Annotated in this window: 53 protein-coding genes and 1 pseudogene (2 of these 54 running past the window's edge); 26 read left to right on the top strand and 28 right to left on the bottom strand. The window is 76.0% G+C overall.

Annotated features, from left to right (window positions below; translation table 11 throughout):
* The 4 genes in view from DQ238_RS11170 to DQ238_RS11160 are tightly spaced (at most 55 nt apart) and all read right to left on the bottom strand, a layout consistent with a single transcriptional unit that may run on beyond the window.
* A protein-coding gene (locus tag DQ238_RS11170) for a hypothetical protein (RefSeq protein ID WP_147263053.1) crosses the window boundary here: on the bottom strand, positions 1–1087 show its 5' portion. The gene continues 587 nt to the left of window position 1, outside the view; 1087 of the gene's 1674 nt are visible here — the first part of the coding sequence; the start codon lies at positions 1085–1087; its stop codon lies beyond the left edge, outside the window.
* The gene (locus tag DQ238_RS11165) at positions 1084–2247 is read right to left on the bottom strand and encodes a hypothetical protein (RefSeq protein WP_113781349.1); all 1164 of its coding nucleotides are present in this window, start codon (positions 2245–2247) and stop codon (positions 1084–1086) included. Before DQ238_RS11165 ends, DQ238_RS11170 begins: the two co-directional genes overlap by 4 nt.
* 4 nt (positions 2248–2251) lie before the next feature.
* Entirely contained in the window at positions 2252–2389 is a 138-nt protein-coding gene (locus DQ238_RS22790) for a hypothetical protein (RefSeq protein WP_158550768.1), read from the bottom strand.
* A gap of 55 nt (positions 2390–2444) precedes the next feature.
* Positions 2445–3548 carry a serine/threonine-protein kinase gene (locus tag DQ238_RS11160; protein WP_158550767.1) on the bottom strand — a complete coding sequence of 368 codons (1104 nt, stop codon included), beginning with the start codon at positions 3546–3548 and terminating at the stop codon, positions 2445–2447.
* A 216-nt stretch (positions 3549–3764) separates the two neighbouring features.
* Here DQ238_RS11160 and DQ238_RS11155 point away from each other — a divergent pair, with 216 nt between their 5' ends.
* Positions 3765–4001, top strand: coding sequence for a hypothetical protein (locus tag DQ238_RS11155; protein WP_113781347.1), 237 nt, complete (start codon positions 3765–3767; stop codon positions 3999–4001).
* Positions 3998–4393 (top strand): type II toxin-antitoxin system VapC family toxin, encoded by a 396-nt coding sequence (locus DQ238_RS11150; RefSeq protein ID WP_113781346.1) that lies wholly within the window; start codon positions 3998–4000, stop codon positions 4391–4393. Before DQ238_RS11155 ends, DQ238_RS11150 begins: the two co-directional genes overlap by 4 nt.
* Before the next feature lie 33 nt (positions 4394–4426).
* On the opposite strand, the gene DQ238_RS11145 is transcribed toward DQ238_RS11150, so the two are convergent.
* Both DQ238_RS11145 and DQ238_RS24235 read right to left on the bottom strand, forming a co-directional pair.
* The gene (locus DQ238_RS11145) at positions 4427–10369 is read right to left on the bottom strand and encodes a DUF3320 domain-containing protein (RefSeq protein ID WP_113781345.1); all 5943 of its coding nucleotides are present in this window, start codon (positions 10367–10369) and stop codon (positions 4427–4429) included.
* A 120-nt stretch (positions 10370–10489) separates the two neighbouring features.
* Positions 10490–11611: pseudogene (locus tag DQ238_RS24235) on the bottom strand (ResA-like WAxxUGC motif-containing protein).
* Positions 11612–11690: 79 nt separating this feature from the next.
* On the opposite strand from DQ238_RS24235, the gene DQ238_RS11130 reads away from it, so the two are divergent.
* Together DQ238_RS11130 and DQ238_RS24230 are read left to right on the top strand one after the other, a co-directional pair.
* A complete protein-coding gene (locus DQ238_RS11130) occupies positions 11691–12485 on the top strand; it encodes an enoyl-CoA hydratase/isomerase family protein (protein WP_113781342.1) in 795 nt (264 codons plus the stop codon).
* A 534-nt stretch (positions 12486–13019) separates the two neighbouring features.
* Positions 13020–14108, top strand: coding sequence for a collagen-like protein (locus tag DQ238_RS24230; RefSeq protein WP_147263051.1), 1089 nt, complete (start codon positions 13020–13022; stop codon positions 14106–14108).
* Between the two features lie 312 nt (positions 14109–14420).
* Here DQ238_RS24230 and DQ238_RS11120 read toward each other — a convergent pair whose 3' ends face one another.
* Positions 14421–14684 (bottom strand): hypothetical protein, encoded by a 264-nt coding sequence (locus DQ238_RS11120; protein ID WP_199506277.1) that lies wholly within the window; start codon positions 14682–14684, stop codon positions 14421–14423.
* Entirely contained in the window at positions 14671–15831 is a 1161-nt protein-coding gene (locus DQ238_RS11115) for a M14 family metallopeptidase (RefSeq protein ID WP_113781341.1), read from the bottom strand. The genes DQ238_RS11120 and DQ238_RS11115 overlap by 14 nt, the downstream gene beginning before the upstream one ends.
* Before the next feature lie 188 nt (positions 15832–16019).
* On the opposite strand from DQ238_RS11115, the gene DQ238_RS11110 reads away from it, so the two are divergent.
* The 3 genes from DQ238_RS11110 to DQ238_RS11100 are packed head-to-tail and all read left to right on the top strand — an operon-like array spanning position 16020 to position 19376.
* A complete protein-coding gene (locus DQ238_RS11110; RefSeq protein WP_113781340.1) occupies positions 16020–17564 on the top strand; it encodes a cytosine permease in 1545 nt (514 codons plus the stop codon).
* Complete coding sequence (locus DQ238_RS11105; protein WP_113781339.1) at positions 17561–18502, top strand: MBL fold metallo-hydrolase; 942 nt, start codon at positions 17561–17563, stop codon at positions 18500–18502. Before DQ238_RS11110 ends, DQ238_RS11105 begins: the two co-directional genes overlap by 4 nt.
* Before the next feature lie 19 nt (positions 18503–18521).
* On the top strand, positions 18522–19376 hold the full coding sequence (locus DQ238_RS11100) for a GntR family transcriptional regulator (RefSeq protein WP_147263050.1): 855 nt from the start codon (positions 18522–18524) through the stop codon (positions 19374–19376).
* 33 nt (positions 19377–19409) lie between these two features.
* Here DQ238_RS11100 and DQ238_RS11095 read toward each other — a convergent pair whose 3' ends face one another.
* Positions 19410–20297, bottom strand: a complete 888-nt coding sequence (locus DQ238_RS11095; protein WP_199506276.1) for an oxaloacetate decarboxylase — start codon at positions 20295–20297, stop codon at positions 19410–19412.
* A gap of 106 nt (positions 20298–20403) precedes the next feature.
* Here DQ238_RS11095 and DQ238_RS11090 point away from each other — a divergent pair, with 106 nt between their 5' ends.
* The 8 genes from DQ238_RS11090 to DQ238_RS11055 all read left to right on the top strand — a co-directional run bounded on the left by DQ238_RS11090 (position 20404) and on the right by DQ238_RS11055 (position 28483).
* Positions 20404–21084: a GntR family transcriptional regulator gene (locus DQ238_RS11090; RefSeq protein ID WP_113781337.1), complete on the top strand. Its 681-nt coding sequence runs from the start codon at positions 20404–20406 to the stop codon at positions 21082–21084.
* The gene (locus DQ238_RS11085; RefSeq protein WP_113781336.1) at positions 21081–23195 is read left to right on the top strand and encodes a hydantoinase/oxoprolinase family protein; all 2115 of its coding nucleotides are present in this window, start codon (positions 21081–21083) and stop codon (positions 23193–23195) included. The genes DQ238_RS11090 and DQ238_RS11085 overlap by 4 nt, the downstream gene beginning before the upstream one ends.
* A 5-nt stretch (positions 23196–23200) precedes the next feature.
* Positions 23201–25078: a hydantoinase B/oxoprolinase family protein gene (locus DQ238_RS11080; RefSeq protein ID WP_113781335.1), complete on the top strand. Its 1878-nt coding sequence runs from the start codon at positions 23201–23203 to the stop codon at positions 25076–25078.
* A gap of 91 nt (positions 25079–25169) precedes the next feature.
* A complete protein-coding gene (locus DQ238_RS11075) occupies positions 25170–25793 on the top strand; it encodes an isochorismatase family protein (protein WP_113781334.1) in 624 nt (207 codons plus the stop codon).
* 119 nt (positions 25794–25912) lie between these two features.
* Positions 25913–26380, top strand: a complete 468-nt coding sequence (locus DQ238_RS11070) for an NUDIX domain-containing protein (RefSeq protein ID WP_199506275.1) — start codon at positions 25913–25915, stop codon at positions 26378–26380.
* Positions 26381–26537: 157 nt separating this feature from the next.
* Entirely contained in the window at positions 26538–27509 is a 972-nt protein-coding gene (locus DQ238_RS11065; protein ID WP_113781333.1) for a ferritin-like domain-containing protein, read from the top strand.
* A gap of 164 nt (positions 27510–27673) precedes the next feature.
* Positions 27674–28096 carry a hypothetical protein gene (locus tag DQ238_RS11060; protein ID WP_113781332.1) on the top strand — a complete coding sequence of 141 codons (423 nt, stop codon included), beginning with the start codon at positions 27674–27676 and terminating at the stop codon, positions 28094–28096.
* 159 nt (positions 28097–28255) lie between these two features.
* A complete protein-coding gene (locus tag DQ238_RS11055; protein ID WP_113781331.1) occupies positions 28256–28483 on the top strand; it encodes a hypothetical protein in 228 nt (75 codons plus the stop codon).
* A gap of 56 nt (positions 28484–28539) precedes the next feature.
* Here DQ238_RS11055 and DQ238_RS23725 read toward each other — a convergent pair whose 3' ends face one another.
* The 4 genes from DQ238_RS23725 to DQ238_RS11035 all read right to left on the bottom strand — a co-directional run bounded on the left by DQ238_RS23725 (position 28540) and on the right by DQ238_RS11035 (position 32165).
* Positions 28540–28977 carry a DUF427 domain-containing protein gene (locus DQ238_RS23725; RefSeq protein ID WP_113781330.1) on the bottom strand — a complete coding sequence of 146 codons (438 nt, stop codon included), beginning with the start codon at positions 28975–28977 and terminating at the stop codon, positions 28540–28542.
* A 54-nt stretch (positions 28978–29031) separates the two neighbouring features.
* Positions 29032–30012 (bottom strand): phosphotriesterase, encoded by a 981-nt coding sequence (locus tag DQ238_RS11045; protein WP_113781329.1) that lies wholly within the window; start codon positions 30010–30012, stop codon positions 29032–29034.
* A 25-nt stretch (positions 30013–30037) separates the two neighbouring features.
* Positions 30038–31663, bottom strand: coding sequence for a class I adenylate-forming enzyme family protein (locus tag DQ238_RS11040; protein WP_113781328.1), 1626 nt, complete (start codon positions 31661–31663; stop codon positions 30038–30040).
* Between the two features lie 118 nt (positions 31664–31781).
* Positions 31782–32165, bottom strand: a complete 384-nt coding sequence (locus DQ238_RS11035; protein WP_113781327.1) for a PaaI family thioesterase — start codon at positions 32163–32165, stop codon at positions 31782–31784.
* A 275-nt stretch (positions 32166–32440) separates the two neighbouring features.
* Between DQ238_RS11035 and DQ238_RS22785 the strand changes: the two genes are divergently transcribed.
* The 3 genes from DQ238_RS22785 (at position 32441) to DQ238_RS11025 (ending at position 33775) form a co-directional block, all read left to right on the top strand.
* On the top strand, positions 32441–32617 hold the full coding sequence (locus DQ238_RS22785) for a hypothetical protein (protein WP_158550766.1): 177 nt from the start codon (positions 32441–32443) through the stop codon (positions 32615–32617).
* Positions 32618–32679: 62 nt separating this feature from the next.
* Positions 32680–33369: a maleylpyruvate isomerase family mycothiol-dependent enzyme gene (locus DQ238_RS11030; RefSeq protein WP_113781326.1), complete on the top strand. Its 690-nt coding sequence runs from the start codon at positions 32680–32682 to the stop codon at positions 33367–33369.
* A gap of 133 nt (positions 33370–33502) precedes the next feature.
* Complete coding sequence (locus DQ238_RS11025; protein WP_199506273.1) at positions 33503–33775, top strand: glyoxalase; 273 nt, start codon at positions 33503–33505, stop codon at positions 33773–33775.
* Positions 33776–33782: 7 nt separating this feature from the next.
* Here DQ238_RS11025 and DQ238_RS11020 read toward each other — a convergent pair whose 3' ends face one another.
* The 3 genes from DQ238_RS11020 to DQ238_RS11010 all read right to left on the bottom strand — a co-directional run bounded on the left by DQ238_RS11020 (position 33783) and on the right by DQ238_RS11010 (position 35256).
* Complete coding sequence (locus tag DQ238_RS11020) at positions 33783–34151, bottom strand: hypothetical protein (RefSeq protein WP_113781325.1); 369 nt, start codon at positions 34149–34151, stop codon at positions 33783–33785.
* A 191-nt stretch (positions 34152–34342) separates the two neighbouring features.
* Positions 34343–34648 (bottom strand): hypothetical protein, encoded by a 306-nt coding sequence (locus DQ238_RS11015; RefSeq protein WP_113781398.1) that lies wholly within the window; start codon positions 34646–34648, stop codon positions 34343–34345.
* A gap of 140 nt (positions 34649–34788) precedes the next feature.
* Positions 34789–35256, bottom strand: coding sequence for a GNAT family N-acetyltransferase (locus tag DQ238_RS11010; protein ID WP_233495882.1), 468 nt, complete (start codon positions 35254–35256; stop codon positions 34789–34791).
* A 379-nt stretch (positions 35257–35635) separates the two neighbouring features.
* Here DQ238_RS11010 and DQ238_RS24380 point away from each other — a divergent pair, with 379 nt between their 5' ends.
* Positions 35636–37777, top strand: coding sequence for a DUF222 domain-containing protein (locus DQ238_RS24380; protein WP_370447514.1), 2142 nt, complete (start codon positions 35636–35638; stop codon positions 37775–37777).
* 1 nt (position 37778) lies between these two features.
* Here the strand turns inward: DQ238_RS24380 and DQ238_RS22780 are convergent, their stop codons facing one another.
* The 4 genes from DQ238_RS22780 to DQ238_RS10985 form a co-directional block, all read right to left on the bottom strand.
* Positions 37779–37931 carry a hypothetical protein gene (locus tag DQ238_RS22780; RefSeq protein ID WP_158550765.1) on the bottom strand — a complete coding sequence of 51 codons (153 nt, stop codon included), beginning with the start codon at positions 37929–37931 and terminating at the stop codon, positions 37779–37781.
* Between the two features lie 95 nt (positions 37932–38026).
* Entirely contained in the window at positions 38027–38494 is a 468-nt protein-coding gene (locus DQ238_RS10995; RefSeq protein ID WP_113781323.1) for a PGPGW domain-containing protein, read from the bottom strand.
* Positions 38495–38525: 31 nt separating this feature from the next.
* Complete coding sequence (locus DQ238_RS10990; RefSeq protein WP_113781322.1) at positions 38526–39065, bottom strand: hypothetical protein; 540 nt, start codon at positions 39063–39065, stop codon at positions 38526–38528.
* Positions 39066–39151: 86 nt separating this feature from the next.
* Positions 39152–39421: a DUF2277 domain-containing protein gene (locus DQ238_RS10985; RefSeq protein ID WP_113781321.1), complete on the bottom strand. Its 270-nt coding sequence runs from the start codon at positions 39419–39421 to the stop codon at positions 39152–39154.
* Positions 39422–39500: 79 nt separating this feature from the next.
* Here DQ238_RS10985 and DQ238_RS10980 point away from each other — a divergent pair, with 79 nt between their 5' ends.
* The 5 genes from DQ238_RS10980 to DQ238_RS10960 all read left to right on the top strand — a co-directional run bounded on the left by DQ238_RS10980 (position 39501) and on the right by DQ238_RS10960 (position 44136).
* On the top strand, positions 39501–39902 hold the full coding sequence (locus DQ238_RS10980) for a hypothetical protein (RefSeq protein WP_113781320.1): 402 nt from the start codon (positions 39501–39503) through the stop codon (positions 39900–39902).
* An 85-nt stretch (positions 39903–39987) separates the two neighbouring features.
* Positions 39988–40875, top strand: coding sequence for an SDR family oxidoreductase (locus DQ238_RS10975; protein ID WP_113781319.1), 888 nt, complete (start codon positions 39988–39990; stop codon positions 40873–40875).
* Between the two features lie 288 nt (positions 40876–41163).
* A complete protein-coding gene (locus DQ238_RS10970) occupies positions 41164–42576 on the top strand; it encodes an ethanolamine ammonia-lyase subunit EutB (protein ID WP_113781318.1) in 1413 nt (470 codons plus the stop codon).
* The gene (gene eutC / locus DQ238_RS10965) at positions 42573–43349 is read left to right on the top strand and encodes an ethanolamine ammonia-lyase subunit EutC (RefSeq protein ID WP_113781317.1); all 777 of its coding nucleotides are present in this window, start codon (positions 42573–42575) and stop codon (positions 43347–43349) included. Before DQ238_RS10970 ends, eutC begins: the two co-directional genes overlap by 4 nt.
* Before the next feature lie 373 nt (positions 43350–43722).
* Positions 43723–44136, top strand: a complete 414-nt coding sequence (locus DQ238_RS10960; protein ID WP_113781316.1) for a hypothetical protein — start codon at positions 43723–43725, stop codon at positions 44134–44136.
* Here the strand turns inward: DQ238_RS10960 and DQ238_RS10955 are convergent.
* From DQ238_RS10955 to DQ238_RS10940, 4 genes are all read right to left on the bottom strand, one after another.
* Complete coding sequence (locus DQ238_RS10955) at positions 44048–44929, bottom strand: RimK family alpha-L-glutamate ligase (RefSeq protein ID WP_113781315.1); 882 nt, start codon at positions 44927–44929, stop codon at positions 44048–44050. The genes DQ238_RS10960 and DQ238_RS10955 overlap by 89 nt on opposite strands.
* Positions 44930–44970: 41 nt before the next feature.
* Positions 44971–48330 carry a thiol reductant ABC exporter subunit CydC gene (cydC, locus tag DQ238_RS10950; RefSeq protein WP_305037564.1) on the bottom strand — a complete coding sequence of 1120 codons (3360 nt, stop codon included), beginning with the start codon at positions 48328–48330 and terminating at the stop codon, positions 44971–44973.
* 89 nt (positions 48331–48419) lie between these two features.
* Positions 48420–49451: a cytochrome d ubiquinol oxidase subunit II gene (gene cydB, locus DQ238_RS10945; protein ID WP_113781313.1), complete on the bottom strand. Its 1032-nt coding sequence runs from the start codon at positions 49449–49451 to the stop codon at positions 48420–48422.
* A 22-nt stretch (positions 49452–49473) separates the two neighbouring features.
* Complete coding sequence (locus DQ238_RS10940; protein WP_233495880.1) at positions 49474–51081, bottom strand: cytochrome ubiquinol oxidase subunit I; 1608 nt, start codon at positions 51079–51081, stop codon at positions 49474–49476.
* Positions 51082–51213: 132 nt separating this feature from the next.
* Between DQ238_RS10940 and DQ238_RS10935 the strand changes: the two genes are divergently transcribed.
* Both DQ238_RS10935 and DQ238_RS10930 read left to right on the top strand, forming a co-directional pair.
* The gene (locus DQ238_RS10935) at positions 51214–51582 is read left to right on the top strand and encodes a BlaI/MecI/CopY family transcriptional regulator (RefSeq protein ID WP_113781312.1); all 369 of its coding nucleotides are present in this window, start codon (positions 51214–51216) and stop codon (positions 51580–51582) included.
* A gap of 28 nt (positions 51583–51610) precedes the next feature.
* A complete protein-coding gene (locus DQ238_RS10930; RefSeq protein WP_233495879.1) occupies positions 51611–52543 on the top strand; it encodes a M56 family metallopeptidase in 933 nt (310 codons plus the stop codon).
* Positions 52544–52678: 135 nt separating this feature from the next.
* Here the strand turns inward: DQ238_RS10930 and DQ238_RS10925 are convergent, their stop codons facing one another.
* The 4 genes in view from DQ238_RS10925 to DQ238_RS10910 are tightly spaced (at most 38 nt apart) and all read right to left on the bottom strand, a layout consistent with a single transcriptional unit that may run on beyond the window.
* Positions 52679–55018 carry a cation-translocating P-type ATPase gene (locus DQ238_RS10925; RefSeq protein WP_113781311.1) on the bottom strand — a complete coding sequence of 780 codons (2340 nt, stop codon included), beginning with the start codon at positions 55016–55018 and terminating at the stop codon, positions 52679–52681.
* Positions 55019–55040: 22 nt separating this feature from the next.
* Complete coding sequence (locus tag DQ238_RS10920) at positions 55041–55940, bottom strand: hypothetical protein (RefSeq protein WP_113781310.1); 900 nt, start codon at positions 55938–55940, stop codon at positions 55041–55043.
* A gap of 38 nt (positions 55941–55978) precedes the next feature.
* Positions 55979–56188, bottom strand: coding sequence for a heavy-metal-associated domain-containing protein (locus DQ238_RS10915; protein WP_113781309.1), 210 nt, complete (start codon positions 56186–56188; stop codon positions 55979–55981).
* A gap of 19 nt (positions 56189–56207) precedes the next feature.
* Positions 56208–56340: the 3' portion of a metal-sensitive transcriptional regulator gene (locus DQ238_RS10910; RefSeq protein ID WP_113781308.1), read on the bottom strand. 161 nt of this gene lie beyond the right edge of the window; only the last 133 of its 294 coding nucleotides appear in the window; its start codon lies beyond the right edge, outside the window; the stop codon is at positions 56208–56210.

Genomic DNA, 56340 nt, shown 5'->3' with positions numbered 1-56340 from the left:
ACAGGTCGCCCTGGGTCACGCCGGCCAGCCCGACGGCGAGCCCGGCCGGGCCGGCCGCGCCGTCGAACACCTCGTCGAGCAGCGCCGCCACCACCTCGGTGCGGACCAGCTCGGCGGCCGCGGGCTCCCGCTCGACCGCCGCCCGCAGCGACGCCTCGACCAGCGGGCTGCCCTCGGCCGCGTCCAGCGCGGCGGCGGTGTTGCGCCCGCGGGCCAGCCAGCCGGGCGCGGCGGGGGACTCCAGCACGCAGGCCAGCTGGTCGGCGGTCAGCGCGGCGGCGTCCCGCTCGGCCCAGGCGTCCGCGAACAGCCAGGCGTCCAGCCGGCGCAGGTCGGCCACGTCGTCCGGCGGCAGCTCGGCCTTGCAGACGGCCTCGAGCAGCGTGCGGGCGCGCTCGGTGTCGGCCGGGGCCCGCGGGGGTGCGGTGCCCGGCTCTGCGGCGGCCAGCTCGACGGTGACCGGCGCGGTGTCGCCGTCGTCCGCCCGGGGGCCGGCGTGCAGCGAGACGGCGGCGGTCAGCGCCCGGGGCAGCACGGCGAAGACGACGTCGGCCACCTCCCGGCCCGAGGGCGTCCGGCGTGGCAGCGGGCAGGTCCCGCGGTCGGCGGCGAGCGCGGCCAGCACCCCGGCCAGCAGCGGGGTGAGGGCGTCGACGTCCTCGGCGGTCAGCGCGGGCACGGTGCGGTCGGCGAGCGGCACCCGCAGCGGCGTGAGATCGGCGGTGGGGAAGCAGTCCTCGGGCAGCGCTGCGAGCAGCCGGCCGGTGCGGCGCAGCTGCAGCAGCTCGCGGACCCCGAGCCGGCCGCTGCCGTCCCACAGCAGGTGCACGAGGTAGTTGCCGGGCCGGCCGAAGCCGTCGGCGCGGGCGGCGACCTTGCGGTAGAGCACCCGCCCGTCGCCGCGGTGCAGAAACCCGTAGGCCTCGCCGTCCTCCGGCCGGAAGCCGACCAGCGCGCCGAGCGCCGCGCGGCTGCGCCCGACCTCGGCCGGCCAGTCCGCGGACCGGGCGAGGACGCCGAACCCCGGGCCCTCCAGGGTGCGGGCGGCCGAGGTGTAGAGCGCCTGCGGGCAGGCCCGGCCGCTCATCCCGACCACTCGCGGGACAGCCCGGCGCCGTGCTCGTCGACGTCCAGCCCGTCGTCGGGGAGGAACCCGGCGCGGGCCAGCAGCACCAGCAGCGGGTCGAGGCAGCCGGCCGGGGCGATCCGCGGGTAGCCGCCGTCCCGGGCGTCCGCGCCGGTGGCCGAGACCGCGTGCACGGTGGGCCGCGGCAGCCGGTGCAGCGCCGTGGTGAGCAGGTTCGACCCGCCCTCGGCCTCCAGGAAGTCCACCAGCCGGGAGCTGGTGCGGTGCACGTCCTCGAACCGGTGCGCCAGCGGCACGGCGGCGAGGTCGGGGTCGCCCAGGGTGTCGGCCGGGAAGTCCGCCACCGCACGCAGCTTGTCCGCCTTGGTGAGGACGACGGCGGTCGACACCCCCTCCAGGGCGCTGTCGGGGTGCAGGTGCCGGGCGCTGCGCACCAGGTTGGCCAGGTTCACCACCATCTGGGTGTGCCGGGCCAGGCCCAGGGACTCCTCGCCCGGGTCGGCGAGGTGCCGCAGCCCCGGGAACACCCCGGGGGCCAGCATCACCAGGAACGCGGTCGCGGCGTACAGGAAGCGCCCGTAGCGGCCCATGTCCTCGCTGCGGTAGAGCTGCTCGCCGGAGGCGTCGAAGAAGACCAGGTTGACCGAGCGCTCGGCCCCGCCGCGGCCCGGGCCGCGCAGCACCAGCGAGAACGGCTCCGGCGAGCTGCCCTCGCCCAGCAGCGGCGGGGTCAGCGGCAGCTGCTGGCGCGCGACCAGCAGCCGGTAGCGGGCGTCCTCGAAGCGGGCCGCGCTGTCCTCGTCCATCTCCACCGAGACGCCGAGCGGGGCCAGCGCCCCCTCGTGCAGCTGGTCGACGAGCACGGTGAGGTAGGTGCTCTTCGACGCGCCGGTCAGCCCCACCAGGCCGACGACGATCGTCGGCCGGTCGAGGAACGACGGCGGCAGCCGGTGCCCGCGCGGGCAGGTGGGGCCGACGTTCGCCGCGGCGGCACCGGCGGCGTCCTTGAGCGTGGGCGGGGGCAGCGGCTCGCCCCGCAGCGGGTCGAGCCAGCGCTGCCAGCGGCTGCGCCGCTCGGCCGGCGGGCGCCGCGGCGCGCCGGTGGCGTCGCGCCACACCGGCGCGTCCAGGGGCTCCAGGCAGCGGGGGCAGACGCGCACGGGCTCAGCGGGCGAAGACGGCGAAGAAGACCACGGCGGTCGCGCAGAGGACCGCGAGCAGCACCCGCCGCCGCTCCCGGTAGCGCTGGCGACGCGCGTCGAGGCGCTGCTGGGCCAGGGCCCGCTCGTACAACCCGGACACGGTTCCTCCTCGGGGCGCCGACGGTTCAGCCGGCTGTTCAGACCACGATCACGGTTCAGACGACGATGCGGTAGACGACGGCCAGCAGCAGCCCGGCGACGATGCCCAGCAGCACCATCGCCGCGAGCGCCGCCGCGTAGCCCGACCGGGTGTCGGCGACCGCCCGCTCCCACCGGCCCAGCTGGTAGCGCGCCGCCTCGGCCAGCGCCTCCGGCGAGAGCAGGTCGCGCACCGTCGTCCGCGGGTCGGGGACCTGCGAGGTCTCGCCGAGCCAGCGGGTCCCGGCCTCGACCTGGCGGAGCAGCCGGGCCACCGGGGGACGCCGGTCCGGGGCGAACCGCAGCGCCTGGGTGACGCTGCTCCGCAGGTCGGGCGGCACGTGCCTGAGATCGAGCCGGCCGGCCCGCAGCGCCAGGTAGTAGTCGGCGTCGGACATGGTGTCGTCGGGGTCCACCGGGTGGACGGCGCCGGCGGCGTAGGCGATGACCATGCCCCAGCTGTAGACGTCGCTGGCCTCGGTGAGCGCGGCGCCGGCCAGCTGCTCGGGGCTGGCGAACAGCTTGGTGCCGACCACGGTCAGCCCGGTGGTGGCGGTGCCCGGTGCCGGCTCGGGCCCGACGTAGCGGCTGATGCCGAAGTCGACCAGGCAGACGTCGCTGCCGGAGATGACGATGTTGCCCGGCTTGACGTCGCGGTGGACGACGCCGGCGGCGTGCACGTCGCGCAGCGCCCGCAGCAGCCCGATCGCCACCCGGCGCAGCTCCTCGGTGTTGAGCCCGCCCGACCGGCGGGCGAGGAACTCGTCCAGCGGCGTCCCGGCCACGTACTCCTGCACGTAGTGGGGCGCGTCGGCGTCCAGGTCCTGGTCGACGATCCGCGCCACGCGGGGGCTCTTCACCCGGGCGGCGTTCTCGACCTCGCGGGCCAGCCGGCGCCGGGCCAGCTCCGGCGCGGCCTCGGGCAGCCGCTTGATGACGACCAGGGGGGCGTCCGGGCCGGCCGAGCCGACGAAGACGTCCGCGCCCTGGCCGCCGCGCGGCAGCCGGCAGAGCAGGTCGTAGGGGCCGATCCGGTCCGGGTCGCCGGGGTCGAGCAGGTCGATCTGGCGCGTCGCGGCCAGGTCGGCGACGGCTCCGGTGGGGTGCAGCGCCTCGTCCACGCGGTGCGGCCTCCCGTCGACGGCGGTGGGGGCGACGGTAGGTCCTCCGCCTGTGAGGCAGATGGCAGCCGGCCGCCTGTGCGGTGCATCCAGCCCGCCATGGTGCGCCAGTCCGAGGACCCACGACATCCGGGACGTCCCCCATCCCGACCCTGAGACGTCGGCGGACGACCCCCGATGCATGCATGGTGCAGGCGGAGCTGCTACCTTGATGCCATGCCGGTCTCCATGACCATCCGGAACGTCCCCGACGAGACCCGGGACGTGCTCGCGGCGCGGGCTGCGCGGGCCGGGCAGTCGTTGCAGGAGTACGTCCTGGCCGAACTGAACGCCCTGGCCGAACGACCCAGCCCCGACGAGTTCTGGGAGCGTGTCCGGCACCGCGTCCGGGCCACGGGTACGCGGGTGCCGGTCGAGGCCATCCTGGAGGCGAAGGACGCCGATCGAGCGTGACGCTCGTCGTGGACTCCTCCGCCGTCGTCGCGGCCCTCGTCAACGACGGACCGGAGGGCGACTGGGCCCGGGAAGCGATGGAAGGACAGCCCCTGGCCGCTCCGGCCCACCTCTTCGTCGAGGTCTCCAACTCGCTGCGACGCAACGTCATGGCCGGGCACCTCACCCGTGACGTGGCGGCGCTGGCCCACCACGACCTCGCGCAGCTGCGGGTGGCGGTGTTCGGCTTCGAGCCGTTCGCGGAGCGGGTCTGGGAGCTGCACCCGACCGTGACCGCCTACGACGCCGCCTACGTCGCCCTGGCCGAGGAGCTGGACGTCCCCGTGGTGACGCTGGACCGGCGCCTGGCCCGGGCGAACGGACCCACCTGCACCTTCCTGACGCCGGACTGACCGGTCCCTCGTCCACGGCCCGGGGTGCGGCGCTCACGGGAGGGTGAGCGAGCCGTCGGCCCGGGGCACGAGCCGGCCGGCCTCGAGCGCGCGGGTGAGCGCGGCCTCCAGCAGCGGCGTGAGGGACGGCGTCCGGCGGCGGTGGCCGAACACCTCCGCCGTCCGCAGGAACAGCTCGTCCGCGGCCAGCGCGCCACCGGCCCGGCACACCGCCGCCATCGCGTTGCCGACCTCCTCGGGCGCGACGTGCTCCAGCGGCCGCTCGGCGCTCGCCGCCTGCCGGCGGAAGCCGGTCCAGGTCGCGCGGTCCAGCGACGCCGGCCAGACGAACGCGCCGTCGACGGTGGCCGGGGGCAGCAGCCCCAGCAGCGCGTCGCGGCGGGCCCCGCCGACCCGGGACAGGCCGAAGGCGCCGGCGGCCAGCCGGACCAGCCGGTCCGCGTGCACCGGCCCCTCCGCCCGGAGCCCGGCGGCCACCACCCGCCGGACCGCCCGGGCGGCCCGCGGGTCGGCGAGCGAGTCGAGCACCGTGCGGTCGCCGGCGGGCTTCGGCGTCCACGGCACGAACGGCCGCTCGCCGTCCAGCGCGGGTGCGGGCGCCCGCCTCCTCGACGGCCGCCGCGCAGGCTCAGGCGCCGGCGCGACCGGGGCCTCGACCACGGCAGGCGCCGCGGCCCGCAGCGGAACGGCGACCCGGACCTCGGCGGCCGGCGGCTCGGCGGGGGCGGGGACCGGCGGCGCGGCGAGCACCGGCTCCTCGACCGCCGCCGCGAGGACCGGCACCGGAGCCGGCGCCGCGTCGACGGCGGCGACCAGCCGGTCGAGCACCGCCTCCCGGTCGCACAGCCAGGCGGGCAGCCACACCCGCTCGACCGCCGGCCAGCGCAGACCCCCGGAGAGCACCTCGACCGGCAGCCCGTCGCGGTCGCCGACCGTGCGGCGGGCGGCCCACGCCGGCCCGTCGAGCAGCACCGCGACCACCGGGGTGTCCGGAGCGTCGGGGCGGGCCAGCGACAGGTCGAGGCGGAACCGCGACAGGCCGACGTCGGTGCGCACCACCAGCCCGCGCTCGCGCAGCGCCGCCGCGACCTCCTCCCGGTGCGGGTCGGGGACGGCGGCCGGTCGGGCGTCCCCGGGCAGCGCGTCGCTGCCGAGCGCGGCCAGGTCGAGGTAGGCGCGCAGGTGCTTCACGCCCACCGAGGAGGTCTGCTCGGCGCGCAGCTGAGAGGGGTCGAACGAGGAGAAGACGACGACCTGCCGGCGGGCGCGGGTGACCGCGACGTTGAGCCGACGCTCCCCGCCCACCCGGTTGAGCGGCCCGAAGTGCAGTGGCAGGCGACCGCGGTCGTCCGCGCTGAACCCGGTGGAGAGCAGGACCACGTCGCGCTCGTCGCCCTGCACGTCGGCCACGGTCTTGACGAACAGCCCCGCGCCGTCGGTGCGGTCCAGCGCCTCGACCAGCCGCTCGTCGCCGGCGTCGTGCAGCAGGCCCTCGATGCAGGCCCGCTGCTGCGCGGTGAAGGTGACCACGCCGATCGACGGCAGTGCGGACGGCGCGGCGTCCACGGGCACCGCGTCGAAGCGGCGACGGACCTCCGCGACGACCGCCTTGGCCTCCATCGGGTTGGTGCGCAACAGCCGCCCGGCGCCGGTCCGGTGGAAGGTGCCCTCGACCCGCACCAGCGAGATGCCGCGGCCGTCGACGCCCGCCGTCGGGCGGCCGGCGGTCGGGGCCGGGAACGAGGAGAGCCGGTTGCCGTAGTAGGTGGCGTTGCTGAACGCGATGAGCGACTCGTCCTGGCTGCGGTAGTGCCACGACAGCTCCTGCCGGGGCACCTGCGCCCGCACGCACGCGGAGAGGATCGACTCCTCGTCCTCGACCGCGGTGCCCAGCCCGGCCGCGTCGTCCTCGGCCGCGCCGGACGACGGCTCGGTGGGCGACGTCGGCGGCATCTGCCGGCTGTCGCCGACGACCACGGCGGCGCGCGCCCGGCCCAGGGCGCCCACCGCGTCGGCCACCCGGATCTGCGAGGCCTCGTCGAAGACGACCAGGTCGAACAGGCCGACCTCGGCGGGGAGGAAGCGGGCCACCGACTCGGGGCTGGCCAGCACGCACGGCGTCACCGCGGTGACCAGGTCGCCGTGGCGGGCCAGCAGCCCGCGCACGCCCGGTCCGCGCCGGGACTCGACCAGCTCCCGCTGCAGCGCAGCGACCCGGTCGCCGCCGGCAGCGTCGACCGGCCGCGCGGCCAGCACCGCGGCGGGCAGCGCCGTGCGCAGGTGCTCGCGCACCGCCTTCGCGGCCGCGGTGAACCGGGCGATCGCCTGCTCGTGCGCCGCGGCGTCGAACGACTCCAGATCCGAGGCGCCTCGGCGCTCGGCCAGCGAGGCCAGCGCCATCCCGGACTCGAACGCGCGGACGGCGTCGTCGGCGGGCAGCTCGCCGCCGAGCAGCAGCGCCCGGGCCTCGTGCAGGCCGGCCGCGCGCAGCGGCTCGAGGGTGTCGACGAAGCCCGCCCAGCGGCGCAGTGACATCAGCCCGGTGTGCTCCACCCCGCGCTCCGGGCGGGTCATCTGCCAGCGCAGCACCAGCCCGTCGTCCCCGCACCACTGGGCCAGCCGGGCCGGGCTGCTGCGGCACACCCGCAGCAGCCCGGCGAGCGCGTCGCGCAGCCGGGCGACCACCGCGCCGGCCGAGGCGTCCGGGCCGGAGCCGGAGACGACCCAGCGGCGCAGCGCGACGGCGAACCGGCTGGCGCTGTCGGCGACGGCGCCGGCCCGCTCCAGCCACTCGACCTGGCCGACGAGCAGCTCGGGATCGGCCACCGGGTTCCAGCCGGCCGGCACCGCCAGGCCGGGGACCACCGAGGCGCGGGCGACGATGCCCTGCCCCGCGGTCTGCACCCGCCACAGCTGCGCGACCAGCTCGGGGACGTCGCCCAGCCGCACCGTGACCCCGGCCCGCAGCACCGGCCGCAGCCGGTCCCGAACGGCGCGCAGCCCCCGCCGGCGGGCCCACCAGCGGGCGGCCTGCGCGGTCTGCGCGGCGACGTACAGCTCGGCCAGCGGCAGCTCCAGCGCTGCGGCGGTGGCCCGCTCCAGCCCGGGGTGGACCGCGGCGGTGAACGCGGCGACCTCCCCGAGCACCGCCGTCGTCGCCGCGGCCCACCGCGCGGTCGGCACCTCGTCGAGCACGTCGAGGGTCGGAGCCGGGCCGGTGAGCAGGTGGGCGAGAGCGTCGAGGTCGGCCGGGGTGCGGACCTCGCGCAGCACGCCGGCCAGGTGCGGCTGCGCGGGCAGGTCGCGGACGGCCCGGTCGACGGCGGCCGCGGCCTGCCGCGCGGCCGGCAGGTCGACCTCGGCCGTGTCGACGAACGCCCACGCGTGCCGCGGGGAGGGGCGCACCAGGTCGGCGATGTCGGGCAGCAGCGCCAGCGCGCGGCGCACCGCGGTCACCGTCTCCGGGGAGGCGGCGGCCACGAACGCCGGCGGCAGCGGCAGCGGCGGGACGTCGTCGCGCACCGCGAGCACCGCCGTCCGCGCCGAGTGGTAGGACAGCCCGGCGGCGTTGCGTGCGTGCAGCCGGTCGGCGTAGCGGGTCAGGGTGCGGCGGGCCCGGCGCAGGTCCTCGCCGTCCGCCGCCAGACCGTGCCCGTCGACGGCGACCGCGTGCTCCAGCGCCGTCCCGATCCGGGCGCGGACGGCGGCGGCCCTGCGGCCCTCGCCGTGCAGGTCGAGCACGAACGGGCCCATGTCGACGGCCTCCAGCCGCCGGGCGACGACGTCCAGGGCCGCCCGCTTCTGCGCGACGAACAGCACCCGCTTGCCGTCGGCGACCGCCCGGGCGAGCAGGTTGGTGATGGTCTGCGACTTGCCGGTGCCCGGCGGCCCCTCGAGCACGAAGGTGCGTCCCGCCGCGGCCTCGGCGACCGCGCGCAGCTGGTAGGCGTCGGCCGGTAGCGGGCACCGTGCGGCGAGCTCGTCGAGGTCGGTGGCGGCCGCGGTGTCGGGTACGGGGTCGGCGAACGGCTCGGTCGGTGCGTGCACGAGGTGGTGCACCAGCGGGTTGGCGGTGAAGTCGGCCCAGTGCTCGTCGAGGTCCTCCCAGAGCCGGTACCCGGCGAACGGCAGGACGGCGAGGTCGGCGGTGGGCTCGACGCGGTGGGGGAGGCCGGCGTCGGCCAGGGCCTCCCGCACCAGCCGCAGCACGCGGTCGACGTCGGTGCCGGGGCCGTCCTCGGCGGGCCCGGTGAGCCCGGGCACGGTGAGGCCGTGCACCTGGCGCAGCTTCTCCAGCAGGCAGTGGTTGGGCGTGCCGGTGACGGTGTCGTCGAGGGTGAGCCGGTAGACGCCGGTGCGGCTGCTGGGGGTGAGGACGACCGGCAGCAGCACCAGCGGCGAGCGCAGCGGCCGGCCGTCGAGCTCCCAGAACAGGCTGCCCAGCGCCAGGTGCAGGGCGTTGGCGCCGGTCTCCTCGAGCACGGTCCTGGCCCGGTGCGCCAGCGTGCGCAGCCGGGGCAGGTAGCCGCCCTCGGTGACGTCGGCGTGCACCGTCCCGCGGTCGAGGAGGGCCTCGGCGGGCAGCTCGGCGGCCGACCGCACGCCCCGCTCGCGGTGGACGGCGGCGATGCGGTCGCTGGGCAGGAGGGAGACGGCGGTGCCGGTGCGCAGCAGGTCCTCGAGCGCGGCCAGGTGCGGAGGCGGGACGGCCAGCGGCAGGCCGGCGCGCTCGGTGAAGTCGATCAGCCGGTTGCGCAGGGAGAGGTCGAGCAGGTCGGCCTTCCACCGCTGCACGCGGGCCGGGGTCCCGGGATCCTCGGGTGCCGGGGTCGGCGTCCGCTGCACCGGGCCGGCGGCGACGCTGTGCACCGCCGGGTCGTACTCGACCACCTGCACCGCGCCGTCCCGCCCGCGGGTGCGGGCCGGCAGCGGCACGATGCCGTCGCGCCGCGCGCGGTGGACGTCGGTGACGCCGAGGACCCGGTCGAGGTCGCCGGCCAGCCAGGCGGTGCGGGCGGCCCCGTGCAGGTCGGCCCCGGTCGAGCCCCGGGTGGTGAGCAGCGTGGTCTCGACCAGCCGGATCGAGCCCCGGTCGACCAGGTCGACCAGCGGCGCGACGTCGGTGGTGGCGGCGCTCTCCGCGCCGCGCTCCTCGCGCCAGTAGCCGCAGAAGGCGTGTCCTGTCGCCCCCGTCCCGCCGGCTCCCTCGGTCAGCCACAGCAGCGGCCGGACGCCGGCCCGCTCCAGCGCCGCGGCCAGGGTGACCGCGGTGTCCAGGCAGGTGCCGACCCGCCCGTCGAGGACGTCGCCGGGGGTGCGCACCCGCTGCCCGACGTCGGCCCAGCCGGCCTGCGGCTCGGTGGCGCGGATCCGGCGACGGCGCACCGCCTCGCACACCGCGGCGACGATCTCGTCGACCCGCTCCGGGCCGGACCGGTGGCCCTGCACCGCCGCGCTGCCGGTCCGCTCTCCGAGCAGGGTGCTGACCTCGTCGACCAGCGCCCCGATCGACGGGTGGTGGGGCAGCACGTGCGCGGCGAGCACCTCCAGCGCGAGCGGGACCGGCGCGGCCAGCCACTGGTTGGCGGCCAGCACCTGCACCGGGACGGCGGTGCCGCCGACGTCCTCGCCGTCGACCAGCAGGTCGATCTCGATCGAGCCGGGCCGCTGCTCCTCGATCTGCAGCACCGCCGCCGGGTCCACGACCAGGCCGACGTCGCTGCGCACCGTCGTCTGCCCGGCGTCGAGGTCGACCGTCAGCTCGACCGGGCTGCCGATCGGGCCCTCCGTGTCGCGGACGCCGAGGCGCACCGTGGCGCCCCGGACCGGTCCGCCGTGGTTGGTGAACGCCAGCCGGGAGACCAGCGGCACCCGGTTGTGCGCCAGCGCGTAGCTGAGCACCGGCGTCGTCGTCGCCTGGATCGCCACGGCCGGCCGGGCGCTGGCGTCGGTCGGCCGCAGGTCCGGAGCGCTCATGCGCTCCTGTGTACCGGCCCGGTCGGACCGGTCCGATCAGGCTGCCGAGGCGTCTGGGACGGGTGGGACGGCTGCTGCCGGTCTGGCTCCGGAGCACCCCGGGCCGGTCCGCCGACCCGCTCAGAGGGTCTTCGGGTAGTACTCGCCCTCGCCGAGCTGGGCGAGGTCGGAGCGGAAGTCCGAGTCGAACGGCCAGTCGGCCTCCTCGCCCGCCACCGGGCCCTGCACGAACCGACCGATCGGGCCACCGACCCGCTCGTTGCTGACCAGCGACCACGCCTGCCGCTTGTAGGTCCAGTTGTCCGGCTGCAGCCGGTGGCTCGCGCGGAAGTGCGCGATCGCCAGGTCGCGCCGGCCGGTCCGCCACAGGTGGTCGGCCAGCTCGACGTGCGCCGCGGCCTCCGACGCCGCCGTCGACCGGGGTCGCGACCGGGCCACGACCTCGGCCGGGCTCAGCGCGTACGTGCTCTCGGCGCCGCGGGCCACCCAGTCGCGGACGGCGTCGGCGTAGGTGCCCCGGTGCTGCCCGGTGTTCAGGACGGCGCCCTGCTCCAGCGCCCCCTCCGGCGGCGGGGGTGCGTTCGGGGCCGGCCCGACCGCGGGGATCGTCTCGGCCATCCCGGGGGGCAGCCCCTCGCGGGAGCGGGGCCACCCCGGCTCGGGCGGGCGCACGACGACGCCGTCCTCGTCGATCCACACGACGCTCGGGACGTTGACCACGCCGAAGAGGGCGTCCACGCGGTGGGTCGGGTCCAGCAGCGACGGGTGCTCGGGGCGGGCCGCCTCGACGTGGGGCCGCGAGACCTCCGGGCCGGACAGCTCCAGCGACACGGTGACCACCTCCAGCCCGCGGGGGTGCAGCTCGGCGCGCAGCTCCTGCCACCCGGGCAGGTCGAAGGCGCAGCCCTAGTAGGGCGCCCAGGCGACCAGCAGCACCTTCTGGCCGCGCAGCGAGGAGAGCCGGAACTCGGTGCCGTCGATGTCGTCGAGGACCAGCTCCGGCGCCTCGGCGCTGGTCAGCGCCCGGTCACCGAGCGTCGCCGGGCCGAGCGCCCACAGCCCGGCCGCCTCGTCGCGGACCAGCGCCATCCGCAGCCGCTCAGCGGTGGCGACCAGGTCGAAGCCGCCCGGTGTACCCAGCGGCACGCAGACCTCGGCGCGACAGGCGCCCTCCGGCTTGATCTGCCAGCCGGTGCCGGCGGCGAACCGCTCCGGCGCGACGTCGAGCGAGTCGAGGATCACGGCGGCACGGTAGCCCGCTCCCGGCCCGGCCGGTCCCTGTGCGGTTGCCCCGCCGCCCGCGGCGTCGCAGGTTGCTCCCGTGAGCACAGCGCAGCGGCGGGAGTCGGGACTGGTGGTCGAGGACCGCGGGCACGTGCGCGTGCTCACCCTCGACCGACCCGAGCGGCGCAACGCGCTCTCCTCCGCGCTGCAGGCCGACCTGGTCGAGGAGCTGCTGCGCTGCGCCGAGGACGACGACGTCCGTGCGGTCGTGCTCGCCGGCACCGGCCCGGCCTTCTGCGCCGGCTTCGACCTGCACGAGATCCGCGAGGCCGACCGCCGCGGCGAGCGGTTCCGCCCGCCGATGGACCGGCCCGGACGCACCGTCTTCGAGGTGCTCACCCAGACGCCGGTACCGGTCGTCGCCGCGATCGCCGGCGCCGCGGTCGCCGGCGGGTTCGAGCTGGCGCTCGCCTGCGACCTGCGGGTGGCCGCCCCCGGCGTCCCCATGGGCCTGCCCGAGGCCACGATCGGCATGGGTGCCAACTTCGGCTCCGTCGTCCTGCCCAAGCGCATCCCCATGGGCATCGCGCTGGAGCTGCTCTACACCGGCGAGTACGTGACCAGCGAGGTCGCCGAACGCTGGGGCCTGGTCAACCGCCTCGTCCCGGCGGACGACGTCCTGCCCACCGCGCTGCGACTGGCCGAGGCGATCGCCGCCAACGCGCCCATCTCGGTCCGCCGGATGAAGGAGACCGCGGTCAAGGCGCTCGAGCTGCCGCTGTGGCAGGCCCTGCGCCTGGACGTCGGCCCCAACCCCTACCTGTCCGAGGACCGCCGGGAGGGCATCGCCGCCCGGCTGGAGAAGCGCCCGCCGCGGTGGCGTGGGCGCTAGGTCCGCCGCCGGCGCCGCACCCGCCGGCCACTCGAGGTGCACCGGGAGGGCTCACCCGGCTGGCGCGACCGGTTGGGCGCCACGGTCTCGAGCGCACGAACGACAGGCACGCAGTGACGACACGCCCGCCGACCACCCGAGAGCGGTCGACCGGGACCGGGCGGCGTCCGTGGGCGCCGGGTGGCCGTCCGGTCCGCTCCCAGCCGCAGGTGTCCGAGGGGATCCCGTTCCGTAGCGGCTGGTCACGACGGCGGACCAGGGAACGGGTTGGCGTCGGCGCTCCCCTCCGACCCAGGCGGTCCCGGTCGGATCACGGGCCCCGCCGGACGTCCCTGTGAGCGGGCTCACTGCTGGCCGGCCGCTTGCTACGGCTAGCGAGAGGGCACCGTAGAGGGGGTCCGGCCCGTGAGCCGGCACGTCCGACGCCGGCTGTGCCGGCATGGGTCCCGGTCCTCGGAGGGCCGGAGACGGACGCTGATCGCGGGAGGCCGCCCCCGTGCTGCCGCCCGCCACGACGAGAGGCCAGTTCCGACGATGGCGCAGTCGAACACCACGAACACCGAGACCACGAACGACACCGAGACCACCGCGACGGTCGCGGTGACCGTCGAGCGGGGCGACCGCGGACCCAAGGGCCCGACCGGCCCGGTCGGCCCCGCAGGCGAGCGGGGCGACCGCGGACCCAAGGGCCCGGTCGGCCCGGTCGGTCCCGCGGGCGAGCGCGGCGACAAGGGCCCGGTCGGGCCGGTCGGCCCGGTGGGCCCCGTGGGCGAGCGTGGCGACAAGGGCCCGACCGGCCCGGTCGGTCCGGTCGGCCCGGTGGGCGAGCGCGGCCCCAGGGGCGCGGTCGGCCCGGTCGGCCCGGTGGGCGAGCGCGGCGACAAGGGCCCGGTCGGCCCGGTGGGCCCCGTGGGCGAGCGCGGCCCCAGGGGCGCGGTCGGTCTTCGGGGCGAGCAGGGTCCGCGGGGCGAGCAGGGTCCGCGGGGCGAGCAGGGCCCCGAGGGCGAGACCGGTCCGCAGGGCGAGCGCGGGCTCCCCGGCTCCACCGGTCGGCCCGGCGAGCAGGGGCCGCAGGGCCTGCCCGGGCTGGCCGGCGAGCGGGGTCCGCAGGGTCCGGTCGGCGAGCAGGGTCCGGTCGGCGAGCAGGGGCCCCAGGGCGCGCAGGGCCTGCCCGGCGCCCAGGGTCCGCGCGGTGTGATCGGCGAGACCGGCGAGGCCGGTGAGAAGGGCCCGCGCGGCCTCCAGGGCGAGCAGGGCGAGCTCGGTGAGCGGGGCGAGCCCGGCGTCCGCGGCCTCCAGGGGCCGCAGGGTGTGCAGGGCCCGGCCGGTCCCGCCGGCCCGGTCGGACTGCCCGGTGTACAGGGTCCGCAGGGCCCGTCCGGCCCGGCCTGGCTCTACCAGCCCAGCGCCGCCGAGCTCGCCGCGAAGGTCAAGCAGGCGGCGTTGGACGTCTCGCCGCGCACCCTGCTCGACCCGCGGGTGGGCGTCCGCTACGTCACCACGCTGGCGTCCCGGCTGGTGAAGCTGCAGGGCGGCCTGTTCCTGCGTGCCATCGTCGACACCGACGCCGCGGCGAACAACCAGCCGGCCGCCGACCTGTCCAACGTGCGGTCCATCGCCTGATGGAACCGTGCACCTGACAGGACGGTGCCTCTGACAGGGCACCGCGATGGGGGCACCTCGTACCGCTGCGGCGGAACGAGGTGCCCCTGCTGTCGGGGGCACAGACCGACGGTCCCAGCGGCCGGCCGGTGTCCGGACGAGCCGACCGCGGCCAGGAGCGACGTGGCCGGAGCTCCGCCCGGACCAGGAACTCGTGCACACGGATGCTGGCCCGCGAGGTCACCGGCCCGCGACGTCATCCGCGGACAGCGTCATCCGCGGACAGCGGCTCGAGCGGTCGCCCCTCGAGCGGTCACCCCAGGGGAGGGGGTGTCACCGGGGCCGGTCGTCGTCCCCGCCTGGTGCGTCCCGGTCCCGCAGCTGCGCCAGGTACCGCCTCGCCGGGCCCCAGCGCTCGACGTGCGCCAGCCGCCGCCGCTCCAGCTCGGCGAGCCGGCTCTCGGGCGCGGCCACCACGAGGGAGTCCGCGGAGCGCTCCCAGACGTCGAGCCCGAGCGGCATGCCGAGCAGCCCCGCGACGCTGCCGCCGGCCGCCGGCGTCACGCGGGCGACCACCTGTTCCTCACCCGCGGCCACGCGCGCCGTCCTGCGGCCGCTCGAGGACGCGCCGGAGGAACTCCATGGCGGCGGGTCGGTTCTCCTCCCAGCAGGGCTCGATCTGGTCGGCCGGCAGGACGAACCCGCCCTGCTGCGCGGAGGCCGGTCGCAGCTCCACCGTGATCGACGGCGCGTCGTACTCGCCGTAGGACCAGTCGGTGGTGTCCCCGGCCGTCGGGTACAGCTGCGACGCCTGCTCGGCGGTGTAGGTCGCCCCGTGCACCTCCCCGATCAGCCGCTGCATCTGCTCCGCCAGGTCGCGCATCTCGCGCAGGTCGGCGTCGTCCTCGACCGGGTCGGACGTGTAGCCCCACGGGTAGAGCACCAGCTGCGAGTAGCTGTGGTAGGTCAGGACGCCGCCGACCAGCTCGCGGGCGACCAGGTCCCGCACCGCGCGCACCTCCGGCTCGGAGAAGGCCCGCGGGCCGACGTAGGTCGCGTCCGACGGGACGTGGCTGGAGGTGTTCACGTCCAGCGTGCCCCACATGTAGCCGTAGTTGCGGTTCGGGTCGACGCCGGTGCTGCCGTCCCGGTTGCGGCGCCGGTTCTTGCGCCACAGCCGGTCGGTGGTGCGCGTGTACTCGTGCCCGTCCGGGTTGACCATCGGGGCCACCCACACCTCGCCCTGCTGCAGCCAGCTCTGCACCGGGTCCGACGCGGAGCTCTCGAGCAGGTGCTCGGCCAGCCGGTACGGGACCTCGACGGAGATCCACTCCCGGGCGTGGTGGCAGCCGAGGACGGCCGCCTTGCGGTCGCTGCCGCGGCGCTCGCCGATGCGCAGGGCCCAGATCGGCCGGTCCTCGACGCTGCGGCCGATCCCGTGCAGCTCGGCGATCTCCGGGTGCTGCTCGGCCAGGCGCCGCAGGTCCTGCTCCAGGCTCATCACCGTGTGGTAGCCGGCCACCGCGGCGTCGGTGGCGAAGGTCCTCAGGTACGGCTCGGTCATCTGCAGCTGCTCGACGCCGTACCCCATCGCCTCCAGCCGGGCGGCCTGGGCCTCGTCGGCCTGCAGCACCAGGTGGTCGGGCCCGACCTCCCACACGTCCAGCCCGAGGGGGGCGGTGAGCAACCGTGCCAGCGGGGCCCGGGTGCCGGTCGACGTGACCCTCGCGATCAAGCCCGCCATCGGTCCTCCTGCCCTCGGGCGGCCCGGGACGCAGCCCGGCGTCCCCCGCCGCACCGAGGGTGTGCCCGACCGCCCGGATCGGCAAGCAGCCGCGGCGACGCGACCACCGCGGACGTGATCCTTGCCACAACCAATCCGTCGACCTAGCCTCCTGGGATCCCAGGTCGACCCGGCGAAGGGCGAGGCGCATGGACGGCACGGCACACGGCGCCACGGTGGCGGGAGGAGCGGACGGCGAGGGGACCGGCAACCGCGCGTTCGAGCTCGAGACGCACGGCATCGACCACATCCCGGAGGCAGCCCGCCGCAGCCGGCCCTTCGACCTCTTCTGGATCTGGTTCGGCGCCAACGTGATCTTCACGTACGTCATCGACGGCGCCATCATCGTCGGCTTCGGACTGAGCTTCTGGCCCGCGGTGGCCGTCGTGCTCGTCGGCAACCTCTTCTACGTGCTCGTCGGGCTCGCCTCGATCCCCGGCGCCCGTGCCGGCACGGCGACCCTGGTCGTCTCGCGCAGCGCCTTCGGGGTGCTCGGGAACGCCCCCGCGGCGCTGTTCAGCTGGCTGACCGCGGTCGGCTGGGAGGCGGTCAACATCGTCATCGGCGCGCTGTCGCTGGTGGCGATCTTCCAGGAGCTCGGAGCGGGGGACGGCGCCGGCTGGAAGGCGCTGGCTCTCGTGGTGATCATCGTGCTGACCTTCGGCGTCGCCGTCCTCGGCCACGCGACGATCACCGTGCTGAACAAGTTCTTCTCCTGGGCCCTCGGCATCGGCACCGTCGTCCTCGGGGTCCTGGTCCTGCCGCAGACGGACCTGGACGCCCGCCCGGCGCTCGCCGCGCCGACCTACGGCGGCGCCTTCCTGCTCGCCCTCGTCGTGATGGCCGCGGCCCCGTTCTCCTGGGTCAACACCGGGGCCGACTACTCCCGGTACCTGCCCCGTCGCACCGCCGGCTCCAGGATCACGCTGTGGACGGCGCTCGGCGGCGCGATCCCGGCCGTGGTCATCACCGTCTTCGGCGTCGCCGCCGCCACCGCGACCGACATGACCGACCCGGTCGCCGGGCTGCAGGCCATCCTGCCGACCTGGTTCTTCGTGACCTACCTCGCCGTGATCGTCGGTGGCACGATCACCAACAACTTCCTCAACACCTACTCGTCCGGCATGAGCCTGCTGGCCATGGGGCTGAAGGCCAAGCGCTGGCAGGCGGTGCTCGTGGACGCGACGATCGGCACGGCCCTGTCGGTCTACGCGCTGTTCGTCTTCGACTTCACCAACTCCTTCATCAGCTTCCTGTCGCTGATGGTGCTGTGGATCGCTCCCTGGTGCGGCATCTACCTCGCCGACCTGCTGCTGCGACGCGGGCGCTACGACGTGGCCGCGCTGTTCCGTCGCGGCGGTGGCGCGTACTGGTACCACCGCGGGGTGAACCCGGTCGCGCTGTCCTGGTTCGTCGCCGGCATCGTGCTGGCCGCGCTGTTCGCCAACAGCGCGCTCTACCAGGGGCCGCTCACCGGGCTGGTCGGCGGCGGGGACGTCTCCGTCTACGTGGGCTTCGCCGTCGGACTGATCGGCTACTACGTCACCATGCGCAGGCGCGTCGGGCCCGCACCGGAGTCGGCCGCGGACCCCGCGCTGGTCCAGGCGGAGGACGGCGAGGTGCTCGCCGGTGACGCCACTGCCGTCACCGCGCCGCGGGCCGGCGCCGTCACCGACGAGACCACGCCGGCATGACCGCGCTGATCGAGGTCGGCGGGGACGAGGACTGGGGGGACGTCCACCCCCGGAAGTCGTGGTTCGACGTCCGGCCGCTGGCCGACGGCGTCGTCCTCATCGCCGAGCCGGGCCACGTCAACAACTTCCTGGTCGTCGGCGACGACCGGGCGGTGCTGCTCGACACCGGGCTCGGCGTGGCCGACATCAGGTCGGTCGCCGAGCGGCTGGCCGGCAAGCCGCTGTCGGTCGTCAACTCCCACCACCACTTCGACCACTCCGGCGGGAACCGGCTGTTCGACGACATCGCCATCCACCGCTCCGGGGCCGAACTGCTCGCGCAGCCGGCCCCGGAGGGGCTGGCCGAGGGCTACATGGCCTACACCCGGCGGCTGATCGAGTCCTGGCGCACCTACAAGGAGCTCGACGACAGCTACTTCCACCTGGTCACCGCCGACACGCTGGTCCGGCCGCTGCCCGAGGGGTTCGACCCGGCGTCCTACGAGATCGTGCCGACCCGGGCGACGACGCTGCTCGACGACGGTGACGAGATCGACCTCGGCGGCCGGGTGCTGCGGGTGGTGCACACCCCCGGTCACTCGCCGGACAGCATCTGCCTGCTCGAGGAGCGCACCGGCCTGCTGTTCGGCGGGGACACCGTCAACACGGGGCCGATCTACGCGCAGCTGGAGGACTCCGACGTGGCCGCGTTCGCCCGCTCGACGCGCCGGCTGGCCGACCTCGGGGACGCCGTGGCGCGGGTGTTCGTCTGCCACTTCATGCGGGTCGACAACCCGCCGGCGCTGCTGCGCGAGATCGCCGACGGGTTCGAGCGGCTGGTGGAGGGCACCGCGCCGTTCCGGGACAACGCCGACTGCCTCGGCTACCCGGTGAAGGAGGCGTGCTTCGAGCACTTCTCGGTCTTCGTGGCCGGGGAGGCCGGCGGCACGCCGGTCTGAGCGGGGGATCGTGCCGAGCGTGCCCGACCCGCGGCCGGAGCAGGTGCGCCGGTTCTTCGCGCGCGCCGGCCAGCTGGACCGGCACAGCCCGGTCCCGCTGTACTACCAGCTGCAGGAGCTGCTCAAGGAGGACATCGACGCCGGCCACTGGCAGCCCGGCGCGATCCTGCCCTCGGAGGCGGAGCTCGAGGCGGCGTTCGGGGTCAGCCGCACGGTGATCCGCAAGGCGCTCGACGTGCTCGAGGCCGACGGACAGGTGGTGCGCCAGAAGGGCCGCGGCACCGTCGTCGCCCCGCCGAAGCTGCTGTACGACGCCGTCGCCGCGGCGCAGGAGTGGCGGTCCGGGGACCTGTCGCGGCGCCCGGTGCTCGCGCGGGTCGTCGACGTCCGGGTGGTCGTGGCCGGCGGCAACCTGGGCACGCTGCTCGGGGTGCCGCCGGACGCGCGGCTGTTCGAGATCACCGCGGTCGCGGCCGTGGACTCACCGGTGTCGCTGACCCAGGCCTACGTGCCCACCGGCGCCTCCCCGCAGCTGGCGGCCGCCGCGGAGGCCCCGGCCGCACTGCCGTTGGAGATCGGCGGCCCGGAGCTGTTGCACCAGCTGGCCACCCGCTGCGGCCTGCCGTTGCAGCGCTCCGACCTGAGCATCGAGACGACGACGGCGAACGAGTTCGAGTGCGCCACGCTCGGCGTCCGCGGCGGCGCGACCATGGCGCTGGTCAGCACCGTGCTGCGCGGCCCGGACGACGCGCCGCTGGGGTTCCTGCGCTCCGTGGTCCGCAGCGACCACTTCCGGTTCGCCGTCAGCGTGCTGCACGAGGCCGGGACTCCCGCCGCGCACGGCGCTAGCCGGCCGCAGGCCCCACCCACCTGAGCCGGGGGAGCGGCGCTCGGGCAGGCCGGCCGGTCACCCCGAGAAGCGCCGCTCCAGCTCCTGCACCTCGGGCAGGCCGATCAGGTCGGTGAACTCGCCGAACGTGGGCAGCCCGTCGAGCGAAGGGACCCCGTCGCGCCGCAGCGTGGCCAGCAGCGCGCGCATCCCCGCTGTCGCCGCCAGCAGGGTGCCGATCGGGTAGATCACCAGGGCGAAGCCGAGCTCGGCCATCCGCTCCAGCGGCAACGGGGGAGTGCGCCCGCCCTCGGCCCAGTTGAACACCAGCGGCGCGACGCCGGAGAGTTCCTCCGCCACCCGCTCGACATCGGCCTCCGACGTCGGCGCCTCGACGAAGAGCAGGTCGGCGCCGGCCTCGGCGTAGGCCCGGGCCCGCGCGAGGGCGTCGTCGACCCCGGTCACGGCCACGGCGTCGGTGCGGGCGACGAGCACCAGGTCGGGGTCGCGGCGGGCGGCGACGGCGGCCCGCACCTTGCCGACCATCTCGTCGGCCCCGATCAGCGCCTTGCCGCTCATGTGCCCGCACCTCTTGGGCATCACCTGGTCCTCGAGCTGGATGCCCGCCACCCCGGCCTGCTCGTACAGCTGCACGGTGCGGACGACGTTGACCGCGTTGCCGTAACCGGTGTCGGCGTCGGCGATCACCGGGACGTCGACGGCCGCGGCGATCCGGCGGGCGTTGTCGGCCATCTCCGCGCCGCCGAGCAGCCCGACGTCGGGGCGGCCGATGAGCGAGGCCGTCGTCCCGAAGCCGGTCATGTAGACGGCGTCGAAGCCGGCCCGCTCCACCAGCCGGGCCGACAGGGCGTCGTACGCGCCGGGCGCGACCAGCGGCCGGGGCGCGGCCAGCAGTTCGCGCAGCCGGGTGCGGGGGGTGCGGCCGTCTCCCAGCAGGTCTCCCACGCCGCCTCCTCGGTTGTATGCAGTGACGCCGTCCTCACGGCGGAGGCATTGTCCCCGGCGCCGCCGTGCCCCTAGGTTTGCACACAATCTCGAGGAGGTGTGACAGCTGACACGGTTCCTGACCTCGGCCGAGCGGGCGCTGTCCACCCTGCGCGAGATGATCATGGGTGGCGACCTGCGCCCCGGCGCGCGCCTGGGCGAGGTGGAGCTGGCCGACCGCCTCGGGGTGAGCCGGACGCCGGTGCGCGAGGCGCTCTCCCGGCTGGCCGCCGAGGGCCTGGTCCAGGTGGTGCCCAACCGCGGCGCCCGGGTGGCCACCTGGACCGTCGCCGAGCTCGAGGGCGTGTTCGACCTGCGCGCCAGCCTCGAGCCGCAGCTGACCGCCCACGCCGTCCCCCACGCCACCGCGGCCGACCTCGACGAGCTCGACGCCCTGGCCCGGCGCATGCACGAGGTCGGCAGCCCGGGGGAGCACCAGGACCTCGACGCGCTCGTCCCGCTCAACCGCGCCTTCCACGACCGGCTGGTCACCCTGGCGGCGCACCCGACCCTGGCCGCCGCCCTGGCCGCGGCCATCCACCCGCCGATCGTGCGGCGCAACTTCCTCACCTACGACGAGGCGTCGCTGCGCCGCAGTCTGGCCCACCACGGCGAGATCGTCGCGGCGATGCGCGCCGGCGACCCCGAGTGGGCCCGGGCCGTCATGACCTCGCACATCGCCAACGCCCGGGCGGTCATGGTCCGGGCGGCCCGACAGCAGGCAGCCCGAGAAGAGGAGACCCCATGAGCTACCGGCTCGGCGTCGACGTCGGCGGCACCTTCACCGACGTCCTGCTCGTCGACGAGGACAGCGGCGCCACCTGGCGGGCCAAGACCGCCTCGACGCCGGCCGACCAGGCCGTGGGCGTCCTGCACGGCATCGAGCGGGTCTGCGCCGACGCCGGCATCGGGATGGGCGAGGTCGCGCAGGTGCTGCACGGCACCACGGTGGCCACCAACGCCATCCTCGAGGGCAAGGGCGCCACCGTCGGGCTGGTCACCACCCGCGGGTTCCGCCAGGTGCTGCAGATCGCCCGCTCCTTCGTCCCCGGCGGGCTGGCCGGCTGGATCATCTGGCCCAAGCCCGAACCGCTGGCCGACCTGGAGGACACCGTCGAGGTCGACGAGCGGATCGCCAGCGACGGTGCCGTGATCCGCCCGCTGGACGAGGACGACGTGCGCCGGCAGCTGGCCAGGCTGGCCGGCCGGGACGTCCAGGCGCTGGCGGTCAGCCTCGTGAACTCCTTTGCCGACCCCACCCACGAGCGGCGCATCCGCGAGCTGGCCGGTGAACTGCTCCCCGACGTCCCCGTCTCCCTGTCGTCGGACGTGCTCCCGGAGCTGCGCGAGTACGAGCGGACGCTGACCACCGTCGCCAACGGCTACGTGCAGCCGCAGGTGGCCCGGTACGTGCGGCACCTGTCGGAGGGGCTGGCCTCCGGCGGGGTCGCCGGGGAGCTGTCCATCCTGCGCAGCGACGGCGGGCTGCAGTCGGCCGCCGCCGCGGTCGAGGCACCGGTGACCATGTTGCTGTCCGGCCCGGCCGGCGGGGTGACCGGCGCGGTGTGGGTGGCCGAGCAGTGCGGCCACCGCGACCTGATCACCTTCGACATGGGCGGCACCTCGACCGACGTCGCGCTGGTCCGCGACCTGTCCCCCAGGATCGGCCGGGAGACCGAGGTGGGGGACCTGTCGGTGCGGGCCTCCAGCGTCGACGTCCGCACCGTCGGCGCCGGCGGCGGGTCGATCGCGCACGTGCCGGAGCTGACCCGGGCACTGCGGGTCGGCCCGCAGTCGGCCGGCGCCGACCCGGGCCCGGCCGCCTACGGCAAGGGCGGCGTCGACCCCACGGTCACCGACGCGAACGTCGTCCTCGGCTACCTGCCCTCCTCGCTGGCCGGCGGCGAGATCACCCTGGACGCCGACGCCTCCCGGGCCGCGGTCGCCAAGGTGGCCGAGGCGATGGGGCTGGGCTCCCCGGAGGCCGCGGCCGCCGGGATCGTCGACATCGTCAACGAGAACATGCTCGGGGGCCTGCGGCTGGTCTCGGTGCAGCAGGGCTTCGACCCGCGCGACTTCGCCCTCGTCGCCTTCGGCGGCGCCGGCCCGCTGCACGCCAACGCCCTCGGGAGGCTGACCGGCGCGTGGCCGGTGATCATCCCGCCCGGGCCCGGCCTGCTGTGCGCGCTCGGCGACGCGACCACCAGCCGGCGCGACGAGTCCGCCCGCACCGTGCTGCGCCGCTTCGGGCAGCTGACCGGCACCGAGCTGGCCCGGATCCTGCGCGAGCTCGCCGACGACGCCGGGGCCCGCCTGACGGCGCAGGGGCTGGCGCGCGAGCAGCAGACGGTCGGTTTCCAGGTCGACGTCCGCTACCACGGGCAGGGCTTCGAGATCCCGGTGGACGTCGACCCCGCGTGGCTCGACGGGAACGGCGGGGCGGGTGGGGACAGACCAGACGCGCTCGCCGAGCTCGGGCGGGCCTTCGACGCCGAGCACGACCGGCTGTTCTCCTTCCTCCTCGACGTCGACCACGAGCTGGTCAACGCCCGCGCCACGGTCACCGGCCCGCGCCCGGACGTCGCGTCCGTGCACCTCGACCCCGGGGACGGCGACCCTGCCGCCGCCCTGGTCACCGAGCACCCGATCCACGTCGGCGGCGAGCAGGTGACCGCCGGGGTCTACGACCGCGAGCGGCTGCGCGCCGGGGACGTGGTGACCGGTCCGGCGATCGTCACCGAGATGGACTCCACGACCCTCGTCCTGCCCGGCCACGCCGCCACGGTGCACCCGTCGGGCTCGCTGCTCATCAACCCCCTGCTCATCAACCCCCTGCTCATCAACCCGGTGGAGGGCTGACCCCCATGGCACGGATCGTCGAGACCGCGACCGGCGACGTCGAGCGGACCGACGTCGACCCGGTCACCCTCGACCTCATCGAGAACGGGCTGCGCAACGCCCGCTACGAGATGGACGAGGTGCTGTTCCGCACCGCGCTCTCGCCGGGCATCCGCGAGCAGCACGACGAGTTCCCGCTGATCGGCGACCCGTCCGGGAAGATGGTCGTCGGCCAGTTCGGCCTGTCCATCCCCGACTTCCTCGACGGCTTCGACGACACCGTGGAGGAGGGCGACGTCCTGCTGACCAGCGACCCCTACGCCTGCGGGGCGGCGATCAGCCACGCCAACGACTGGCTGGTGGTCCTGCCGATCTTCTCCGAGGGCCGGGTCGTGGGCTGGGCGTCGATGTTCGGGCACATGTCCGACGTGGGCGGCAAGACGCCGTCGTCCATGCCCACCGACGCCCGGACCATCTACGAGGAGGGCGTGGTCATCCCGCCGTTCAAGCTGTACCGGGCGGGCGTGCTCAACGAGGACGCGCTGCGGATCATCCTCAACCAGGTCCGCAAGCCGGACTGGAACCGGGCCGACCTGGGCGGTCTGGTCGCCGCCTGCCGGACGGCGTCGCGGCGGGTGGTGGAGATGTGCCAGCGGTTCGGGACGGCGACCTACCTCTCGGCGCTCGACGCGCTGCTGCAGCGCAACCACGACGCCATGAAGGTGCTGCTGCAGACGGTGTTCGAGGAGGGGCGCACCCTCACGTTCACCGACTACATCTGCGACGACGGCGTCGGCAACGGCCCGTACGAGCTGAAGCTGTCGTTGACCCGCACCGGCGAGAAGGTGCACCTGGACTTCACCGGGTCCTCGCCGCAGGCGGCCGGGCCGATCAACTACTACATCAACGAGAACCTGACCCGGATGTTCTTCGGGATCTACATGATCACCGTCGCCGACCCGCAGATCCTGTGGAACGACGGCTTCTACCCGCTGGTCGACGTCACGATCCCCGAGGGGTCGTACTGGAAGCCGGCGCACCCGGCCGCGCTCAACGGCCGCAACCACGGCATCGGGCGGGTGTTCGACCTGTTCGGCGGGCTGCTCGGGCAGACCAACCCGGCGCTGCTCAACGCCGCCGGGTTCTCCTCCTCCCCGCACTTCATGTACTCCGGCCACTACTCGTCCGGCGAGCGGAAGGGGGAGTGGTTCCAGCTCTACTCGATCGGCTTCGGCGGCATCCCCGGCCGGCCGCTGGGCGACGGGCCGGACGGGCACTCGCTGTGGCCGAGCTTCGTCAACATCCCCTGCGAGTACCTCGAGTCCTACTACCCGCTGCGCATCGAGCGGTGGGAGACCGTCGCCGACACCGGCGGTGCCGGCCTGCACCGCGGCGGCAACGGCGTCGACGTCGCCTACGTGTTCGAGGAGCCGGGCGAGATCGCCATCCACGACGACCGCTGGTTGACCCACCCCTGGGGAGTCAACGGCGGGCACCCCGGGGCGCGGGGCCGCAAGTGGATCGACCGGGCCGACGGCACCCGCCAGGTGCTGCCCGCCAAGTGCCACGGGGTGCCGGTGGCGCCCGGCGACGTCCTGCACTTCGTCACCTGGGGCGGTGGTGGGTGGGGCGACCCGCTGGAGCGCGACCCGGAGCTGGTGGCCCAGGAGGTCCGCCGCGGGCTGGTGACCGTCGACGGCACCCGCCGCTACGGGGTCGTCCTCGCCGAGGACTGCGCCGTCGACTGGGCGGCCACCGAGACCCTGCGCGACCAGCTGCGCGCCGACCGCCCGGCCGAGCTGCCGGTCTTCGACATGGGGCCGCCGGTCGAGGAGCTGCTGGCCCGCTGCGAGGAGGAGACCGGCCTGCCCGCGCCGCGGCGCCCGGTGTGGACGGCGGGGTGATCGAGATGGCCCTCCCCTCCTCGGCCACATCGGCGATGTGGCCGTCTCCCGGGCCGCATGGCGACCAGACCGCCGATCTGGTCGTCCGGAGGTGAGCGTCCCCGAGCCCGCGCCCGGGCCGCACGGGTCGGCGTTCTCCGGCCGGGTCGGCTGGGGGAGCACGCCCGCGGTCGTGGTCGTCGACCTGGTGCGCGCCTACACCGACCGGGACGGGCCGTTCGGGCTGCCCGACCCCGACCCCGCGGTGACGGCGACCCGCGCGCTGGTGGACGCCGCACGGGCGCACGGGCACCTGGTGGTGTGGACCGTCGTCCGCTACACCCCGGGGCTGGGCGACGCGGGGTTGTTCGTGCGCAAGGTGCCGGCGCTGGCCTGCTTCGTCGAGGACGCGCCGGGCGGCTGGGGCGACCTCACGATCGAGCCCGAGGCGGGCGAGCCGGTGGTGGTGAAGCAGTACGCGTCGGCGTTCTTCGGCACCTCGCTGGCCTCCACCCTGCGCGCGGCCGGCGTGGACACCGTGGTGGTCGCCGGCGTCTCGACGTCGGGCTGCGTGCGGGCCAGCGCCATGGACGCCCTCAACTCCGGCTTCCGCCCGCAGGTGGTGCGCCAGGCCTGCGCCGACCGCAGCCCGGCGCTGCACGAGGCCAACCTCGCCGACCTCGACGCGAAGTACGCCGACGTGGTGGACCTGCCCGACGCCCTCGCACGTCTGTAGAGCGCTGGCCCACCTCCAGACGCGGCGCCGCCCGGCTGCCCTCCCCCTGCGCCGGGCGGCGCCGCCTCCATCCCGCCGGGTCGGCCGCTGCGGGCGGAGGATGGCGGGGGAGGTGGGCCGTGGCGAGGACGAGCGCGGGGCTGCTGCTGCACCGGCGCCACGCCGGGCGCGGCCTGCAGGTACTGATCGGGCACATGGGCGGGCCGTTCTGGGCGCGCAAGGACGCCGGCGCCTGGTCGATCCCCAAGGGCGAGTACACCGACGGCGAGGACCCGTACGCGGTCGCGCTGCGTGAGTTCGAGGAGGAGCTCGGCGCGCCCGCGCCCGCCGGCGACGCCGTCCCGCTCGGCGAGGTGCGGCAGTCCGGCGGCAAGCGGCTGACCGTCTGGGCCGTCGAGGGCGACTTCGACGCGGCCCGCGCGGTCAGCAACACCTTCGCCCTCGAGTGGCCGCCGCGGTCGGGCCGCGTGCGGGAGTTCCCCGAGATCGACCGCGCCGCGTGGGTGACCGTCGAGGAGGCCCGGCAGAAGCTGGTCGCGGGCCAGGTGCCGCTGCTCGACCGGCTCGTCGCCGTGCTGTCCGGCTGAGCACGGGGAGGGCGCCTCGACACGTCGACACGGCGACGAGCCGACCCGGCGTGACGCATCTCACGGCAAGCAATCCGCTTGCAGTAGTTAGCAGACGGCCTAGAAGGGGCATTCTGGAGGCGTCAGGTCATCAACGATCTCTGGAGTCCTTCCCCCCATGGCCGACAACGCCAAGATCATCAACCAGCTGCGCGCCCTCGTTCTGCTCACCCAGACCGAGGAGCAGGTCGCCCGCACCCGGGTCGCCCAGGCGCGCACCGACGCCGTCCGCCGGGAGCTCACCCAGAACGCGGACAACGCCGCCAGCCGCACCCAGGCCATCGTCGAGCAGCTGCGCGCCCTCGGTGGCGTGCCGGACGTGGTGACCCCCGCCGTCGGCCGGCTCGGCGCCGTCCTCAAGGCCACCTTCGAGCAGGCCGAGCCGTTCGAGGAGGCCCTGCTGCAGGACCTGTCCCTGGAGCACCAGCTGCTCGACCGCGCCACCTACCTCAAGGTGCTCGCCGACCAGGCCGAGCTGCCGCGGGTCAAGCAGCTCGCCGAGCGGCTGATCACCGCGCACGAGGCGACCGTCGAGTGGCTGACCGTCGTGCTGGCCGAGGAGGCCATGGGCGGCCCCGCCGCGCTGCGGCCGACCCCGTTCCAGCGTGTCGCCGGCACCGCGGCCCGCGCCGCCAACGCCCCGACCCGCTTCTTCGCCAACCGGGTCAACGAGGCCGTCGACTCCGCGCGCCAGCGGCGCGAGGAGGCCGGCGAGCGGCTCGGCGAGGTGGCCGACAAGGCGACCTCGCTCACCGACGCCGTCCGCGAGACGCTGACCGTCGGCCGCGGCGCCGCGCTGCGCCGGGCCGAGCGGATCGCCCGCCGCGAGGGCAACAAGGAGGCGGCCAACGCCGCCCGGGCCGCCCGCGAGGAGCTCGGCGACGTCTCCGCCGACGAGCTGCCGATCAAGGGCTACGACTCGCTGTCGACCCAGGACGCCGTCAAGGCGGTCAAGGAGCTGAAGAGCGCACGCGACGTCCGGGTCATCATCCGCTACGAGGAGACCCACAAGAACCGCTCCAGCGTGGTGAGCGCCACCCAGACCCAGCTGGCCGCGCTGGCCAAGGAGGCCGTGGGCGTCGACAACTGAGGAAGGACCCCGTCCCTCTCACCACTCGCAGGCTCGCGGCGAGCCTCTGGACGGGGCCGCGGAGGGCCCGCACCCCACTTCCCGGGGTGCGGGCCCTCGCCGCTGTCCGAGACGTGGGTCGCACCGGGTTTGACCGGCTGCCGGGGCCGGGGATGGAAGAACGCATGAGCATCACACCCGAGGTCCTCGGACAGGAGCTCTCCCTGACGACGGCCGTCACCCGGCTGGACTTCCTGAGCCGGCGCGACAGCGGGACCACGACCCTGAACACCGTCCGCGACGCGGACGCCGACGACTGGAGCTCCGTCAAGGACGCGACGACGTCGCTGGACGTCCCCGAGTCCCTGGAGCTGCTCGCCCTCGGCGAGGTCGTCGCCCGCAAGGCGCGCGACAGCCAGCTGACCGGCTTCCGCGCCGCCCTGCGCGGCGGCGCCACCTGGCAGCAGGTCGCCGCCGCCCTCGACGTCACCCCCGAGGAGGCGTGGGCGGCCTACCACCGACTCATCGAGCGGCAGGAGCGCGCGCGAGCCCTCGACCCCGACGCGGCCGCGGCCGCGCGGGGACTCGCCGGGGCCCGTCCGAGCTGACGCGCCGGGGAACACCGGTCGCCGTGCGCGCACCGGTTCCCTCCGGACGGCCGATCCGCTGGACTGGCCCCCAGTCGGTGTCGCCGCGGCAGCAGCGAGGTCGACGGGGGCACCGGCGTCCAGGAGATCCCAGCAGCCGCGAGAAGGCGGGTCGTGAGCATGACCAGTGAAACCGGCGACGTCACCGGCACCAAGGACAAGGACTACAACCTCATCTGGTACACGGAGCAGTGCCTGAACAACGCCCTGCGCCTGGAGACCTACATCCAGGACGCCGAGCGGGACGGTGACAACGAGGTCGCCGACCTGTTCCGCAAGGCGCAGAGCGACAGCCGCAAGGGCGCCGAGCGGGGCAAGGCGCTCCTGGGTTCTCGTATGAGCAGCTAGAGGTCGCGGGCGAGGGGCCGCAGGCCGGACGGTGTCCGGTCTGCGGCCCCTCGTCGTCAGCCGACCTCGACGCCCCGCCAGAACGCCACGCGGCCGGCGATCTCCCTCGCGGCGTCCTTGGGCTCCGGGTAGTACCAGGCCGCGTCGGGGTTGGTCTGCCCGTCCACCTGGAGCGTGTAGTAGGACGCGGTCCCCTTCCACGGGCACACGGTGTGCGTCTCCGACGGTCGCAGGACGTCGTCGCGCACCGCCTCCCGGGGGAAGTAGGCGTTGCCCTCGACGGTGACGATGTCGTCGGACTCGGCGACGACGGTGCCGTTCCAGCGTGCAGTGGCCATGTGACCGGCAACACCGTCCGGCGGCCCCGTCATTCCGCCTCCCGCTCGTCCGCGCCACGGGCGGATGTCCTGGTCGAGGGGGAAGGGGTTGCCGGGGTCGTAGCGCCGCTCGACCTCCCGCAGCCGCTCGAAGTTGGCGCCGTAGTCGTCGGCCACCTCGGGCCGGTCGTCGGCGGAGGCGACGTCGACCTAGCCACCGGCGTTCGGGACCTACTCGAAGTAGCGGCGTGGCGTGTCGACCAGCATCTGCCGGATCTGCTCGTCGGTCACGCCCCGGTCGCGCAACATCGGCAGCACGTCCCTGCTGATGTGCGTGAAGTTCCAGTTCGGCGAGACCTGCTCCTTGGCCGCCTGCGCCGCGGCGCCGGGGAAGTAGTCGATGTAGCAGCTGGCGTCGTGGGCGAGCACCATGCGGTCGGCGTAGCCCCGCTCGGCCAGCGCCACGATCGTGTCGACCCGCGACGCGGTGGGGTTGAACAGGTCCAGGCCGAACCGGTCCATGCCGAGGATGCAGCCGGCGTCGGCCAGCTCGGTCAGGTAGTCGAGGTCGTTGCTGTCGCCGGCGTGGCCGATGACCACCTTGGTGAGGTCGACGCCCTCGTCGCGGAACACCTGCACCGCCAGCCGGCCCGCGCCGATCGCCGAGGAGGTGTGCACGGTGATCGGCGCACCGGTCGCGCGGGAGGTGGCCGCGCAGGCCCGCAGGGTGCGCTCCACCCCGGGCGTCAGCCCCTTGGCCTCCACCACGCACTTGAGGAACGCCGCCTTGACCCCGGTGTCGCCGATGCCGTCGCGGAGGTCCCGGGTGAAGTCGTCGACCATCGGGTCGCTCGGCAGGTCGAGCAGCAGGCCGGGGCCGCGGTACTCGTACTGGTGCGGGATCTCGTCGTAGGTGTAGAGCCCGGTGGCCACGATGATGTTCAGGTCGGTCTGCTCGGCCACCCGCTGCACCCGCGGGATGTAGCGGCCCAGCCCCCACACGGTCGGGTCGACGATCGTGTCGATGCCGAGCGCCTTGAGCTCGTCCAGCTTCTCCACCGCGTCGCGGACCCGCTCCTCCTCGTCCCACCAGTCGCCGGCGCCGTAGTTCTGCACGTGCTCGGTGGAGAGCACGAAGACGTGCTCGTGCATGAGCGTCGCGCCGAGCTCGGCGGTGTCGACGGGGCCGCGGACGGTCTCGACGGTGGGCACGCGGTTCTCCTCCGGGGGCGGGGTGTCAGCGGACGGGTTGCCAGTCGGTCTGCTCGCGCAGCGGCGGCTTGAGCACCTTGCCGCCGGGGTTGCGGGGCAGCGGCTCGCCGCGGACCGCGACGTACTGCGGCACCTTGAAGTCGGCCAGCCGCTCGCGGGCGAAGGCCAGCAGCTCCCCGGCGTCGAGCTGCTGCCCCGGCTGGGGGACGACGACCGCGCCGACCTTCTCGCCCATCATCGGGTCCGGCACGCCGAGGACGGCCACCTCGCCGACCGCCGGGTGCGCGGCCAGCGCGTTCTCCACCTCGACGCAGTACACGTTCTCGCCGCCGCGGTTGATCATGTCCTTCTTGCGGTCGACGATGTGGACGAGGCCGTCGTCGATGCGGGCGAGGTCGCCCGAGTGCAGCCAGCCGTCGACGAAGGTCTGCCGCGTCTGCTCGGGCTTGTTCCAGTACCCGGCGACGACGTTCGGTCCCCGGATCAGCAGCTCACCGACGCCGGTGTGCGGGTCGGCGTCGGCCAGGTCGACGTCGACCACCGGGGCGGGGAAGCCCACGGAGTCGGCGTGCTCGGCGGCGTACTCGTGTGGCAGGTAGGTCGACACCGATGAGGTCTCGGTCAACCCGAAGCCGTTGCCCACCCGTGCGCTCGGGAACGCCTGCTGGATGCGGTGCACCAGGTCCGGGGCGATCGGCGCGCCGCCGTAGCTGAGCGCCCGCACCGACGAGGTGTCGACGTCGGCGAAGTTCGGCTGCTGCAGCGCCAGCCAGTAGATCGCCGGCACCGTGGTCAGCACGTCGATGCGCTCCTCCTCGATCGCCTGCAGGAACGCCTGCACCTCGAACACCGGCATGACCACCGACGTCCCGGCGAGCGCGGTGACCACCAGCAGCTGCGAGTTGCAGCCGGTGACGTGGAACAGCGGCACGGAGATCAGCGTCGACAGCTGCTCGTCGCGGGGCAGGGTCAGGCAGCGCAGGCAGGTCTCGACGTTGGACAGGAAGTTCTCGTGGGTGGTCATCGCCCCCTTGGGGAAGCCGGTCGTCCCGCTCGTGTAGAAGATCGCGGCCAGGTCGGTGTGCCCCTGGTCGGTGACCTCCACCGGGTCGCCGTCCGGCAGCGGGGCGCCGGGCTCGACGACGTACGCGGCGCCGGAGTCCTCCACGACGTAGCGCACCTCGGGCTCGGCGAAGCGGGTGTTGACCGGGACGACGACGGCACCGGCCAGCAGCGTGCCCCAGAACGCGTGGACCCAGTCGTTGCCGTTGGGCAGCCGGTTGGCCACCCGGTCACCGGGGTGGACGCCGGCCGCGCGCAGCCCGCCGGCGACCCGGGCGCCGCGGTCCCACAGCTGCCGGTAGGTGACCCGCTCGCCGCCGAGCTCCACCAGCGCCTCCGCGTCGGGGTGCGCATCGACCGCGGAGCGGAGCAGGTGCAGCAGATTCTGCGCCAGCCCGGTGTACCGGCGGACGCCGTCGGGTCCGGTCTCGAGGCCGCTGGCGTCGAACGGGCCGCGGCCGGGGGAGGGCCGGGGCTGCTCGACGGAGCCGGTCGTGTCGACGTACTGGGCCACCGCCACCTCCGCTGACGTCGTCGTCCGCGTGTACCAGGGCCCCGGAGTGTGCCGCTCCTGCCGGGTGGTGTCCATGCGGGCGGCCGCGACGCGCGGGCCGCGGTGTCGGGAGGCGCGGTGTCGGGAGGCGCGGTGTCGGGAGGCGCGGTGTCGGGAGGCGCGGTGTCGGGAGGCGGGGTGCCGGCGGCGCGGGTCAGCGCTGCAGCAGCGCGAAGGTGGCCACCGCGTGCGCGACCGCCTCGCCGTCCTGCTCGACGTCCGCCTCGCACACGGTCAGGTGCTCGCCCCGCGTGCGCACCTGCGCGGTGACCGTCAGCTGCCCGGGCCGCCCGGGCCGCAGGTAGGTCACCGTGAGCTGGCTGGTGGCCGGCACCTGGCCGTCCTCGGTGGTGGTGCGCACCGCCTGGCCCATGGCCGTGTCGACCAGCGTCGCCACCACGCCGCCGTGCAGCGTGCCGGCCGGGTTCAGGTGCTCGTCGCGCACCTCGAACCGCATCCGCGCGCTGCCGTCGTCGGCGTCGCTCACCCGCGCGCCCAGCCGCTCGGCGAAGCCGCCGGGCCCTCTCTCGTCGGTCACGGCAGCGCTCTACCCGGGGAGCCGGAGTCCACGCGGGGGACCGGCACCCGGCGGCGGGCGCTGGCCATCCGGCTGTCCCTGCTGGAGCGGGCCGACGCGGTCCGGGTGCTGGCGCGCGACGACGTCCCCATGGCGGCGGGGCTGCCCGAGGACCTCGCCGGGGAGCTCGTGCGAGCCCGGGTGGACCTGACCCAGTACGCGGAGACCTACTCCGCGATGGAGAGCAGGTCGCCTCGCTCGCCGCGACCATCGGGACGGCGGCCCGGCTGGCGCGGGTGGCGCAGACCTCGTCCCGGGCCGACCTCCGCTTCGCCGGGCAGCTGCTCGGCGCCGCGGTCGGCGACTTCGCTCGGCTGCTCGACGAGCAGTTCCTCCGCGTCGGAGGCTCCCTGGACTGCGTGTTGGGCGCGTACGCCGCCGACCACGGGTACGCACCACCCGTCCTGTCCTGACGCGCACCTCGACGTCACGCCCGACGCCGGCACGTCCGACGACCCCCTGCGGAGGAGATGCCATGACCGATCCCGAGACCCTCGCCTGGTGGGAGGACGGCGAGCGGCTGTTCGGCACCGCCCTGGGCCGGATGACCGACGAGGAGTTCGACGGCCCCTCGCTGCTGCCCGGCTGGGACCGCCGGCACGTCGTCGCCCACGTCACCCGCAACGCCGACGGCCTGGTCAACCTGCTCACCTGGGCACGGACCGGCGTCGAGACGCCGATGTACCCCTCCCCGGAGGCCCGCGAGGCCGGCATCGCCGAGACGGCCGCCCTCGACCCGCCGCGGCTGCGCGTCGAGCTGATCGCCGCCACCGCCCGGCTGGCCGACGCCGTGCGGGGTCTGCCCGACGCGGCGTGGTCGGTCGAGCTGCGCACGATGCAGGGGCGCTCCGTGCCGGCGTCCGTGGTGCCGTGGATGCGCTGCCTGGAGGTGTACGTCCACGCCGTCGACCTCGACGCCGGGGTCGGCTTCGGCGACGTCCCCGAGGAGGTGCAGGCGGCGGTGGTCGACGAGGTCTTCCGCGCCTGGGAACGCCGCGACGAGGTGCCCGACGTGGTGGTCTTCGCCGGCGACCGGGAGTGGGGCAGCGGTGCGGTCGCGGTCTCCGGGCCGCTGCCGGCAGTGACCGCCTGGCTCACCGGCCGCAGCCGCGGCGACGGGCTGGCCGCCGACGGGGACGTCCCGGCGGTGCCCCGCTGGGTGTGAGGGGACGGGGAGGAACGGTGTTCGAGGGGCTGCACCACGTGCAGGTGGCCATGCCGCGCGGGGAGGAGGCCGCGCGGGGAGGAGGCCGCGCGGGGAGGAGGCCGCGCGGGCCTTCTTCGGAGGTGTCCTCGGCATGGCGGAGGTCGACAAGCCCCCGGTGCTGGCCGCGCGCGGTGGCGCGTGGTTCCGCTCCGGGGGGCTCGAGCTGCACCTGGGGGTCGAGGAGGACTTCCGGGCGGCCCGCAAGGGCCACCCCGGGATCCTCGTACGGGACCTGGACGAGGTGGTCCGGCGGTTGCCGGCCGGCGGCCAGGACGTCACCTGGGACGGCGACCTCCCCGGGTTCCGCCGGGTCTACGCCCACGACCCCTTCGGCAACCGGCTGGAGTTCCTGCAACCGGCCTGACCGGCGCTCACCCGCCGGCCAGCCGGGCGGCGTGCCCGCGTTCGTCCGGTCGGACGGCGGAGGCGCCGGCGCGCAGCAGCCGCCAGGTGGTGCGGACGCCGTCGGGTCCCTCGCACTCCCCGCGGGCCAGCGCCTCCTGCACGAGCCGGCGCACCCGGGGTTCGTCGTCCGGATCGCAGGCGAACAGCACCCGCAGCCGCAGCTCGCCGTCCGCCCGCGCGGCGGTGGTGGCGTGCGACGCCAGCGGGCACGGCGGCTCGTGCGTCCAGCTGCCGCACAGCGCCAGGGTCACCGCCCCGCCCGGTGCCCGCTCGTCGTCGTCCTCCGGCAGGGCCACCACGGCGTCGTGGGCGTGGACCCGGCGCGCGTTGCTCATCCCACCGGCACCTCCTCGCGGGCTCCCGGTCCCGGCTGGGAGCCCACCACGGCCGGGCTGCGCCGTCGACCGCGGTCGGGCCCCTCGACGTGGTGCCCGATCCCCCGGTCCGAAACTGAACCCGGCCGCCTCATAGAGTGGGCGGTGTCGTGTCCCGCCCGGCGTCACGGGGGCGCCGGGCCGCACGGTCCTCACGGCAGCCGGGCGAGCAGTGCCCGCGCGAGGTCCACCGCCGCCGGGTCCACCGGCTGGGTCCGCGCCGCGGCCCGCAGCCAGCCGGCCAGGGGAGCGGCCAGCGCCGGGGAGAGCGCGGCGATCCAGGTGCCAGTACCCGCCCGGGCCTCGGCCACGTGCTCGGTGCCGCCGTCCGGGAGGTGCGCCACCACCTCCGGGCGGGTCGCCAGCAGCCCGCTCACCCGCCAGTCGCCGGGGGTGGTGCGGGCGGCGAGTGACGTCAGCCGGGCCGCCGCCGTCTCCAGCAGCTGCACCGGGTCCACGCGTGCATCTTCCTCGACTCCGGTGTGCACCGGGCGGTGCCCGCTCTTCTGTTCGTGCCGTGCGACCCGGGCGAGGCGGGCCTGCACGGTCGGCGCTCGTCGTGCTGGACCGGCGCTCGTCGTGCTGGACCGGTCCGGAGTCAGGCCGGGTCGCGGCGCATCGGGACGTGCGGGATGCCGTCCTCGACGTACCCCGGGCCGCTGCGCCGGAAGCCGAACCGCTCGTACCAGCCCTCCAGGTGGGCCTGCGCGCCGAGCGTGACCGGGACGTCGCCGCACAGCGCGATCCCCGCCGCGATGAGCCGGGCGGCCAGCCCCCGGCCGCGGTGGGTGGCGGCGGTGGCCACCCGGCCGATCACGCGGCTGGTGCCGTCGTCGAGCACCCGGATGGTGGCCGCGACGCCCCCGTCGTCCTCGAACCACAGGTGCACCGTGCTCGGCTCGGCATCCCGGCCGTCCAGCTCGGGGTACGGGCACTCCTGCTCGACGACGAACACGTCGACCCGCAGCCGGCACAGTCCGTAGACCTCGAAGGGGGTCAGCTCGGCGAACCGGGCCGTGCGCATGCGCAGCGGAGTGGGGACGGCCATGGAGGTGTTGTAACCCATCGAGCGAGTCCGGCCGGCTCCTGCCCGTGGCGGACTCCGTCCTCGGTGTACCTCGCCCGTCTTCCGGGGTGGATCGCGGGGCCAGGCTCGGCCGGCCTCGCGTCCACTCGAGCCGGCTGGCGACGATCGACCTCCCCGAGGAACGGGTCCGCGGAGACGGCACACACGGTGGCGGTCGGTCGGTGTGCGGCCGTACCCATGGCGTCCACTCTTCGCGTGAGAGCCACCGGTGACGAGCAGCCGGAGGCGGTGGTGAACGCTGCCTGTCAAGGGTCCGACCGCATCCGTGGACCGGCTGTTGAGCTGGGGATTCGAGGTGCAGAGTCCGCGAGGTGCCGGTAGAATTCGAACACGTGTTCGGACGAGTCGGGGAGGTGTCGTGGACGAGTTGCCAGGGCTGCTGCAGGCGCTCGCCGGCGACCTGGACGCCCTCGGCGCGGAGGACCTGTCCCCGCTGTTCGGGCCGGCGCTGCTGGATCGGCTGCGGCCGCTGCTGGTCGCGCAGAACCGGCTCGCCGCCGAGATCGCCCGCACCGTGCACCAGTGCGAGAGCGCCGGCGCAGCCGCGGAGTTCGACGGGCTCAAGACGATGGCCTCCTGGCTGCGCGGGCACGCCCACCTGTCCCCGGCCGAGGCCGGACCGGTGGTCCGCACCGGGCGGGCGATCGAGCACCTGCCGGCCCTGGCCGCGGCCTTCGCCGCCGGCGCGGTGACCGGCGAGCAGGCCGGGCTGGTGGCGCGGGTGGCCGCACCCGAGCTCCTCGCCCAGGCCGCCGAGCAGGACGTCGACCTGGCCGCCGTGGACGCGGTGCTGACCCAGGTGGCCACCGAGCGCCCGCATGCCGACATCGCCAAGGCGGTGCACCACTTCCTGGAGCGGCTGGATGCCGACGGCCCGGAGCCCGATCCCACCGCGGGCCGACGACTGGTGATCGCCCGGCACGCCGACGGCGGCATCACCGGCCGCTTCGAGCTCGATGCGGTGGGCGGGGAGAGGCTGCAGACGGCGCTGGAGTCGCTGGTGCAGGCCGGCCGGTGCGCCGGGGATGAGCGCAACCGGTCCCAGCAGCAGGGCGACGCGCTGGTGCAGCTGGGCGACCTGGCCCTGACCGCCGGCACCCTGCCCATCCTGCGCGGGCACAAGCCGCAGGTGATCGTCACGATCGGCATCGCGGACCTGGCCGACCCGAACGTCGGCTCCGGCGCCGGCGAGATGGGGTTCGGTGCGCACATCTCCGCCGCCCGCGCCCGCTGGCTGGCCTGCGACGGGCAGGTCACCCGCATCGTCATGGGCCCCGACGGGCGGCCGCTGGACCACGGCCGCAGCATGCGGCTGTTCCCGCCGCACCTGCGCCGCGCTGCCGAGGTCCGCGACGGCGGGTGCGTGTTCGCCGGCTGCGGGGCGCCGACCTGGTGGTGCGACGTGCACCACCTGCTGGCGTGGGCCCTGGGTGGGGAGACCACCCTGGACAACGCCGCGCTGCTGTGCGAGCAGCACTCGCACGTTGTGTCCACCACGGGTTTCGGGTGGAGCGACAACCCGACGGCCGATGGCGCACCTGGCGGCCGGACGGCACCGAGATCCGCACCGGACCCGAGCACCTCGCCGCAGCCTGAGGTCGGCGCGCGCTCGGTCATGGGCGCTCCTCGGACGTGTGGGGAGGCCTGGCTCGACGACCCGCGGGAACGACAGTGGCCGTGCCGCGTTCCAGGCGTGGTCACCGCCGTCCCGGCGGGCGTGGTCACCGCCGTCCCGGCGGGCGTGGTCACCGCCGTCCCGGCGGGCGTGGTCACCGCTGTCCCGGCGGTCAGCCCTACAGCGGCTCGGCGCGCATGGCCGTCCGCACACCGGTTCGACCCACCAGGGCCACTCGTCCTGTCTGTGGTGGTCGCTGGCCAGCCAGGGCTGTCGGCCCAGGTCGTCGCCGTCGAGCACCGTCGCCGTCGAGCACCGTCGCCGTCGAGGACCGTCACCGTGGAGAACCGTCGCATCGAGCCGTGTTCATCGGTCCGTCGTGGCGTCCGCGGCGCGGGAGAGCGCGGGAGAGGAGGCGGGGTGGCGGAGGACGGGCGGGAGCAGGCGGCGGCCGGTCCCGGGCCGGCGCCACCGCCGTCCTCCGATGCGGTCGCCCGCCGCTTCCGGCGCCAGCCCTGGCGCGACACCGCCTACGAGCTCGCCGTGCGACGGCGGCTGCACGCGCGCGGGGTCCGCTACCGCGTCGACGTCCGGCCGTGCGCGCAGACCCGCGCGCGGGGGGACCTGGTGTGGAAGGGACGGCGCCTCGTCGTCTTCCTCGACGGCTGCTTCTGGCACGGCTGCCCCTCCTGCGGGCACGTGCCGCACGTGAACCGGGCGTGGTGGGTCGCCAAGCTGGCGGGGAACGTGGCTCGCGATCGCAGGGCCGACGCGGTGCTGCGGGCAGCCGGCTGGCGGGTGCTGCGGTTGTGGGAGCACGAGGACCCCGACACCGTGGTGGAGGCCATCTGCTCCGCCCTGGGGCGCCGGCCGGCCGGCGGGTGACTCAGCTCCGGTCGGCGGACGGCGGCTCGTCGGTCCGGCTGCGCGCCCGCGCCCACAGGGGACCGGCGATCCACCCGGGGCCGAGGAAGGCGACGACCGCGGCGGTGATCCACCCCTGGGTGGCGGCGAAGAGGACGTCGATCCCCGGGGTCATCACCGGGAGACGCGCGCCGATCCGCCAGCGCAGGCGGCGACGACCCCGGGATCCACCCGGCGGAGACCGGAGGGAGGCCCGGGGCCTCGAGCAGGTCAGAACCCCAGCGCGCCGGTGGCCCGGTCGATCAGGTGGTAGTGGCCCACGGCCCAGAAGACCGCGCCCGCCGCCGCCAGGCCGCCCAGCGTGACCGCCGCGGAGCTCACCGGGTGGTGCTTGGCGTGCCGCCACGTGTCGCGGGCCTTGCGGCGGAACGTCGCGAAGAACCGCCGCGCCCAGTCGAACTCCGTCGACCACACCCACAGGCCGACCAGGACCGGCGGGATGGTGAGCGGCCCGGGCAGCACGCTGAGCGCGAAGCCGAGCAGGACGAACAGCAGCCCGCCCATGAACACCGCGATCCGGTAGAGGGAGGCCAGGCCCGGCCGCTGGCGGATGCGGTCCCGCCAGGAGCCGGGCCGCACCGGCCGCGGCTTGCCGAGCCCGTCGGTGCAGTCGGGGCACCGGGTGGCGCCCCCACCGGCGTGCGCGGTGTTTCCGTCGAACCGGATGGTGCGGGTCAACGGTCGTCCCGGGCTGGTGCGGGGTGTGCGTTCAGCGCTGCGCGAGGCCACGGGCGACCTCGCTCGGCCGCTGCTGCTCACCGGCGTAGGAGCTGACCGCGACGAGCGCACCAGTCAGCGCCGGGATCACCCACTGCAGGCGGTGGAGCTGCTCCTGGGCGGCGGCGACCTCGGCCTTCGTGCGCTTGGTGGGCTTCGTGCCCGACCGCGACGGGGTGGATCCCTCGCCGGACACCACCTGTCCCAGCACCCGGCTGTAGGCGGTGACGCCGAGCGCGGCCGCGGTCAGGGCCGTCTTGAGGACGCTCATGCCCGCGACCCCACGCTGCCCGGCGACGCGGCGGCGGTTGCCGATCAGTTGCCCCACGCTGCCCACCAGGTGTGCGCCGATGGCGGCGGCGTTGACCGGCGTCCACCGGTCCCAGCCGGCGTTGGCGATGCGGCCGGTGTCCTTGGACCTGCTCGCCTCACCGGCGGCGGGGTTCAGCGCGACCGCGTTGGCCAGCGTGCCGCCGAACCAGGCAGACAGACCGAGGTCGTGCAGGCTACGGGACAGGGTGTTGCGAGCCATGGCTTCGCTCCTGGATGAGAGGGGTTTCTGCTCACCTACCCCGCTCGTCGCCTTCCCATTCGGTTGCGTCCCAGCCGGTCGAGCGGTCACCCTCCGTAGCGGGCTGCCGCCCGCTGCCGGGCCCGGGCCGCCTCCACCTCGCGGTCCCGGGGCGGCGCGGTCGTCACCAGCGCCGCCAGCAGCCGCGCGGAGGCCTCGGCGACCTCGGCGACGGCGCGGTCGAACGCCTCGGCGTTGGCCCGCGACGGCCGCGGACTGCCGCTGATCTTGCGCACGTACTGCAGCGCGGCGGCCCGGACCTCCTCGTCGGTCACCGGCGGCTCGAAGTTGGCCAGGGGGCGGATGTTCCGGCACATGCCCGGCACCCTAGGAGCCGGTGGGGACGGGACGGCGGCCGCGCGGCACCCGCCGCCCACGAGCGGGAGGAGGACGGCGATGGCCGTGGTGCTGGTGGACGCCGCCAACGTGCTCGGCGCCCGACCCGACGGGTGGTGGCGCGACCGCGCCGGGGCGACGTCCCGGTTGCTGCGGCGGCTGGCCCAGCTGGCCGGGCGGGTGCTGCCCGCACCGGGTGGCGGCCGGCTGCTGTGCGGCGAGGTCGTCGCGGTCGTCGAGGGCGCCGCCCGGGCGGCCCGGGCGGCGGACGGCGTCACGCTGGTGCGCGCGCCCGGCAGCGGGGACGACGCGCTGGTCTCCTGCGCCGTCCGGCTGACCGAGGAGGGCAGGGACGTCGTGGTGGTGACGGCGGACCGCGGGCTGCGGGCGCGGCTGCCCGCCGGGACGACCGTCGCCGGACCCGGCTGGCTGTACGACGCCCTGACCGGCGGACCCGCATGAGCCGGCCCCCTCGGGGGTAGGGGGCCGGCACGTCGAGCCGGGACGTGCCAGCGCGTGCGTACCCTCCACCCGCCCGAGGAGCCGCATGCCGCCGTCCCGCCCGTTGGTCGTGCTCGTCACCGGAGCCTCGAGCGGCATCGGCCGGGCCACCGTGCACGCCTTCGCCGCCCGCGGCGCCCGGCTGGTCCTGCTCGCCCGCGGCCGGGCGGCCCTGGAGGAGACCGCCGCGGAGGCCCGGCAGCGGGGCGCCGCCGAGGTGCTCGTCTGCCCGGCCGACGTCACCGACGCCGCGGCCGTGCAGCGGGTGGTGGACAGCGCCGTCGAGCGGTTCGGCCGGCTCGACGCCGTCGCGCACGCGGCCCAGACGATGGCCTACGGCCGCGTCGAGGACGTGCCGCGTGAGGTCTTCGAGGCCGTCGTCGACACCGCCCTGCACGGCACCGCCAACGTGGCCCGCACCGTCCTGCCGGTCTTCCGCCGGCAGGACGCCGGGCACCTGGTCGTGATCAGCTCGCTGCTGGCCTCGGTCACCGCCCCGCTCATGGGCAGCTACGTGGCGGCCAAGTGGGGGCAGCTCGGGCTGGTGCGCACGCTGCAGCAGGAGGTCCGGGACACCCCCGGTGTGCACGTCTCCGCGGTCGCCCCGGGCGGGGTCAGCACCCCGATCTACTACCAGGGCGCGACCTGGGCCGGCAGCACGGGGCGGCCACCTCCGCCGGTGTACTCGGCCGAGCGGGTGGCGCGGGCGGTGGTGGCCCGGCTGGACCGGCCCCGCCGACTGGTGCAGTCCGGCTTCGCCAACCCCGTGGTGATCGCCGGCTTCCGGCTGCTGCCGGCGGTCTACGACGCGCTGGTCGGGCCGCTGTTCCGCGCCCTCGCCCTGGCCGACGACGACGTGCCGCCGACCGAGGGCAACGTGTTCGCCTCCCGGCCGGAACGCAACGGCAGGGACGGTCGCTGGCGCGGGATCTGAGCGTTCACCAGCCGTCGGGCAGGTCGGCCTCGGACGCGGCGACGACCGCGGCCGCGACCTCGCCCAGCTGCGTGGCGCTGCTGCCACGGCTGCCCGACCTCCGCACCGCGCCGTCCGGAGGTGCGCGGCGCGGCGGCGGGTGTCCAGGGGCCCGCCCGGATCCGCGGGCAGCGTGGACGGCGCGTCCCGATCCGGCGCAGCGGGTTGACCCGGCCGGGGGACGCGACGACCCTGGGCCCACCCTGCCGGCCGAGGCGGAGGAGGACGGAGGATGGGGGAGGACGGGGGATGAGGCGCCGGCGCACCGTCGGCGGGCACACCCACGAGTTCCCGACGCTGGTCGAGCTCATGGCCAAGGCGACCCCCGCCCGCTCCGGGGACGTGCTGGCCGGGTGCGCCGCGGAGTCGGCCGCCGAGCGGGTCGCCGCGCAGACGGTGCTCGCCGACCTGCCGCTGGCCACCTTCCTCGACGAGCAGGTGGTCGGCTACGACGAGGACGACGTCACCCGGCTGGTCCTCGACACCCACGAGAGAGCGGCCTTCTCCCCCATCGCCTCGCTGACCGTGGGGGAGTTCCGCGACCGGCTGCTGGCCTGGGCCGCCGCGGGGGACGAGGCGGCGATCAGCGGCCTGGCCCGCGGGCTGACCCCGGAGATGGTCGCGGCCACGGCGAAGCTGATGCGCAACGCCGACCTGGTCGCCGTCGGCCGCCGCACCCGGGTGGTCACCGGCCTGCGCAGCACCCTCGGCCTGGCCGGCCGGCTGGCGTCCCGGCTGCAGCCCAACCACCCGACCGACGACCCGCTGGGCGTCACCGCGGCCATCGTCGACGGGCTGCTGTCCGGCTGCGGGGACGCCGTCATCGGCGTCAACCCGGCCACCGACTCCCCGGCCCGCACCATCGCGCTGCTGGAGCTGGTCGACGAGATCATCGACCGGTACGCGATCCCGACCCAGTCCTGCGTGCTGGCCCACGTCACCACCACGCTGCGGGCGCTGGAGGCCGGCGCGCCGGTGGACCTGGTGTTCCAGTCGGTGGCCGGCACCCAGGAGGCCAACCGCGGCTTCGGCGTCACCCTCGACCTGCTCGCCGAGGCCCGGGCCGGGGCGCTGGAACTCGGCCGCGGCACGGTGGGGTCGAACGTGACCTACTTCGAGACCGGGCAGGGCTCGGCGCTCTCGGCCGACGCGCACCGCGGGGTCGGGGGGCGGCCGGTCGACCAGCAGACCCTGGAGGCCCGCGCGTACGCCGTGGCCCGGCACTTCGCGCCGCTGCTGGTCAACACCGTCGTCGGGTTCATCGGCCCGGAGTACCTCTACGACGGCAAGCAGGTGATCCGCGCCGGCCTGGAGGACCACTTCTGCGGCAAGCTGCTCGGCCTGCCCATGGGCGTGGACGTCTGCTACACCAACCACGCCGAGGTCGACGGCGACGACACGGACTCGCTGATGCTCCTGCTCGGCGCGGCCGGTGCCACGTTCCTCATCGCCGTCCCGGGGGCGGACGACGTGATGCTGCACTACCAGTCGCTGTCGTTCTCCGACGTCCTCACCGCCCGCTCGGTGCTCGGGCTGCGGCCGGCGCCGGAGTTCGAGGCCTGGCTGGCCCGGATGGACCTGCTCGACGACGCCGGCCGGGTGCGGGAGCTCTCCGCCGACGCCCCGGCCGCACGGGCCCTGCTCGCGGCGGCGTCGGCATGAGCTCGGCGCTGGACCGACCGCTGCCCGCCGACCCCGACCCGTGGGCGGTGCTGCGCGGCGCCACCCGCGCCCGGGTCGCCCTCGGCCGCGCCGGTGACGCGCTGCCCACCGCCCGGGAGCTGGAGTTCCGCGCCGCGCACGCCGCGGCCCGCGACGCCGTGCACCAGCCGCTGGACCCGGGCGTCGTCCGCGCCGCGCTGGACTCCGCGCTCGGGGCGGCGCAGCTGCCGGGTGCCGAGCTGGTCGAGGTGCACTCGGCCGCGCCGGACCGAGCCACCTACCTGCAGCGGCCCGACCTGGGCCGGCAGCTCGCCCCGGGCACCGCGCTGCCCCGGGTCGGCGCCGACCTGGCGGTGGTGATCGCCGACGGGTTGTCCCCGCGGGCGGTGCACGAGCACGCCGCCGGCCTGACGACGGCGCTGCTGCAGCGGCTGCCCGGCTGGGCGGTCGCCCCGCTGGTCCTCGCGCACCAGGCGCGGGTGGCGCTCGGCGACGCGGTCGCGGCGGCGCTCGGCGCCCGGGCGGTCGTCGTCCTCGTCGGCGAGCGGCCCGGCCTGTCCTCGGCGGACTCGCTCGGCGTGTACCTCACCTGGGACCCGCGTCCGGGACGGGTCGACTCCGAGCGCAACTGCGTCTCCAACGTCCGCCCGCCGCACGGGCTGGGCTACGCGCAGGCGGCCGACACCGTGGCCGCGCTGCTCGGCGCCGCCCGGTCGCTGGGCGCCTCCGGGGTGGTGCTCAAGGACGAGGGTCCGGCCCTGCCCGGGAGCTGAAGGAGGACCCCTGAAAGGACCCCTCGCCCCCACCGCTCACACGCTCGCGGCGGGCTCCTGCGAGGGGCCGGCTCGCAGGCTGGGGGTGGGGCCCGGGACGGGCCGCCGCGTCGGCGTCGCCGGGCGGATGACCCAGAACACGACGCCCGGCGACGTCGGCGGGCGTCCAGTGTCGGCCAGTCCGTGCCGGGCGGGGACCCGGCCGGGGGAGGCGCGGCGTGGCGGTGGCCCTCCGTCCGGGCGCGGTCGCGGTGGAGTGCGGGCTCCCGGGAGGAGTGTCACTGCCGGGGAGGACCGTCGTCCCCGACGGTCGAGGCGCTCCCCGGGGCGCCCGGTCGTCGGACCAGGAGGCGGGAGCGCACAGGAGGGCGCCATGGACGAGGCCACCGCCGGCCGGGAACCGGTCGCCGCCACCCGGCACGGGCACTGGGCCCGGCCGGACCCCGTGGGGGACGTCCTGGCGCTGGCCTGGCGCCCGGGCTCGGCCGCGCCCCGCGAGATCCGGGTCCGCCCCGAGGTCCGTGCCCGCATGCTCGCCGAGCTCGACCCCGCCGCGCGCCGACGCGTGGTGGAGCGGGGCGTCATCGGGACGCCGGTGGCGGTGCCACTGGTCGTCGACGCGGGCCTGCCGGCGTTCCCCGGGGTCGAGGTCGTGCGCGCCCGGCCCGGCGAGACCGCCGGGCCGGGCGCCGCTGCGGTCAGCCGGCCGCCGCCACGGCGCCCGCGGGCCCGGCTGCAGCCGCCAGGGCCACCCGGGCGAACCAGTCGCCCTGCGCGGGGTCGGTGACGTCCCAGCCGAACGGCGCGTTGGCCTCCAGCGCCAGCAGCCGGCCGTCGGGGGCGACGAGGACGTCGACGCCCATCAGCCCGCCGCCGAGAGCGGCCACCATCCGCTGCGCCAGCTCGGCCATCGCCGGCGGCGGCCGGTAGGAGCGTGTGTAGGAACCGTGCGTCACCACGGCCCCCGCCGCGCGGGCCTTCTCGTGGGCGGACGAGGTCGCGGTCGGCGTGGCGAACAGCCGCACGCACACCGGTTCGGGGATCCACTCCTGCAGCAGCGCGGCGCCGCGCGGCTTGCCGTCGGCGGCCTCGGCCGACCGCCAGGCCCCCTCCGCCGCGCGGGCCTCAAGGAGGTCGGGCACGAGCCGGATGTCGCGGGAGCCGTCGCCGAGCGCGGGCTTGAGCACCATCGGGCGCCCGGGCAGCGGCCACCGGCGCAGTCCGGCCAGGTCCCAGGTGGCCGGTTGGGGAATCCCGGCGGCCGCCCACACCGCGTGCGTGACCAGCTTGTCCGAGGAGGCCACCAGCGAGGTGACCGGGTTGAGCAGGGGCACGCCGCAGGCCTCGAGCAGGGCCGCGAGCCGGAAGGTGGGGGCGAACGCGGCCACCTCCTCGGCCAGCACGTGCGCCACGGCGAGGTCGTAGCGGCCGGCCGAACCCGCGGCGACCGGCCGGTCGGCGGGGATGCCGGCCAGCCGGTCGACCCGCGCCCCCTGGTCCTCCAGGGCCCGGGTCCACTCGGCGGCGTAACCGGTGGGCTCGTACCAGTCCTCACCGGTGATCACCAGGGCGACGCGCACGGTGACGCCGCTACCCCGACTCCGCCGTCCCCACCCGCCGCTCAACCGGCGAGTGCGACCACCGGCTCGCGCAGCCGGACGACAGTGTCGCCGGGCCGCTCGACCCCGTCGTCGTGGGTGACGCAGACCACCACCCGGCCGGCCAGGGCCGCGCGCAGGTCGCGCACCAGCGCCGCGGCGGTCGGCGGGTCCAGGTGCGCGGTCGGCTCGTCGAGCAGCACGACGTCCCGGTCGGCCAGCAGCGCCCGGGCCGTGGCCAGCCGGCGCCGCTCGCCGCCGGACAGCGCGGTGCCGCCGGCACCGACCGGGGTGTCCAGCCCCTCGGGGAGCGCGGCGAGCAGCCCGCCCAGCCCGGCGGCGGTCAGCGCCGCGCGCATCCGGGCCTCGCCGTCCGGACCGGCCAGCGCCCCGCGCGGCGCGGCCACGGCGAGGTTGGCGCGGATGGTGGAGGCGAACACGTGCGCCTCCTGCGGCAGCCAGGCCGTCCGCGACCGGACGTCGTCGCCGGTGAGCCGCTCGGCGGGCACGCCGGCCAGCGTGTAGCGGCCCGCGCGCGGCCGCAGCGCCGCCAGGAGCACCGCCAGGAACGTGGACTTGCCCGCGCCCGACGGGCCGCGGACCACCAGCCAGCCGCCGCCGGCCTCGGCCCGCGCGGTCAGCCCGCGCAGCACGTCCGGCCCGCCGGGCCAACCGGCGGTGAGGTCCTCGGTCGCCAGCCGGCGCACCGGGACGGGCACCGGCAGCGGCTCGGCCGGATCGGCCGGTACCGGCGCGGTGAGGACGGCGTCGAGGCGGCCGCGGGCGTCGGCGAGCGCGCCGCGCCGCTGCAGCGCGCCGACCAGCCCGGCCAGCGGCTCGGCCAGCGCGAGCGGCGCCAGGGCGAGCACCGCCACGGTCGTCCCCGGCAGCCCCTGCGCGGCTCCGACCGCGGCGGCGGCGATCGCGGCCAGCCCGGTGCCGAGGACGACCAGGCCGGTGCCGAGGGCGGCCGTCCGGGTGCCGGTCCGCGCGGCCGAGGAGCGGCGGGCGGCCGACCCGGCGAGGTCGTCCGCGGTCCGCCCGGCCAGGCCGTGCGCCCGCAGGTCCGCCGCGCCCTCCAGCACGACGGCGGTGTCGCGCAGCGCGGCCACCCGCAGCGCCGCCTCGGCCCGGGCGGCGCCGGCGTCCAGCCGCCGGTGCGCGGCGACGACCAGCGCGACGGCGGCGAGCAGCACCAGCCCGGCCGCGCCGGCCGCCGAGGGGGCGAGCAGGGCGAGGGCGCCGACCGTCCCGAGGGTCACCGTGCCGGCGACCAGCGCGGGCGGGACCACCCGCACCGAGAGGTCCTGCACCAGGCCGACGTCGCCGACCACCCGGGCCAGCGCGGCGCCCGGCGTCCGGTCGGCCGCGATCCCCTGCGCGGCCAGCGCCCGCCACACCCGCACGCGCAGGTCGGCGGCCATCCGCAGCGCGGCGTCGTGCGCGGTCATCCGCTCTGCCCAGCGCAGCCCGGCCCGGCCGAGGCCGGCGGCGCGCACGCCGACGATCGCCACCAGCAGGGTCAGCACCGGCGGCATCCCGGCCGCCCGCACGATCAGCCAGCCGGAGAGCGCGGTGAGCGCCACCCCTGCGCCGGCCGACGCGGTGCCGGCAGCGACCGCCCGCACCAGGGCCCGCCGCGGCCAGCGCAGCCCGCCGTCGGTCCGCGACGAGCCGGCGACATCGGCGATGTGGTCGCCGAGGGGCGCCGGTGGCGACCAGACCGCCGATGTGGCCGAAGCGGGGAGGGGCGCCGACGGCCACGACGCAGGACGCGCTGCGGGAGGAGCCGGCGGGGAGGGGAGGTCGACGGTGCGGTCGGCCAGCGCGGCCAGCGCCGGGTCGTGGGTGACCAGCACGACCGTCACCGTGCCTCGCAGGCCGGCCAGCACGGCGGCGACCCGCGCGGCGGCGGCGTCGTCCAGGTGCGCGATGGGCTCGTCGAGCAGCAGCAGCCGGGCGCCGCGGCGGATGCGCACCAGCGCCCGCGCCAGCGCGACCCGCTGCAGCTCGCCGGGGGAGAGGGTGGTGCAGTCCCGCCCGGCCAGGGTCGAGGCGCCCACCCGCGCCAGCGCCTCGACGACGAACGCCTCGCCGACGACGGCGTCGTCGACGAGCTGGCCCACCCCGGGCTCGGACCCCGCGTGCCGGCGCAGCTCGTCGGCGACGGTCGCGCCGGTGGTGCGCGGGGACTGCGGCACGTACGCGACCCCGGCGGCCGGGACGCCGGTGACGGTGCCGCCGACCGCCGCGGCGGGGTCGGCCAGCCCGGCCAGGACGGCGAGCAGCGTCGACTTGCCCGAGCCGCTGGCGCCGCGGACGGCGACCAGCTCCCCGGGCCGGACGGCGAGGTCGACCGGCGCCAGCGCGGGCAGCGTGCGGCCGGGGTACGTCACGGTCAGCCCGCGGACGGCGACGTCGGCGCCGCGCGGGTCGTCGTCCGTTCCCGGTACGGGCGGCCGGGGGGCGGGCGCGGCCAGCACCGTGCGGGCCTCGGCGGCGGCCAGGGCGGCGTCCTCGCCGGCGTGGTGGGCCGCACCCAGCGCACGCAGCGGCGCGAACGCCTCGGGCGCCAGCAGCAGCGCGGTCAGCCCGACGGCCAGCGCCAGGTCGCCGTGCACCAGCCGCAGCCCGACGGTCACCGCGACCAGGGCCACCGACAGGGTGGCGATCAACTCCAGCACCAGCGCGGAGAGGAAGGCCAGCCGCAGGGTGGACAGCGTCCGGCGCCGCGAGGCCTCCCCGAGCTCGCCGAGCGCGGCGGCCTGCTCGGCCGCGCGGCCCAGCCCGACGAGCACCGGCAGCCCGCGGACCAGCTCGGCGACGTGCGCGGCGAGACGGTCCAGGGCCCGGGCGGCGGCGGTGGTGCCGTCCCGGGTGGTCAGGCCGACCAGCACCATGAACACCGGCACCAGCGGCAGGGTGACCGCGACCAGCGCGGCCGAGAGCAGGTCGGTGCGGGCCAGCACGAGCAGCAGCACCGGCGGCACGACCAGCGTCTGCGCCAGCGCCGGCAGGTAGGTGGTCAGCGCGGGGCCGAGGTCGGCCAGCCGGGTGGTGGCCAGCACCGCCGCCGGGCCGGGACCGCCGGCCGCGGCGACCGCGGCCGGGGAGGTGGCGAGCCGGACGACCAGGGCGGCGCGCAGCCGCTCCTCGGCGCGGCGGGCGTCGCGGGCGGCGGCCAGCTCGCCGAGCCACCCGGCGCCCGCCCGCAGCGCGACCCCGGCGGCGGCTGCGGCCAGCGGGGTCGTGACCGGGCCCTCGGCCTGGCCGGCGGCGCGGGCGACCGCGTGCGCCAGGCCCGCGGCCAGCAGCACCAGGCCCGCGGTCTGCCCCAGCGCGGCCAGGGCGGCGCGGACCAGCGCCCCGGTCAGCCCGGGCACCCCCGCCAGCGGCCCCAACGGCCCCCGGGAGCGGCCTTCGTGGCCACTTCGGCCCCTCGGGGATGGGCCTTTGTGGCCACTTCGGCCCCTCATGCGGGCGCTCCGGACGGGGACTCGTGCGCCGGCTCGGCGGTCAGCCGCCTGCGGAACACCCAGTAGGTCCACGCCTGGTAGGCCAGCACCACGGGCAGCCCGACCCCGGCCGCCCAGGTCATCACGGTGAGCGTGTAGTCGCTGACGGAGGCGTCGGTCACGGTGACGTCGAACGCCGGGTCGACCGTCGAGGGGACGACGACCGGGTAGGCCGCCCCGAACACCGTCGCGGCCGCGGCGACCAGCATCGCGCCCCACGCGGTGAAGGCCTGGCCCTCCCGGCCGACCCGGATCCGCGCCCAGGCGACCAGCACGGCCAGCGCCGCGACCAGCCACAGCACCGCGGTGACCGGCGTCCCCGAGCGCAGGTGCACCAGACCGGCCCAGGCCAGCAGCGGCAGCGCGGCCACCGGCGCCCACCGCTGGGCGAACCGGCGGGCGGCGACCCGCACCGGCCCGTCGGTCTTCAGCGCCAGGAACACCGCGCCGTGCACGAGGGAGAAGGCCACCACCGCGACCGCGCCCAGCAGCGCCGACCAGCCCAGTCCGGAGAACGCCCCGCCCACCCGGTTGCCGTCGCCGTCGATCGGCAGGCCGAGCGTGGTGGCGCCGAGCGCGGCGCCGATACCGGCCGCGGCGACCAGCGAGCCGGCGGTGATCACCCGCGTCCAGGTGGTGTCCCAGGCCTCGGTGGAGTGCGAGTGCCGCCACTCGAAGGCGACCGCCCGGACGATCAGCCCGAACAGCACCAGCACGAACGGCAGGTACAGCGTGGACAGCCAGGTGGCGTACCAGCCGGGGAAGGCGGCGAACACCGCGCCCACGGCGGTGATCAGCCACACCTCGTTGCCGTCCCACAGCGGGCCGATGGTGTGCAGCACGAGGTGCCGGTCGGCCCGGCCCTCGGCGGCACCGCGCCGGCCGAGCACCGGCAGCAGCGCGGCGACGCCGAAGTCGAAGCCCTCGAGCAGCAGGAAGCCGGTCCACAGCACCGCGACGGCGGCGAACCAGAGGGTCGGCAGGTCCACGGGTGGCACTCCTCAGTAGGCGTCAGTAGGCGAAGGAGAGGACGTCGTCGGTGTCGCGGCGGGCGCCAGTGGGGCTGCCGTCGCGGCCGGCGGGCAGGTCGGCGTCCGCCGTCCCCTCGGGGGTGTGCCCGGGCGTGGGTGCGCCGTCGCCGGTGGTGACGCCGCGGCGGACGAAGCGGGCGATCAGCCACAGCTCGACCACGGCCAGCGCGCCGTAGACGAGGGTCAGCAGCGACAGCGACGTCCAGACCTCGGCGGCGCTGATGCCGGGGGAGACGGCCTGAGCGGTGAAGAACCACACCTGCTCGCCGACCGGGACGTCGGGGTTCGGGTACACCACGAAAGGCTGGCGGCCCATCTCGGTGAAGACCCAGCCGGTCGCGTTGGCGACGAACGGGGCGCCGACGGCGAGCAGCGAGCCGTACACGCCGATCCGCGAGGTCGGCACGCGGCCCCTGCGCGTCGCCCACAGGGCGTAGGCGGCGACCCCGGCCGACACCGCGCCCATGCCGATCATCAGCCGGAAGCTCCAGTAGGTGACCGCCAGCAGCGGGGTGTAGTCGATCTCCTGACCCGCCAGGTCGCCGAAGCGGGACGGGTCGTCGGGGTAGGTCGCGCCGTAGACAGCGGCGTACTCCTCATGCAGCTGGTCGACCCCCGGCACCGCCGAGGAGAAGTCGCTGTGCGCGAGGTAGGAGAGCAGGTACGGCACGGTGATCGAGTGCACGTCGTCGCACTCGTTGGAGCCGAGCTTGGCCCAGGCGAAGATCGAGAACGACGCCGGCGCCTCGGTCTCGCACAGCGCCTCGGCCGAGCTCATCTTCAGCGGCTGCTGCTCGTACATGAGCTTGCCCTGCCAGTCGCCGGTGAGGGCGACGAGGACGAACGCGGCCAGCGACACGAAGCCGCCGAGGCGCACCGAGCGCCGCCAGACGGCGTGGTCGACGTCCGTGGTCGGCTGCTTGGAGAGCTTCCGGCGGCGCAGGTGCCACAGGCCGACGCCGACCAGCAGGGCGCCGGCGACCATGAGCGCGGCGACGATCGCGTGGCTGAAGGCGGCCAGCGCGGTGTTGTTGGTCAGGACGGCGGCGAAGTCGACCTGCACCGGGCGGCCGGTGGCGTCGTCCGCCACGACGCCGACCGGGTGCTGCATCCAGGAGTTGGCCGCGATGATGAAGTAGGCGCTGACGATCGAGCCGATGACGGTGGCCCACAGCGCCGCCAGGTGCAGCCCCTTCGGGATGCGGCCCCAGCCGAAGATCCACAGGCCGAGGAAGGTCGACTCGAGGAAGAAGGCCAGCAGCGCCTCGAGCGCCAGCAGCGAGCCGAAGACGTCGCCGACGAAGCGGGAGTACTCGCTCCAGGCCAGGCCGAACTGGAACTCCTGCACCAGCCCGGTGGCCACGCCGAGCACGAAGTTGATCAGGTAGACGCGGCCCCAGAAGCGGGTCATCCGCAGCCACTCGGGCTTGTCGGTGCGCACCCAGAGCGTGTGCACCACCGCGACCAGGATCCCGAGCCCGATGGTCAGCGGGACCATCAGGAAGTGGTAGACGGTGGTGATCCCGAACTGCCAGCGCGCCATGTCCAGAACGTCGATGTCCAGAACGTCGATGTCGAGGACGTCCACGGCCTGCCCCTCTCCGGGCGACGTACGATGAGTCGATCCTTTCTACGCCTCGTAGAAGAGCAACTTCTACGACGTGTAGAGAAGTCCGCTGTGATGTCGGGGACAGGTGTGATGCGCAGGACAGGAAGAGCCGTGGCGTCGTTGGGGGAGCTCGAGCGCGCCGTCATGGACCGGCTGTGGTCGGCCGACGGACCCGTCTCGGCGGCCGAGCTGCGCGACGGGCTGTCCGACCGGGGGCTGGCGCTGACCACCGTGCACACCGTGCTGAGCCGGCTGGAGCACAAGGGGTTCGTCGTCCACGACGACGCCCGGCCGCGCCGCTTCCGGCCGCGGGCCACCCGGGAGGAGCACGCCGCCGAGCTGATGCACGAGGTGCTCGGTTCGGCCGGGGACCGGCAGGCCGTGCTGGCCCGGTTCGTCGGTGGCGTCGACGCCGACGAGGCCCGGCTGCTGCGCGAGCTGCTGACCGGCGCTCCCGGTCCGGACGCCGCGCCGCGCTGACCCCGACCGAGCGCCCGACCCGCCCCGAATGATGCTGACCGTCACCGCGGCCGTCCTCGCCGTGCTGGCCGTGCTGCTGGCCTGGCCGGTGCCGGCGTTGCTCGCCCGCGCCCGCTGGCCGCGCCGCGATCCGCTGGTGGCGCTGGTCTGCTGGCAGGCGGTCGGGCTGGCCGGCGGCCTGTCGATCATCGGGGCGCTGCTGGCGCACGGCCTGGCGCCGTGGGGTTCCTCGCTGCCCGAGGCGGCCTGGTCGGTGCTCTCCGGGCACCCTCCGCAGGCGCCGGTGCGCGGCGACCACTGGGTCACGCTCACCCTCGCCGGCGTGCTCGCCGCCGAGCTGGTCAGCGTCCTGCTGCTGTCGTGGGTGCGCACCGCGCGCGCCCGGCGGCGGCACCGGGAGCTGCTGGAGCTCGTCGTCCGGCCGCACGCGCTCCCGGACGCCCGGCTGCTCGAGCACCCCGCGCCGGTGGCGTTCTGCATCCCGGGCGCCGAGCCGCTGCTGGTGCTCTCCTCCGGCATGGTCGCCGAGCTCGACGACGCCCAGCTGGCCGCGGTCGTCGCCCACGAGCGGGCGCACCTGCGCGAGCACCACCACCTGTACCTGCTGCCGTTCGTGGCGTGGGAGGCGGCGCTTCCGGTGCTGCCCGCGGCCGCGCGGGCGCACGCGGCGGTGCGCACGCTCGTCGAGATGCGCGCCGACGACGTCGCGCTGCGCTCGCTGTCCGGGGCGGCGCCGCGGCGCGCGCTGGCCCGGGCGATCGTCGTCGCGGCCGGCGGCGCCGGGGGTGCGGGAGTGCCGTCCGGGGCGCTCGCGGTCGCCGGCAGCGCGGTCGGCGCGCGGGTGGTGCGGCTGCTCGACCCGCCGTCCCCCCTGCCGGCTTGGGCCCGCGCGGCCGCCCTGCTGTCGGCCGGCCTGCTGCTGCTCCTGCCGACGGCCCTGCTGCTCCTGCCCGCCGTCTAGACGCAGGCCCTGTCGATCATGGGATTGTTGCCGCTCGGCGCGGCGTGTCCACGCGTGCCGCCGGCAACGAGCCCGTGATCGACTCGGGAGGCGGGTTCCGTCGGTTCGCGCGCCGCCGTCCGTCGAGCGCGCCGGTCAGGGAGCGGGGACGGCGGTGCGGCGGCCGGCCGGGACGGCGGAGGTCGCCTCGGCGTTGCCCGGCAGCGGGGTGAACCGGCGCAGCCGCAGGCTGTTGGTCACCACGAACACCGAGCTGAACGCCATCGCCGCGCCGGCGATCATCGGGTTGAGCAGGCCCGCCGCGGCCAGCGGCAGCGCCGCCACGTTGTAGGCGAACGCCCAGAACAGGTTGCCCTTGATGACCGCCAGGGTGCGTCGGGCCAGCCGGATCGCGTCCGCGGCCGCCCGCAGGTCGCCGCGGACCAGGGTGAGGTCCGAGGCCTGGATGGCCACGTCGGTGCCGGTGCCCATGGCCAGCCCGAGATCGGCCTGCGCCAGCGCCGCGGCGTCGTTGACCCCGTCGCCCACCACGGCCACGACCCGGCCCTCGGCCTGCAGCCGGCGGACGACGTCCACCTTGTCCTGCGGCAGCACCTCGGCGACCACCTCGTCGATGCCGACCTCGGCGGCGACCGAGCGGGCGACCGCCGTGTTGTCGCCGGTCAGCAGGATCGGCCGCAGCCCCAGGTCGCGCAGCTGCCCGACCGCCGCCGCGGAGGTCTCCTTGACCGCGTCGGCGACGACGAGCACGCCGCGGGCGGCGCCGTCCCAGGCGACCAGGACGGCGGTCCGGCCCTGCGCCTCGGCGGCCGCCCGGGCCCGGTCGAGGGCCCCTGGCACGGGCACCGCCCACTCGGCGAGCAGGCGGGCGCGGCCGACCAGCACCGCGGCGCCGTCGACGACGCCCTGCACGCCCAGCCCCTCGACGTTGGCGAACCCCTCGACCGGCCGCAGGGAGCCGGTGCGCTCGGCGGCGGCCGCGGCGACGGCCTGCGCGATCGGGTGTTCCGAGCCGTGCTCCAGGGCCCCGGCCAGCGCCAGCACCCGGTCGGCGTCCTCCCCGGGCGCCGGGACGACGTCGAGCAGGGTCATGCGGCCGGTGGTGACCGTGCCGGTCTTGTCGAGCACCACGGTGTCGACCGCGCGGGTGGACTCCAGCACCTCCGGGCCCCTGATGAGGATGCCCAGCTGGGCGCCGCGGCCGGTGCCGACCATGAGCGCGGTCGGCGTGGCCAGCCCCAACGCGCACGGGCAGGCGATGATCAGCACCGCGACCGCCGCGGTGAACGCCGCCGCCAGCCCGGCGCCGGCCCCGATCCAGAAGCCGAGGGTGGCGACGGCGAGGACCAGCACGACCGGCACGAAGACACCGGAGACGCGGTCGGCCAGCCGCTGCACCCGCGCCTTGCCGTTCTGCGCCTCCTCGACCAGCCGGGCCATCTGCGCCAGCTGGGTCGCCGCACCCACCCGGGTGGCCCGCACCACCAGCCGGCCGCCGGCGTTGACGGTGGCGCCGACGACGGCGTCGCCGGGGCCGACCTCGACCGGCACCGACTCGCCGGTGAGCATGGAGGGGTCCACCGCGGAAGCGCCCTCGGTCACCACGCCGTCCGCGGCGATCTTCTCCCCGGGCCGGACGACGAACTCGTCGCCCACGGCCAGCCGGTCGACCGGCACCCGCCGCTCCACGCCGCCGCGCAGCACGCAGGCCTCCTTGGCGCCGAGCTCGAGCAGCGCCCGCAGCGCCGCGCCGGCCCGCCGCTTGGAGCGGGCCTCGACGTAGCGGCCGGCCAGCAGGAACGTGGTCACCCCGGCCGCGGCCTCGAGGTAGACGTTGGCGCTGCCGTCGGTGCGGGCGATGGTGAGCTCGAACGGGTGGGTCATGCCCGGCTCGCCGGCCGTGCCGAGGAACAGCGCGTACAGCGACCAGACGAACGCCGCGCCGGTGCCGAGAGAGACCAGGGTGTCCATGGTGGCCGCGCCGTGGCGCAGGTTGGTCCAGGCGGCGCGGTGGAACGGCAGCCCGCCCCACACGACGACGGGCGCGGCCAGCGTCAGCGACAGCCACTGCCAGTGCTGGAACTGCAGCGCCGGGACCATCGCCATCGCGACGACCGGGAGGCTGAGCAGCGCGGAGACGACCAGCCGGGTCCGCAGCGGTCGCTCAGGGTCGTCGGGCACCGCTGGACCGCGGCCCCCCTGCAGGGTCCCGCCGCGAGCCTGCGAGTGGCGGTGGGCAGGGAGGTCCTCTCTCAGCGTCGCGGTGTAGCCGGTCTTCTCGACCGTGGCGATCAGGTCGTCAGGGGTGACCTCCCCGGTGGAGGAGACGCGCGCCTTCTCGGTCGCGTAGTTGACCGTGGCGGTGACGCCGTCGAGCCGGTTGAGCTTCTTCTCGATCCGGGCGGCGCAGGAGGCGCAGGTCATCCCGCCGATGGCGAGCTCGATCTCGGCCGGGGCGGGCTCGGTGGTGGTCATGGGTCTCCTCAGCCGCCGGTCCTCAGTCGGCATGGCCGTGGCCGGCGGGCTGGTCGGCGTCTTCCCCGCCGGGGGCGACCGGGACGGTGAAGGCGGCGGTGTGCACGGCGTCGCCGTGCTTGAAGTCGAGGAACAGCCGGTAGCTGCCGGCCGACGGCGCGGTCGCGGCGAACCCGACGTGCGGACCGGGGGCCGGGGTCACGCCCTCGGCGGGCTCGGCCGGGTGCACGTGCAGGTAGGCGAGGTCGCCGTCCCGCAGCGCGACCAGGTGCCCGTACGCGCCGAGGTAGGGCTGCAGGTCGGTGACCGGACGGCCGTCGCGGCTGACGCTGAAGGTCAGCTCCGACGCCCGGCCGGCGGCCAGGCCGCCGGTCAGGACGACGGTGTAGCCGTCGACGTCGGCGACCGCGGCGGGCTCCGGCAGCGGCTGCGGGTCGTAGGCGCCGGCCACCTCCAGGTCCCCGGTCAGCACGATGCTGTCGGACACGCCGTCCTCGCCCAGCGCGGTCGGGGTGGTGTCGGCGACCACCCGCCAGCTGCCCGGGGTGAGGGTCAGCGGTGTGGTCCAGGTGCCGTCGGGGCCGAGCTCGGGGTGCACGTGCTGGTAGCCGGTGAGGTCGCGGCGGACGGTGACCAGGTGCAGGTCCTCGCCGTGGTCCTGGTCGTAGGCGAGCACCGGCGCGCCGTCGGGGCCGAGCACGCGGAAGGCGAGCCGGGTCGTCCCGGCGGCGGGGCGCTCGTCGAGCACGTCCAGGGCGTAGCCGGCGCCGGGCGTCCCGTCGGGCGCGGCGGTGGGTGCGGCTGCGGCGGTGTGCGGCGCGGGGGAGCCGACCGGCCCGACCGCGGCGCCGACGCCGACGGCCGCGGCGAAGACGGCGCCGAGGCCGACGCCGACGACGGCCAGCCGTGCCGGGGTGTTCACAGCGGATCCTCCCCTCGAGAGGCGGGGCGCGGTCGGGGTCAGCCGGCGGCCAGCTCGTAGCCGGCCTCGTCGACCGCGGCGCGGACGGCGCCGTCGTCGACGGGCTCGGTGCTGGTGACGGTCAGGCCGCCGCTGGCCAGGTCGACGTCGACGGCGGTGACGCCGGGCAGGGCGCCGACCTCCTCGGTCACCGCGGTGACGCAGTGGGCGCAGGTCATGCCGACGACGGTGTAGCGGGCGGTGCTCATGGGGTCCTCTCGGATCGGGTCAGGAACGGACGAGGCGGGCGATCGCCTCGGAGGCCTCGCGGACCTTCTCGTCGGCCTCGCGGCCCCCGGTCTGCGCCGCCTGGACGACGCAGTGGCTCATGTGCTCCTCGAGCAGGCCGAGGGCGACCGAC

The sequence above is a fragment of the Geodermatophilus sp. TF02-6 genome, assembly GCF_003319115.1.
Taxonomy (GTDB): domain Bacteria; phylum Actinomycetota; class Actinomycetes; order Mycobacteriales; family Geodermatophilaceae; genus Geodermatophilus.
This window is presented reverse-complemented; position numbering and strand designations above follow the sequence as displayed.

Excerpts from the sequence above, each read along its gene's own strand:
- DQ238_RS10980 (WP_113781320.1), top strand. The coding sequence starts at position 39,501 with ATGGCCGTGGTGCTGGTGGACGCCGCCAACGTGCTCGGCGCCCGACCC.
- DQ238_RS11145 (WP_113781345.1), bottom strand. The coding sequence starts at position 10,369 with ATGAGCGCTCCGGACCTGCGGCCGACCGACGCCAGCGCCCGGCCGGCC.
- DQ238_RS10970 (WP_113781318.1), top strand. The coding sequence starts at position 41,164 with ATGAGGCGCCGGCGCACCGTCGGCGGGCACACCCACGAGTTCCCGACG.
- DQ238_RS10985 (WP_113781321.1), bottom strand. The coding sequence starts at position 39,421 with ATGTGCCGGAACATCCGCCCCCTGGCCAACTTCGAGCCGCCGGTGACC.
- DQ238_RS10915 (WP_113781309.1), bottom strand. The coding sequence starts at position 56,188 with ATGAGCACCGCCCGCTACACCGTCGTCGGCATGACCTGCGCCCACTGC.
- DQ238_RS11105 (WP_113781339.1), top strand. The coding sequence starts at position 17,561 with ATGACCGCGCTGATCGAGGTCGGCGGGGACGAGGACTGGGGGGACGTC.
- DQ238_RS22780 (WP_158550765.1), bottom strand. The coding sequence starts at position 37,931 with ATGACCCCGGGGATCGACGTCCTCTTCGCCGCCACCCAGGGGTGGATC.
- DQ238_RS10960 (WP_113781316.1), top strand. The coding sequence starts at position 43,723 with ATGGACGAGGCCACCGCCGGCCGGGAACCGGTCGCCGCCACCCGGCAC.
- DQ238_RS11040 (WP_113781328.1), bottom strand. The coding sequence starts at position 31,663 with ATGGACACCACCCGGCAGGAGCGGCACACTCCGGGGCCCTGGTACACG.
- DQ238_RS10975 (WP_113781319.1), top strand. The coding sequence starts at position 39,988 with ATGCCGCCGTCCCGCCCGTTGGTCGTGCTCGTCACCGGAGCCTCGAGC.
- DQ238_RS10925 (WP_113781311.1), bottom strand. The coding sequence starts at position 55,018 with ATGACCACCACCGAGCCCGCCCCGGCCGAGATCGAGCTCGCCATCGGC.
- DQ238_RS11020 (WP_113781325.1), bottom strand. The coding sequence starts at position 34,151 with ATGAGCAACGCGCGCCGGGTCCACGCCCACGACGCCGTGGTGGCCCTG.
- DQ238_RS11085 (WP_113781336.1), top strand. The coding sequence starts at position 21,081 with ATGAGCTACCGGCTCGGCGTCGACGTCGGCGGCACCTTCACCGACGTC.
- eutC (WP_113781317.1), top strand. The coding sequence starts at position 42,573 with ATGAGCTCGGCGCTGGACCGACCGCTGCCCGCCGACCCCGACCCGTGG.
- DQ238_RS10930 (WP_233495879.1), top strand. The coding sequence starts at position 51,611 with ATGATGCTGACCGTCACCGCGGCCGTCCTCGCCGTGCTGGCCGTGCTG.
- DQ238_RS11155 (WP_113781347.1), top strand. The coding sequence starts at position 3,765 with ATGCCGGTCTCCATGACCATCCGGAACGTCCCCGACGAGACCCGGGAC.
- DQ238_RS11030 (WP_113781326.1), top strand. The coding sequence starts at position 32,680 with ATGACCGATCCCGAGACCCTCGCCTGGTGGGAGGACGGCGAGCGGCTG.
- DQ238_RS11055 (WP_113781331.1), top strand. The coding sequence starts at position 28,256 with ATGACCAGTGAAACCGGCGACGTCACCGGCACCAAGGACAAGGACTAC.
- DQ238_RS24230 (WP_147263051.1), top strand. The coding sequence starts at position 13,020 with ATGGCGCAGTCGAACACCACGAACACCGAGACCACGAACGACACCGAG.
- DQ238_RS11110 (WP_113781340.1), top strand. The coding sequence starts at position 16,020 with ATGGACGGCACGGCACACGGCGCCACGGTGGCGGGAGGAGCGGACGGC.
- DQ238_RS11065 (WP_113781333.1), top strand. The coding sequence starts at position 26,538 with ATGGCCGACAACGCCAAGATCATCAACCAGCTGCGCGCCCTCGTTCTG.
- DQ238_RS11115 (WP_113781341.1), bottom strand. The coding sequence starts at position 15,831 with ATGGCGGGCTTGATCGCGAGGGTCACGTCGACCGGCACCCGGGCCCCG.
- DQ238_RS11060 (WP_113781332.1), top strand. The coding sequence starts at position 27,674 with ATGAGCATCACACCCGAGGTCCTCGGACAGGAGCTCTCCCTGACGACG.
- DQ238_RS11010 (WP_233495882.1), bottom strand. The coding sequence starts at position 35,256 with ATGGGTTACAACACCTCCATGGCCGTCCCCACTCCGCTGCGCATGCGC.
- DQ238_RS10990 (WP_113781322.1), bottom strand. The coding sequence starts at position 39,065 with ATGGCTCGCAACACCCTGTCCCGTAGCCTGCACGACCTCGGTCTGTCT.
- DQ238_RS11025 (WP_199506273.1), top strand. The coding sequence starts at position 33,503 with ATGGCGGAGGTCGACAAGCCCCCGGTGCTGGCCGCGCGCGGTGGCGCG.
- DQ238_RS11080 (WP_113781335.1), top strand. The coding sequence starts at position 23,201 with ATGGCACGGATCGTCGAGACCGCGACCGGCGACGTCGAGCGGACCGAC.